We start from the raw sequence: 57,076 nt of genomic DNA, 5'->3' as shown, positions 1-57,076 counted from the left end.
TGGCTGTTCCATTCGGTGACCGTCGACGACCTCACCAACAGCAACGATATGCGATTCCAGCTGCTGGACTACTGCCTCGGCGTGGAGCAGCGCGCCGGTGTCGAGGACACGCCGCCACAACGGTTCCCGGACGACCTAACGGTCACGCCGTTCGAATCGCTCTTCGAGCAGCAGGTGTACAACCGGATCGTCGACCGCGGATACCGGATCGTGCCGCACCACGCCGAGACCGGCTACGAGATCGACATGGTGATCACCGGCGCCGGCGGACAGGTCGCCGTCCACTGCGACGACGACCGCTGGGACGGTCCCGACCAGTACCGTGCCGAACTCGCCAAGCAACGCGACCTGGAACGCTGCGGGTGGCCGTTCCATCGAATCAGGCTGGCGGACTTCATCGTCGATCCGGATGGCTGCCTCGAAGAAGTCTGGCAGCTGCTGGACCGCCATGGGATCTATTCGATCGCCGAGGAAGAACAGCGCCGGCTCAGCCGGCTGCTGGCGGACGCCGGGCCCACGGTCGTCGATCCCGCCGATACGGACTTGCAGGAACGGGTTTCGCGGATCCCGCTGGCACCGGAATGGACTGCGGAAGAATCCGCGGATTCGCGGCTCAGTACGCGAACCGACTATGACGAGCTGCCCGGCGAGGCCGTAGCCATCGATCCGCCGACCATGGCTGCCGCCCCCGAGATCTGCGATCTGGCCGAAGATACTGTGGCGCAAGAACCTACTGCTGGAGCACAAGACGATGTCGTGCCCCACGAATCTGCGGCAGCTGCCGAAAGCATTGCGGCAGAAGATGATGCTGCGGTGCCTGACATGGAACCCGCGACACTGGAGGTTGTTCCGGCGGAACCGTCGGGTGCGGATCTTCGGGCAGTTAGTGAGATCGCGCCGTATGTCACCTTCGCCGATGAGCTCGAGTCCCCGGCAACCGCGGATCACGGCACCATCGTGAGCGACTTCCTGCGCATAGTCGAGGTGGAAGGCCCCGTCACCGCCGCACGACTGCGGGCCGCGTACGCCACCGCGGCGGGCACCCGGGATCGTGATCAGGTTCGCCAGAAGCTCGACATCGCGCTGCGGTCGGCGGTCGCCAGCGGAAAACTGCTGGCGGACAATGCACTACGGCTCGACGATCCGGCCCTACTGACCTATCGCCGGCCCGATCAGCCCGCCACCCGCCGGCGGGATCTCGGGCCTCGCCGGATCGAGCAGATGCCGCCGCGCGAACTTGCCGAGATCATGGTGTGTCAAGCCCGTCTGCACGGCTGGAGCGATCGAGCCGCCCTGTTCAACAGGGTTGCCGACACGCTCGGCCAGTATCGGCTGACCGACAGTGCCGTCTCCGCGCTCGCGCTCGTCCTGCCATTGGCATGGGAGCTCGCGGACGATGAACGGCGGCAACGGGTCTGAACGGCTCGGCCCGCGGCCGCGGGGACATATCCGATGTGCCCGCTGCCGGGATTACACCAGGTCGAGCAGTTCGCTCCCGCGCATGGTGGCCGCGAACCGCAACAACTCGGTGCGGTTCGGTCCCACCTCGCTGACGGCCCGCACCAGATCGAGGAACGAATCGATCGGATCTGCGGGCGCGGCAGCCCAATCCACGATGGTTCGCATGGTCCGGCGCCAGGTCTCGGTATCGCCGTCCCACGGACGCGACAGGTAGAACAGGGTGTCGGCCTGCCATTCGACGAGTTCGCCGAACTCCATCGAACCGAACTTGGCGGCCGCCGATGCCCACAGACCTGAGATATCGGCGATCCCCAGCAACTCCTCGACCTGCTGCCGAGCAGATCGGCCGACAGCTGCGGCGTCGGCCGACTCGTGATTGACCGAATCGGTCTGCGGGGCCGTCTGCATCACCGGCTCATCATTCGAGACGAGATCTCCGACGGCTGAGGTACTTACGCTACTCGGCTCATTGTCCGGCTCGCGTTGTGATTCCGTGGCATCGGCATCGGCATCGGCATCGGCATCGGCATCGATACGGTCGGGTGCAATATCTGCACTCGGCAGCAGTGCCACGGGCGGCAATGGCTGCGCGGTAATCGGCAGCCGCCGCGTCCGCACCTGTGCCACCATCTCCAACGGGGTCGGCGTCCGCACGGCGCGACCCACGTCAGCCTCGGCTACGCCCTTCGATGACTGCGTGGGCACCGGATCCTCCGCAGCCGTAGCTTGCTGTTCGATCGAGTCGGCTGCCGACGGGGATTCGTCTGGCGCCCTGTGGGTCTCGGTCGATGTGAGTATTTCGACCGGCCTGACCGTGTTCACGATCGGCTGATTCAGCCAGGCGCGCAACACCTCGGGCAGCCCCGCGGCGTCGGTTGTGATGCGCTCGTCGGCAATGGAATCCAGTTCTGACAGAAAACCTTCGTGTGCGCCGAGCGCTGGGTCCTCCGGTGTGCAGTACACGTACGCGATGGCGAAAAGAGCTGCGCTGCCATTGGATTTCGGGCGAACCACCCGGCCCATGCGCTGAATCATCTGCCGTTTGGTGCGGCTGGCCGCCAGCACTATGCCCACTTGGGCGTCGGGCAGGTCGATGCCTTCGTCCAGGACGCGGGGTGCGGCGAGGGCCCGCAGTTCACCGCGCCGGAACGCATCGAAGATCTCCTCGCGCTCGGCAGGCTTCAGCGCGGAAGCGATACAGCCGCAGGACAGATCGAGCTGCTGTAGTGCAGTTTGGACCTGTCCCGCCGTCGATGTGCGCTCGGCGAAGAAGATCGATTGCGTCGCATGGAGTTCCGGAATCGGCAAGGCCCGAATCAGGTCCAGTTTGCCCTGACAGTCGGCCAGTACCTCGCGGCGTTCGGCGAAGTTCTTCAGGAATCGCTGCGCCTGGCGCGCGGCTTCTCCCTGTTCCTGCTGTGCCAGCCGCTGCGCGAAGGACATCAACTCGCCGAACGAATCGTCCGGGGCGCCATAGCCGTCGACCAGCACCGACTTCGCCTTGCGTGCGGCTTCGTCGGCACGATCGTATTTGGCGCGCTCGCGCGGCGTGAAGTGCACGCCCACGAGGGCGAGTCGGACGGGTGCCAGAATGCCGTCGGCACGGGCGCGCGTGTAATCGCAGCCGGAGATCGGGTTGCCGAAATACGGCAGGAGAATTTCCTCCACCGCATTGTCGTTGCGTTCCAGAGTGGCGGTGAGACCGAGGCGCCAATCATAGTGTGCGGTCAGTGCTTTCGCGTAGCTGCCCGCACCGTAACGGTGCACCTCGTCGGCCACGAGCAGCGAGCCGGGAGGGATCTCCGGCGGGGTACTCGATGCCGTCTGAACGGTTGCGACGAGGACATCCCAGTGCGCGGGCGGGCGTGCGGACCCTCTGCCGCCGATCCGATCGATCCGATACCCGGGCAGGGCCGCCCGCAGCCGCTCCCACCATTGGGTCTGCAGGTCGATACCCGGTACCAAGACGACGGCCTGCCGTCCGTCGTCCAGCGCCTGCGCCACCGCGCGGGTTCCCACCGCGGTCTTACCCGAGCCGGTCACCGCCTCCACGATGCCCCGGCGGTCTCGCTCTTCCCAGGCGGCCAGCGCCTCCGATTGCCAGGTGCGCAGGGGTGGTCCCGCATAGCAGCTCGCCGACGGTTCCGGCGCGTCGGCGGCCGGATCCGATTGTGGCGGGTCTGCCTGCGAATCCGGCTGCGCCCACGAAGCCACGAGGGTGGTCGCCGCTTCCCGCACCGCCCAGATGGCCGGCTGCTCGGGTCCGAGGATCTCGAATACCTGGGGCTCGCTGTAGAGCAGTTGGCTCACGACGGCGGGACTTATCTCACGTGTGCCGAGCCGGGTGCTGAGTTGCTGTGCGGATTGGAACGGGATCCGCAGCAGGGTAACGGCGATCGATCGGGTCAGGGCTGCCCGGGGTGTGTTCTCGGCTGCGTGCCGCAACTTGATTTCGCCGACCATGCTGGACCTTTTCCACCCGGGACAACTCGGGACAGCCTAGCGCGCGCGAAATCGACAGATACAGTGACCGATTCGAATGTCGGTGACGATTGGAGAAGAACCGGTTGGTTTGCAATGCTGACTACCCGTACCGATCCTCCGGACGGATCGGCTCGGTAGGGTGAGCGGCGGACAGTTCGAACCGTAAGGAAGCCAAGGTGTTTTCTCCCGATCAATTGGTCATTGCGATCGCGCGCGACGACATCGAAAGGGGTGACATCGAGTCGGCCCTCGAGTCGCTGAACTCCTGTTTCGCTTCCGCGGAGCGCGCCAGGAGCGCCATGGGCAAGGTCGAGGTCGTCGTCGAAGGCTACGATCACATTCCGACCGAGCTGTTCGAAGTAGAACCCGTTCGGCACTTCGTGCGACGGCTCGACGGTGAATTCCCGTATTGGCTGTATTTCCTGGGCAATTCGTCGCTTCCGTTGATCTTCGGATGTTTCATACCGCCGTTCCTCACCGAGGACGGTCGCCGTCAGCAGTTCGCACAACGACTGTGGACGCTGATGGAGAACCGCTGGTTGCCCGCCATGCGCGATGTCGCGGCCTTCGCCGGGCTCGATACGGCCGAATACGAATCGCGCACCGAGGCGATGGTCGACTACTTCCGCACGGGAGGCTCACCGGCTGAACCCGCACCGGCAGTTCAGGAGTCGGTCGCTCCGGTGACCGAGCCGGTACCTCGGATCCCGGCCGAAGCCACCGAGACCGCAGTCGAGGAAGTCTTCTACGGCGAGCCCACAGGCGTCGAGATCGAACGTGACGAGGAACAGTACGGGCAGCGACCGGTCACACCCTGGGATCCCGAGCAGATCCGGATATCCACTCGCACATTCTCACTGCGGAACGTGCTCGACATGATCGACGACGGCGACCTGGAACTCGCACCCGACTTTCAGCGCAACCGGGTATGGAAAGGCCGGCAGAAGTCCCGCCTCATCGAGAGCCTGCTGCTGCAGATCCCCTTGCCGGCCTTCTACTTCGCCGAAGACCGGGGCGGCATGTTCCGCGTCGTGGACGGTCTGCAGCGCTTGTCCACCGTGCACGAATACGTGCAAGGCGGATTCGCGCTCGACGATCTCGAATACCTCGATACCGAACGCGGAAAGTCCTTCACCGAACTCGAGAATCCACTGCGCCGCCGCCTGCACAATGCCCAGATCGTGGTCCACGTCATCGAACCCTCCACTCCGAACCGCGTCAAATACGACATCTTCAAGCGGATCAACACCGGCGGAGAACCATTGAACGCCATGGAGATCCGGCACTGCATGAGCAGCGCCCGCAGCCGAGATCTACTCAAACGCTGTGTCTCGACAGAGGCCTTCCACACCGCCACCGCCGGAGTGCTGCGTGACCACGTCCGCATGAACGACCGGGAGGCGGTACTGCGCTTCCTCGCCTTCCGCAGCCTGCCCGACCTCCAGCAGTACGACGCCTACGGGTCACTGGAAAACCTGCTCGACGCCACCACCGAACTTATCGACGACCCGCGACAACTCTCCGACACCCAGCTCGAAGACTGGTACGCGGCCTTCGAACGCGGCATGGTCAACGCTCGAATCATCTTCGGCGAGTATGCGTTCCGGCGCTGGCCCGCAGGCTCCGACCGCCGCTCACCCATCAACCGCGCCCTGCTCGAGAGCTGGGGCGTGGTCCTGTCGGAGTACACGCGGGAACAACTCGAACGCGCCCGCCTCCCCATCGTGACCGAAGCCCGCCGAGCCATGGCGAAGAACACCGAATACATCGGCGCCATCACCGCTTCGACCGCCGATCCCAAACGCGTCCGAATCCGATTCGAGGTGACCCGTCGCCTTGTAGAGGAAGCCGTGGCAGCTCACTGAGCACCCTGAGTCCCGGCGAACATGATGCACGATCGGCCCCACGACGGGGCCGGTCGATCCAGCAAAACGGGAGACATGACCTAGTGTTCGAGGTCCTCGGCGCCCCGCTACACGGCTGTGCCGCGACCGGTCGCAGGCGCGGGGACGATGAGGAGGAGGTCCATCTCCTGACGTCGACACTTCTCCGCGAATTCGACTGCGCTACTGGGATTCTGCATGAATCGATCGAAGGTGAGCTTGGGGATCTCGTAGTACTCCTCGTAGTCCACAGTGCCGCTGCTGACGGGGATCGACAAGTAGTACTTGCCCGTGCCCTCTTCCCTGCCGAGCGAGAACCAATATTCACGCGAGAAGAATCTGTCGTCGAATCTCATTCCATCGTGCCCCTGACACTCAGGTCGGAACGATCTCGATCGTAAACCGGTCAGGCGGCAGGCCTTCGCGGTATGTTGCGCCAACTTGCTCGTATGTCAGCAGCAAGGGATGGGAGAACCACGTCGCCGACATCGTTCGCATCGTGGCGCGAGGCATACGCTCGTCGTCGACAAACAGGAATTGGCGGGAGAATTCGGCGTCGGGGTCGACGGGGACCAGACGTGTCCGTGGCGCGAGACCTTGGTCGTACCATCGGCTGCTCGGCGAATTGGCCGGGTCGGTTGCCCAGGCAGCGTCTCCCATCACGCAGAGTAGATACTTCTCAGCGTCATCCAGGCGCAGAAGCTGTGCAACGGGACTGCGGTTGTTGCGCTCGCGCTTGGTAATTGACCATTGTTCGGCTTCGACGGACAGGTAGTACTTGATGTCCCCGATCTCGAGGAGCAACTCGTTGTCTGCGACCCGTGGCGGATTCGCCAGCCAGAAGCTGAATTCAGGTGTAGCGTCGGGAACCACTGTCCCGCCGGGCTTCTGGCGGATTCCCCGCAGCGTCGCTTCCTGCCATCGGTACCAATCGAGTACGAGTCGGTGCAGTTCGGGAGGGAATGACTGCAGATCGACAGTAACTTTGGTTGCCATCGGTTCTCCTTGACGGTGGCTCACGGCACGGCTTTCAGGTACTTTGCTTGGATCAGCTCATCAACCGTTCCGGTTTCGCCTTCCTCATTGAGGATCCGGTATTGGATTCCGCGTCCGGGCTCACCGAACCATGGTGCAACATCGGATTGCTCGATTCGCCATCCAGATGGCAACGGGTTGCCGGTGGTTTCGTATCCGAGCAAGGGCTTCTTGTTGTGCAGCGTATCCGGTGGTAACGCACGCTGAGCGTATGGCGTGCCTTCCGGTGCAAGCCATCCACCGCCGGGGTAGCCGTATCGGTCCACCCGGGTCCCAGGTGGAAGGTCGACGATCCTTATGGTGCCGGCGACCGCGTACTCGCCTGTTCCTTCGCTCGGATATCTCCAGCTGCCTTTTGTCCCGTACTTGGCCGCGAATTCAGCCTCGGTCAGCTTCTCCCCGGAAGGGTAGACCTTCGGAACTTCGGCCAAGGCGACGATCTTCGCGCGGGCAGCTTCGACCCATGCCTTGATCTTCGCCAGCAGCGGTTTGATGCGCTCTACCAGCGGCCCGACCGTTTCGGTGGTGATCTTGGCGGCTTTGGCGGCCAAACTGCTGATAGCGGCGGCAATCCGTCGCGCCTTTGCTGCGGCCCGGACAGCCAGGCCGGAGTTGCCGACTACCTCGGACATACCAGCAGTTACTGGCGCCAGCAGGGCGAAAGCCACCTCCCACAACACGGTCTCGGCCCCGAATTCGGCGAGTTCGTGGAGGATCTTGGAGTGGGCTTCGTCGAGGTGGCCTGCGTATTCGCCGCAGGCGTCGCCGAGGGTTTGGCAGATGTCGGCGAGGGCGGAGAGGTCGTTCTTGCGGTCGGTGAATGCGGCTAGCGCGGTGGGGATTTCCTGGGATTCCTGGTTGGTGAGCAGGGCGCTCGCCTCGCCCACTCGGGATGCGAGGACGCGGAAATCGGTTGCGGCGGTGGTCCAGGCGGTTTGGGCGGCGCGCAGTTTGTCCTGGTGTCCGTTGGGCCAGGCGGCTCCGACGGCATCCTTGACGATCGACCAGCCGAACGGTTCCGGTAGGCCGTCACCTGCTGCCGAGAGCGCCTGAGTCACCACGCATGGGATCGGTCGTGCCGGCGGGCGCGGCGGTGCCGGGACGTCGCGGTAGTCGGCTCCGACCTCGGTGCGTTCGTGGTTGTGGGCTCCGCTGGTTACCAGGTCTGCGGTGCTGACGCACGCGGTCATCAGTCGCTCGGAGGTTTGGAGTGCGAGCCCGGCGGCCTCGTCGTATGGCTTGGCCCACGCCTGGCCGATGCTGTCGCTGCCGGCCATGCCGGCGTTCGCGTTGAGTACGCCCAGGAGAGCGATGTGGGTATTGGCGGCGTCTGTGCCGATGGACGCGAAAACCTCAGCGGCGCTGTGATAATCGTCGATCTGGCACAGGATCAGCGGAACGGTCGGCGTGGGGCTCACGGCCACATCTCCACGTTGGTGGGGCCTACCTTGCCGTATGCCTGCTGTGCGTTGTTCAGCTTGGTCTGGAGCTCGGTCAGCGCGGTGCGCATCTGGCCGACGGCGCGGACGCGGGCCTCATGTGCTTCACGGTGTGCTGTAGCGGCGGCCCCGGTCCAGGAAACGTGCAGGTTGTCGACGTCCCGTTCGATCTTGGTCACGGTCTCTTCGATCGCTGACTCCAGTGCGACGGTCGCATCGACCAATTGACCCAATCCCACCAGGTCCACTCGATATCCGGCCACTCACACCACGTCCGGTAGATCGAGACTCGAGCCCGCCCGCTGGGTAGCCGCCGCACGCGATTGATCGACCGCGGTGATCTCGTCGGCTACGCGCCGCAGCAGACCGGCGTCGGTACGGAACGAACCGAGGATTTGCCGGGCGCCGTTCTCCCATTTCGCCCAGGGATCCTCATGAGAGTTCGCCGCGGTGCCGGTCCACTCGACGCCTACGAACCCGCGCACTGCACGCATGTGTTTGTCGAGCTGATCTGTGAGCTCGGCGGTGAGCTGATCCAAGCCGTCCGCGGTGGCCTGCAACTCGACCGCATCGGCCTTGAACTCAGCACTCACGATCGGACACCCTATCGGCAACTATTCAGCATCATCCAGCTGAGTGGTGAGTGTCACCGCTCGAACCACGGGTTGGAACGGCGATTTCCGCAGACGTTCGGAACGGCGGTGAACTGGTGCACCAGCCCGCCGCGCGTCCGATGGGTCGGTAGGATTTCGGTCCGAGTCGGCGAGAGGGAGGGCAGGTAGTGCTCGAGGTGTGGGGGAAGCGGACTGCGATTCGGTTCGGGGGCGGTCGTTTGGTTACGCAGCCGTTCGGAGCCGATGATGACGTGGCGATCGACGTCCCGGTTTCCGAGTTGCGGCGGGCTGTGGTCGCGTCCACGGATGATGGGCGGATTGCGGTGTTGTTGTTCTTTCGGTCGCCGGAGTTCGTGGTGGACGGGGTTGCTACTCAACATCATCCGGTGCCGGTGTTCTTGGAGCCGGAGTTGAAGGGGCAGGCTCGGGAATTGGTCGAGGCGGTGCAGCGGGAGTTGCTGGAGGGGCGTCGGGTTGTCGCGACGAGGCCGGACTTCACGCCGCCGGCGTTGGTGCCTTCGCCGCACGGGCCGATGCGGCAGGATGTGACGTGGGCGGCGCAGCGGATGCGGTTTACAGGGCATACGGTTCGTCAGATCAATGCGTTGCAGACGCTCGCTCGGCCGGATGAGTATGTGCTGGAGTTGGCGCAGGCCACCTATTCCGGGGTGCCGGGGTTGGTTGCGATCACCACGTTGCGGTTCTTGTTCATCGGTGCGGAGACGGTTTACGAGGTGCCTGTCGCTGCGCTCGATCGGGCAGAGGTGGTGAATCCGCCGGCGCCGGGGACGTCGGCGACCTTGAAGGTTCATGCCTACCCGGAAGTGCTCGAGTTCATCGATTGGGTGCCGGTGGATTTCGCGCGGCTCGCGACGGCGTTGCGGCTGGCGTGCGAGATCCAGCATGTCGACGGATCGATCGCGCCGGCTCGGCCGGCCTCGACGGATCTGTTCGCCGAATGGCAGTTGCTGGTGGAGCGGCGGCGGCTCGGGATGGTGGAGGATGAGCCGTTTCAGCGGCAGGCCGTCGGGATCATGCTGGCCACGGCGGGCTGACCTACCTCGCTATTGCGGTGCTCCCAGTACCGGTGTGCCGGGGTGCAGGGCGATCCGTCGCCAGGGGCTGGATGGGCGGGAGTGCAAGCCGTACAACATCTTCCGGCGCTCGCCGACCTGTTCCTTCGCGGCCGCGAGATCTTGGGTTGCCGCCCAGTAGATGGCGCCGGTCAGGAAGCCCGCCGAGAGTTGTCGCCAATTGCGGTAGTGCTGCTGCGCTATCGCGAGACCCGCGAGCATGTGCTCCCAGGCCTCGTCCTCGGGGAGATATCCGGCGGTGTACGCGGATCGGGCGATGAACACCACGCGGGCGAGATCCCATGCGGTGGCGTCGGTGTGCAGTGGTTGCGGCAGGCCGTCGACGATGCCGAGTTTGATGGTCTGCAGCCAGGCGTCGTAATCGCGGTCGAGTCCGCTCCCGCCCTCGTAGCCGCGGAAATTCGACAGGGTGTGCAGGAATTCGCGGTGGCCCGCAGCGATGCTGGTGCGATCGGGGCGGTAGGACTCCGCGGAAGCGATCACCGCCAGCGGATGGATCAGGGTGAACAGCGGTGCGTGCATGCCCGCGAGCAGGCGGCGAATGGTGTCGCGGGCATCGTCGGCATTGTCGACGCCCCACGCCTCGTGCAGACCTTCGATGGTGGCTTCGCGCCGGGTTTCCGTGCTGCCGGGCAGGTCCGGTTCGAATGCGACGGTGTCGTTGTAGGCGCCCCAGCTGCGGCCGTAGTACGCGCCGATCGCCAGCGCCCGGATCTGGTCGTCGGAAACCTCGGCACCGGACCACAGGTCGGGACTGGAATTCGCGTTCGACATCGGAAAACCGGTGATCCGCAGTGCGGCTCCCGGTGCGATTTCGGCCACCGGTCGTACCCCCTCACGCGTCAGGACAGAAGACCGGTGTGGATTCTATCGACCAGTCCCAGCGGTCTCGGGGGCAGCGGGCAGGGCTCGGGCTTCGACGGAACCTTGCACTGCCAACCGGTCTGCTCGTTCGTTATCGGGATGCCCGGCATGACCCTTGACCCACTCCCATTCGACCTGGTGGACGGAGCATGCGGCATGTAGTTGTTGCCACAGGTCGGCGTTCTTGACCGGCTCCTTCTTCGCGGTGAGCCAGCCGTTGGCCTGCCACTTCTTCACCCATGAGGTGATTCCGTCACGGACGTAGGTGCTGTCGGTGAAGATCCGCACCTGCGATGGTCGCTCCAGCCGTTGCAGCGCCTGGATGGGTGCCGTCAACTCCATGCGGTTGTTGGTCGTGGGACCGGAATCGCTGCCGTACAGTTCGAGTTCGCGAGTGCCGTAACGCAATATGGCTCCCCAGCCGCCCGGTCCCGGATTCGGACTGCATGCGCCATCGGTGTAGATGTGAACCTCCATGCCATCCCTGCCTTCCGCTCGAACCGGTGCTTCGTCTGCTCTTCTCGATCGATACCGAACCTGGTGGGACATACTGGTTGGAATTGTTTGTCCTGCTATTGATTTCGGATTTGGGTGCCTGCGGGACTTGTCGGACCGATGCTTTACGGTAGCCGGTGTATTTGTCCGTGCGACTTCGGAGGGTCATGACTTCTTCGGCTGGGCTTCATCCGGTGGCGGTGCTCGATCGGCGGGGCGGTCGGGTGGTGGTCTGGCATGTGAATGTGGGGGCGGCTTTGGGGCTTTCGCGACTGTCGGGGGCCTGGGTGTTGGGGGAGGAAGCAGTGGAGCTGGGTTCGTTGACCGTGGGGCGGTGGGTCATTCAGTGCAGTCCGGATGTGGGGGCGCCTGAAGGTGTGGCGGGGGTCGTGGATCTGGAAGCCACGGTGGACGCTGTGCAGGGGGAGATCGATGCGGCTGATGATGCGTTTTCGGCGCATCAGGAGACGGTGGCCAGCAAGCTCATTCGGCCGGAGTGGCCGGTGATCACCCATCCTGCCGAGGCGGGGTTGCTGCGGAATGAGGTTGATGAGGTGGTGCGGCCGGCGTTGGGGTTGGCTCGGGGGCTGGGGGAGATGGCGGATGCTTGGGCGGCGTTCGAGTCGTTGCGGGTGGTGCGGCCGTTTTTAGTGGAGCTCGGGGGTGTGGGTGTGCGGGCGCTGCCGTTGACGGTGCGGTGAGTATGGGGGGAATGTCGTTTGCCGCTATCGATGTCGAGACGGCTAATTCGGCTCGGGGGAGTGTTTGTGCGGTGGGGGTGGCGGTCGTGCGGGACGGGAGGCGGGTGGTGACGGAGTCGTGGCTTTGCCGGCCGCCGGAGGGGGTGGACTTCTTCTCCTGGCACAACATTCGGGTGCATGGGATTTCGGCGGTGCGGGTGGCGGGGGAACCGACCTTTGGGGAGCGGTGGCCGGAGGTGTTGCGGGTGGTGGATGAGCTTCCGGTGATTGCGCATAATGCGGGGTTCGACAGTTCGGCTATTCGGGAAGCGTGTGGGCACAGTGGGATTCGAGCTCCGGAGTGGGAGTTCGCTTGCAGCTTGGCCATTTCGCGGAGGCATCTGGATCTGGAGAGTTATCGGCTGCCGAATGTGGCGGAGGCGCTGGGGATTGCGCGGTTCAGCCATCACGACGCGGCCGCGGATGCTGCTGCGGCGGCCGATATTGTGCTCGCTCTGGCGGAGCGGACCGGGGCCGGTTCGCTGACCGAGTTGGAGCGGGCGGGAACGGACCGGCAGGCGCGCAGCTGGGGCGCCGGGCGAGGTAGCCCGGGGGATCGGCCGGAGCGGGCCGGTACTCGGCGTTCGCGGTGGGGCGATGCAGCCGGCCGTTCGTCGTCGGGTGAGACCGCCCGGCGTCGGGGCGAGGTTGGTCGCTCGAGTGAGACTGTGCGGCCGTCGGGGGAGCGGCGGGAGCGTGGATCCTGGTTTCCCCGTACCGAACTGGTGATGCCGGAGGTCACCGGGACGGATCCGGATCATCCGCTGTACGGCCAGATCGTCGTGTTCACCGGGGATCTCGTGAAACTCACGCGGCAGCAGGCGTGGGATGCGATCGCGGCTTGCGGGGCGCAGCCCGCGCGGAATGTGACCAGGCGGACCACGTGCCTCGTCATCGGGGACGGGTTCACCGGAGGCGATCCGGCGGCGTTCACCACGACGAAGGCGGCGCGGGTGGTGCAGTTGCGGGCGGGCGGTCACCGGATCGAGGTGCTCGATGAACAAGGACTGCTTGCGCGGTTCGGGCCGGCCGCCGAGTCAACAGCCGATTCCTTATTGCCGGGAAATAGCTAATCCCGACCGGCCGGAATGCTGGAGTGTGGGAATTGCTTCATTGCGGGGGTCCTGGGATGTCGGTAAAGAAGATGGGGAAGATCGTTCGGACGAAGATGTCGAGGCCAAGATGAAAAGTGCACGGGGTCGGTTGTGTCAGGGCGCGGGGGCGATCCTGGCCGCGACTGTGCTGGGGGTTTTCTGCGCGGGTGTCGCGCAGGCCGAGCCTCCGGCCTATTCCGGTGCACAGGTTGATGTGGACGGTTCACATCTTGATCATGTGGTGCAGCACGATGATCGGCGCGCCACCTTCTACGTCTACTCGGCCGCCATGAACCGGGTGATCGCTATGCAGGTCATCCTGCCCGCGGACAACAGCGCACCACGGCCCACCCTGTATCTGCTGAACGGCGCCGAGGACGGGATCGACGGGAACGGGCAGGAGACCTCCTGGGAGACCAAGACGGATCTGGTCAGCTATATGGGCGATCAGAACGTCAATGTCGTCAACATCCTCGACGGGCGATACAGCTATTACACCGACTGGCAGACCGACGACCCGGTGATCGGCCGCAACAAATGGACCACCTTCCTGACCCAGGAACTGCCGCCGATCATCGACTCCGCGCTGAATACCTCCGGCGCCAATGCCATTGCGGGCGTATCGATGTCGGCCACCTCGGTCCTGGCCCTGGCCGAAGACGCCCCCGGCTTGTACCGGAGTGTCGGATCGTTCAGCGGCTGCGCGCAGACCAGCACCGATCCCGGCCGTCGCTACCTCCAGGTGACGGTTCTTTCCGGCGGCGCCAACCCCTGGAACATCTGGGGCCCCGACGGCTCTCCCGCCTGGACCGCCAATGACCCCTCCACCGATGCCAACCTCGTCAAACTCCGCGGCACCGACCTCTATATCGCCGCCGGCTCGGGGCCCAACGGCACCTCCGGCCCCGCCGGCAATATGGGCAGCAGTCAGCCCGCCATGTCCAGCAATGTCCTGGAGTCCACGGTTGCCGGCTGCACCCAAGCCCTCCAAGCCTCCACCGAACGACTGGGCATTCCGGCCACCTACTCCTACCTCCCCAACGGCGGCCACAACTGGCCCTCCTGGCAGATCGACTTCCACGCAGCCTGGCCGGGCATGGCCCGCAGCCTGGGCATCTGAGTGCCGATCCGTCGCCGGGTGATCGCGGGGAACGGGCGAATTACGCGCAACCGCATCGAGCGATAAGCTCGCACGGGTGACCGACGAACAGCTGCTGCAGGGCCCTATTCATGCCGTCCATGTCGAGTTGGGCGCCACTTTTGCTCCGTTCGGGGGGTGGGAGATGCCGGTCTCGTATGCGGGGACCGTTGGTGAGCACACTGCGGTGCGGAACGCGGTCGGCATCTTCGATGTCAGCCACCTGGGGAAGGCCACCGTCAAGGGGGCCGGCGCGGCGGCATTCGTGAACTCGGCGTTGACCAATGATCTGAATCGGATCCGGCCGGGGAAGGCGCAGTACACCTTGTGCTGCACACCCGAGGGCGGGGTCATCGATGATCTGATCGCCTACTACGTCAGCGATGACGAGATGTTCCTGGTGCCCAATGCGGCCAATACCGCTGCCGTGGTGGCGGAATTGCAGAAGGTGGCGCCGGAGGGCATCACTGTGACCGATGAACATCGCGGTTACGCGGTATTCGCCGTGCAGGGACCGCGGTCGGCGGAAGTGCTTGCCAAGCTGGGCTTCCCCACCGACATGGAATACATGGCCTACGCGGACGCCGAGTGGGACGGCCGCCGGATCCGCGTCTGCCGCACGGGCTACACCGGCGAACACGGCTACGAACTCCTGCCCAAGTGGGACGACGCCGAGCCCCTGTTCCGCGCACTGCTGGCGGAGGTCGAAGCCGCGGGTGGTCAGGCCGCAGGTCTCGGCGCCCGCGATACGCTGCGCACCGAAATGGGCTACCCCCTGCACGGACATGAACTGTCCCTGGAGATTTCGCCGTTGCAGGCCCGCTGTGGCTGGGCCGTCGGCTGGAAGAAGCCGGAGTTCTGGGGCAAATCCGCACTGGAGCAGGAGAAGGCGGCCGGCCCGCGCCGACTCTTGTTGGGCCTCAAGGGACTCGACCGCGGCGTCCTCCGCCAGGGTCAGACCGTGCTGCGTGGTGACGACCGGATCGGCGAAACCACCTCCGGCACTTTCTCCCCCACCCTCAAGCTCGGTATCGCTCTGGCCCTCATCGACACCGCCTCCGGCATCGTGCCCGGTGATGTGGTCGAGGTCGACGTCCGCGGCCGCCGCCTCCGCTGCGAGGTAGTCAAGCCGCCCTTCGTCGAGGTCAAGACCTCCTAGTCGCGCTGCCCGCCCCCGCTGTGCCGTCGCCGTCGAACCGGGTCTGTACCCCGGGGTTTGCTGACGGCAGCGGAGGGTGGCACCGGCGCGTCGGAGAGGGCGAATTAGACTCCCCGTCATGACTCTTGCCGCACAATTCGCTCGCGTCCCGCATCCCGCGCCATTGGGGGCGCAGCGGCGGCAGGAGATTCTCGCGGAGCCCGGGTTCGGGCGGTTCTTTACCGATCACATGGTGTCGCTGGACTACGTGGACGGGCAGTGGACCAACGGCAAGGTCGAGCCCTACGGGCCGATGACCATGGATCCGGCGACCATGGTGTTCCACTACGGGCAGGCGATCTTCGAGGGGTTGAAGGCGTACCGGCAGGGCGACGGCAGCATCGCCACCTTCCGGGTGGATGCGAACGCGGCGCGGTTCCGGCGGTCGGCGGCTCGGATGGCTATGGCTGAGCTACCCGAGGAGCTGTTCGTCGAGTCGGTGCGGCAGCTGCTCGAGGTGGATGCCGATTGGGTGCCGGCGGCGGGTGGGGAAGAGTCCCTTTATCTGCGGCCGTTCATGTTCTCGACCGAGGTCGGGCTGGGTGTGAAGCCTGCTTCGGGGTACAAGTACCTGTTGCTGGGCTCCCCGGCCGGCGCCTACTTCTCCGGTGCGTTGAAGCCGGTCAAGGTGTGGCTGTCGACCGAGTTCACGCGGGCCGCGCCCGGTGGCACCGGTGAGGCCAAGGTGGCGGGCAACTATGCGGCGTCGCTGCTGGCGCAGCGGCAGGCGGCCGAGCAGGGGTGCGATCAGGTGGTGTGGCTGGATGCTTGCGAGCATCGCTACGTCGAGGAGATGGGCACCAACAATCTGTTCTTCGTGTTCGGCAGCGGGTCGCAGGCGCGGCTGGTGACGCCGGAGCTGTCCGGATCGCTGCTGCCGGGTATCACCCGCGATTCGCTGATCACGCTGGCCGCCGACTCGGGGTACCAGGTGGAGGAGCGGAAGATTTCCGTCGACGAGTGGCGGCGGGGCGTCCAATCCGGTGAGATCACCGAGGTTTTCGGATGCGGGACCGCGGCCGTGGTGATTCCGGTCGGATCGGTGCGTTCGGACGACGGCGATTTCACCATCGGGGACGGGACACCGGGCGAGGTCACTATGGCGTTGCGGGACACGCTCACCGGAATTCAGCGCGGCACCTTCGCTGACCAGCACGGCTGGATGCGCAAGCTCGCCTGACCGTCGACTACGAAAACCGCCCGCTCCGAACCGAATCGGGGCGGGCGTCGTCGTATTCGGGTCCGCGGCCGGGTTATACCAGCTCGATCAGCAACCCCGTAGGTACTCATGAACACCGCATTCCGGGCTACGGTTGATGGGGTGAGGTACGAATTCGTGGTGCTGCCGGTGGGGGCCGTCGCATCACCGGGGGAGGTTGCGGGGTATCTGCGCGCGCAGCAAGGAATTCCGGTCGACGAGCAGTTACGGCTGCTCGCTGCCGGGCTGCGGATGTGGAACGAGGAACTGCCGGTTTCGGCCCGACGCGCGGTGTTGCACGTCGAAGCCGCGGGCATGGCGCTGCGGGTCACGCCCGCGGACGTCGTCGAACGGTGGAGACCGCGGGGGCCGGCCGTCGTCGGTGTCGCGGGCGCTATTCGCTCGGTGCTGGAACGGCTCGTCGACGGGCTGGGATACCAGCTGTACGACGCGGAGAACGGGACACTCTGGACGCCGTAACTCGGATGCCTATGACCGTGCACCAGGTTGGCGTGTAACCGGTTCGAATCGTGACGCCGCCGGTCAGCCCGGCATGAACATCTGCCACTCTTCCAGCGTCTGCGGCCGCATCACGTAATTGTGGCCGCGGATGTGGGACAGCGAGGCGCTGGGCTCATCGGAGTACCAGTGGCCGGGGTAGACGACCGGATCGCCTTGCAGCCCAGCCAGATACCGCAGGCTACGGAACATGGCATCGGAATCGCCGCCGGGGAAATCGGTGCGGCCACAGCCGTCCACGAAGAGCGTGTCGCCCGCGATCAGGCGGTTCTCGAACAGGAAGCACTGACTACCGGGCGTATGGCCGGGGGTGTGCAGGAGTTCGATCTCGAACCCGCCGACCGCGACCTTGTCGCCGTGCGCGTGCCCGGTCAGCTCACTCGGCGCGATGCCGGTGACATTCGCGACCCACGGCAGTTCCTCGGCATTGACGTGCACCGCCACATCGGTCTTCTCCAGCAGCTCCTTCACCCCCCGCAGCGTGAACCCGAGCATGGACCCGCCGACATGATCGGGATGGTGGTGCGTAGCCAGCACACCGGTGAGACGCATCCCGTCCCCCTCGGCGATCTCCACCAGCTGCCCCGCCTCATACGCAGGATCCACGACCACACATTCGCCGCTCTCACGATCGCCGATCAGGTACGCGAAGTTCCGCATCTGAGTGGCGATCGGATCGCCCACGGCCCAATCGCGGCCGGACAGCAGCTGGCGGAAATACAAACGGTCGGAGGCCATACTCCTAAGCCTATTGCGCGCGATGTATCCGCCCCACCCGGACCCGCCCCCACCCCGCACCCGCCCTCAGCCCCACGAGTGGGATCTCACCAAAGTGACACGCCGTCGGAGGCTTTGGTGAGTTCCCCCTCGCGGAGGTGTTGGCGTGTGTCGCGTCTGAAATGCGAAGCCGCCCGCCGGATGTGTCCGGCGGGCGACTTCGTGGCTCGAGTGCGCGGGTGCTACACGCGGACGAGGATGGCTTCGATTTCGTCGGCGGCTTCGGGGCCGTAGGCGTCGCGGAGGCGCTTCATGGCTGCGTCGTGGTCGAGGGTCCAGTCCTGGGGGCCAACGGTTTCCAGGACGAGGACGGCGACCAGGGAGCCGAGCTGGGCGGAGCGTTCCAGGGAGAAGCCGGCGGACTGGCCGGTGAGGAAGCCGGCGCGGAAGGCGTCGCCTACGCCGGTCGGGTCGACCTTGGCGGTGTCGGGGACTACGTCCACGTGGAGTTCGGTGCCGTCGCGGTCGACGATCTTGGCGCCCTTGGAGCCGAGGGTGGTGACGCGAATGCCTACGCGCTCACCGACTTCCGCCTCGGACAGGCCGGTCTTCTGGAGCAGGATGCCCCACTCGTACTCGTTGGTGAACAGGTAGGTGGCGCCGTCGATGAGCTTCAGGATGGTGTCGCCGTCCACGTACGCCAGCTGCTGCGAAGGGTCGGCGGCGAAGGGGATTCCGGCGGTGCGGCACTGTTCGGTGTGGCGCAGCATGGCCTCGGGGTCGTCGGCGCCGATCAGGACCAGCTGGAGGTCGCGGCCGAGCTGGGTGATGTCGATATCACGGGCCTCGCTCATGGCGCCGGGGTAGAAGGAGGCGATCTGGGCCATGGTTTCGTCGGTGGTGCAGACGAAGCGGGCGGTGTGGGCCTCGTTCGAGACGCGGACGGCGGAGCAGTCGACTCCGTTGTCCTCCAGCCACTTCCGGTACTCGCCCCAGTCCTTGCCGACGGCGCCGACCAGCAGCGGGCGCTGGCCGAGCACGCCCATTGCGTACGAGATATTGCCCGCGACCCCGCCCCTGCGGATGGTCAGGTCATCGACGAGGAAGCTGAGCGATACGTGCTGAAGTTGGTCTGCCAGCAGCACATCGGAGAACTTTCCCGGAAAGCGCATGAGGTGATCGGTCGCGATGGACGCGGACACGGCGATGGTCACGGGGAATCCTTCGGTGGGGGTGAACGGCGGGAATCGCCGCAGTAACAAAACTACTCTGTCCGAGACGGATGATTCCACGTCTGGAACGAGGCGAAACACGCAAACAGCGCGGAACCCCCTATTGGGAGGTTCCGCGCTGGGCCCGCGTTATCTCAGTTGAAGCTGTCGCCGCAGGCGCAGGAGCCGGTGGCATTCGGGTTGTCGATGGTGAAACCCTGCTTCTCGATGGTGTCGACGAAGTCGATCGAGGCGCCCTGCACGTAGGGGGCGCTCATCCGGTCGACGGCCAGCTTGACGCCCGCGAACTCGACGATCAGGTCGCCATCGAGGGTGCGGTCATCGAAGAAGAGCTGGTAGCGCAGGCCGGCGCAGCCACCCGGCTGCACGGCGATGCGCAGCGCCAGATCATCGCGGCCTTCCTGATCCAGCAGTGCCTTTGCCTTGGAGGCGGCAGCATCGGTCAGAGCCACACCGTGAGTGGTGGTCTCGTTCTGCACAGTCATGAACTCTCCTAAAGGACCTGTTTTCAACCCGTCAGAGGCGTACGGCTCGACGCCTGTCAACGCCGCTTCGCGGGCGACTATTCCCAATCCTACGCGGAGGGGGTTGCGCGTACTGCGGGTCATCTGTCACTTGTCCTGTTCGCGGGCTTTCCCACGCCGTGACCCGGCGATCATGGTCGCCAGCAGGTAGCTGTGGGCGTGTGCGACACAACAAACAGGCAGACCAGGATTTTCCGGCGGACGTGTCATCGAATAGCCTGGTCGGCGTGAAGTTCCTGCGCCGTGGCGAGTCCAACCCCACAACCGATACCTCCAGCGTCGAAGCCGGTGGTACGGCGACGGTCGAGGACAAGTCGGTCACCCTGAGCAAAGGCCGGCCGACCCCGAAGCGACGAGAGGCCGAAGGCCGCCGTCGCGGCCCGGTCGCACCCGCGCCCAAGACCTCCAAGGAGGCCCGCGCGCGCCGCAAGTCGCTACGCGGGTCCAAGGAGGAACGCAAGGCGAGCTCGTCCGATCGCCGCAAGGAGGCCCAGGACCGGCGCGCCCGCATGCTCGCCGGTGAGGAGCAGTTCCTGATGCCGCGCGACAAGGGACCGGTGCGCGGGTACGTGCGCGACATCGTCGACGCGCGCCGGAACCTGCTGGGCCTGTTCATGCCCCTCGCCGTGGTGTTGATCTTCAGCATGATCCTGTCGCCCGGCCTGCAGGCCATCGTGACGCTGGCCATGCTGATCATGATGGTGTTCATGATTACCGAGGGCTTCATCCTCGGCCGCATCGTGAACCGTCGCGTGCGCGAGCGCTTCCCGGATACGACCGAGCGTCCGATGTCCCTCGGGTGGTACGCCTTCGTGCGCGCCTCGCAGGTGCGCCGCATGCGCGCCCCGAAGCCGCGCGTCAGCGCGGGCGACAGCATCTGAGTTTCGCGGCGCGCGGACTGCGCGCCGCTTGGTTTCGAGTCCGGTTCACGACGGTCCGGTGCTCGAACCCGGTCTGCAGCGGGTCTGAGTTCAGACGCGCCGCTAGGCCGCCTTATCGATGGCCGGCGCGCTCGAGCGCGGTGTCCGGAGACTCGGCCCCTGGTACTCAACGATTGCCGAGCCCGAGCGGTTATCCGTGTTCGCGGTAGGTCGCGATGGCCTGGAGGTCGTGGGCCGCGCGGGGGGCGTCGCGGTCGTCGAAATTGGTGGAGCCGGCCAGGTTCCAGCGCGAATCGCGGTGGAAGGGGACGGCTCGGCCGGCCGCGGACAACAGGGCGACGACGCGGGTGAAGACGTGTCCGCGGTCGGCGGCGGTGACGTGCAGGAAGGTTCCGGGTGCGGGGGTGATGGTGGTCATGACAGGTTTTCGCCTTCCTCTGTGGAATCGGTGGAGCCCCAGGCCATTCCGGCGTAGGTGAAGTAGCCGAGCGCGCAGATGGCGGTTCCGGCGGTGACGATTGCGGTGAGGGGCTGCATGGCTGTAAGTTTTCTATAGAAAACTTACTGCCAACAGTGGCAGTAACGTCATTGTTCGCAAATATTCGGCCAGAAGGGTCGGGTCATGTTGCAGAAGGTCGCCGTCGTCCTGAACGACCACCTCGCCATGTTCGAATTCGGCGTCGTCTGCGAGGTTTTCGGCCTCGACCGCAGCGCCGACGGACTGCCGCTCTTCGACTTCCGGGTCTGCGGGGCCGAACCGGGTAAACCGCTCACCACCAGCTCACCCGGCATTACCGTGGCACCTGAGTACGGGCTCGAGGAACTGGTCGGCGCGGATCTGGTGGCCGTTCCGGCGTTCCCGATCGACCATGGCTGCGACCCGCGGGTCGTGGACGCCGTACGCGCCGCGTCGGAGCGTGGGGCGACCATCCTCACCGTGTGCTCCGGGGCGTTCCTGGCCGGCCAGGCCGGGCTGCTGGACGGGCGCAAGTGCACCACACACTGGCGTTACGTCGACCGGCTCGCCCGGGACTTTCCGCTCGCCACAGTCGATCCCGATGTGCTGTTCGTGGACGAGGGCAATCTCATCACCAGCGCCGGCACCGCCGCCGGCATCGACGCCTGCCTGCATCTGGTGCGACGCGAACTCGGCAGCAGCGTCGCCAATGCCATCGCCCGGCGCATGGTGGTGCCGCCGCAGCGCGACGGCGGGCAGCGGCAGTTCATCGAACGGCCCGTCGTGGACTGCAGCTCCGACAGCCTCAGCGAGACCCTGCACTGGATGGGCGAGAATCTGGACCTTCCGCACACCGTGGAATCCCTCGCCGACCGCACCGCCATGTCCACCCGCACCTTCGCCCGCCGCTTCGCCGCCGAAACCGGCACCACTCCGGTGAAATGGCTTACCGGCCAGCGCATCCTGCTCGCCAAGCAACTCCTCGAAGACACCGACCTCGACCTCGAATCCCTGGCCGGCCGCTGCGGCTTCGGCTCCGGCGCCCTCCTCCGCCACCACTTCCAACGCTCGGTCGGCATCGCCCCCGTCGAATACCGCCGCCGCTTCGGAGCCAGAGCTTCCTGAACCGCGAGTGGGAACCTGTGGTGGGGGCTCATCGCGATTTGCCGCAACAGTTTCCCGCTCGCGGGCGGGGGATTCGTGTTCGGGTGGGGAGGCTACGATTCGCGGTCAGAAAGTTCCAGTGCGTGCACAACCAGACGACGCCGTGAATCCGGTGCGAGCGGTGGGTGCGTGCGGTTGATACCGTGCTGTCGTGTCGCACACTGCTCAAACAACCGATCGGCCGCTGCGGACGCTGGTGCTCGGTGGCGCCCGGTCCGGGAAATCGGCCTTCGCGGAACAGCTGGTCGCGTCGGAAGCGGTGCGATACGTCGCCACCGCCATAGCCGATCCCGACGATCAGGACTTCGCTGAACGCATTGCGGCGCATCGGGCGCGGCGGCCTGCGGCGTGGACGACCGTGGAAGGCGACCCGATCGGGGCCTTGGGCGCGGGCGACGGGGCGACGCTGATCGACGATCTCGGGACTTGGCTCACCGCGCGCATCGATGCGCGCGGGGCGTGGGAATTGCCGCGAGGGAGCGTGGGGCCCGATATCGAGGCGCTGGTTGCGGCGGTTACCGGATATCGGCATCGGCTGGTCATCGTGAGTCCCGAGGTGGGGCTGGGAGTCATTCCCGGGACTGCTTCCGGGCGACTCTTCCGCGACGAGCTCGGCATCCTCAATCAGCGGCTGGCCCAGGTGTGCGACGAGGTCTACCTGGTTGTCGCCGGTCAGGCCCTGCAGATCAAGCCCGATCGCGCCTCGGTAGTGACCGATGCGGTAACCGAGCTCAGTGATGTGTCCGCGGCCGCACTGCGCGATGCCGCGAACCCGGCTGTGGCGCAGGCGGTTCCGGATGTGGTGAGCACGGCGGGGACCATCACTGCCGCGGACGCCGAGTTGTTCGATGTCGACGTGCCACTCGAGTCGGTCGGGGACATCGCGGTCGAAGCTGACGCTGACAGTCCGAATCTGAACAAGCCTCGGGTGCGGATTGCGTTCGGGCCGGTGGCGGGGCCGGATTCGGGGGTGCGGGCTGCTGCGGAGGAGCGGCAGTTGCAGTTGACCAAGCCGGCGGGGGCGTTGGGGCGGTTGGAGCAGCTCGGGAATTGGGTGGCGGCTTGTCAGGGGGTGTGTCCGCCGCGGCAGTTCGAGCGGGCTCGGGTGGTGATCTTCGCGGGGGATCACGGGGTGGCTCGGCACGGGGTGTCGGCTTACCCGAGTGAAGTGACCGGGCAGATGGTGGCCAACTTCCTGCACGGGGGTGCGGCGGTGAATGTGCTGGCGCGCTTGGCCGATGCGACCGTGCGGGTGGAAGACATTGCCGTCGAAGGGGATACGGCGCCGGAGATTTCGCGGCACAAGGTGCGGCGGTCCAGCGGGTCGATCGATCGCGAAGACGCGCTGACCGAGGCCGAGGTGCAGGCGGCGCTGGCCGCCGGCGCCACCATTGCCGACGAGGAGATCGATTCCGGCGCGGACCTTCTCATCGCCGGTGAAATGGGAATCGGCAACACCACGCCCGCGACCGTGCTGATTGCCGCCGTGACCGACACCGAACCGGTGGTCGCGGTGGGGCGCGGCACCGGCGTCGACGATGCGGGCTGGATTCGCAAGACCGCGGCCATTCGTGACGCCATGTGGCGGGCGCGGCCGGTCGTCAAGGACCCGGTTGCCTTGCTGCGCACCGCATCCGGCGCGGACCTGACGGCCATGGCGGGCTTCCTGGCCCGTGCGGCCGCCCGCCGCACCCCGGTGATCCTGGACGGCGTGGTGGTCACCGCCGCCGCCCTGGTGGCCGATCAACTGGCGCCCGGCTCCCGCGCTTGGTGGATCGCCGGTCACCGTTCCAGCGAGCCCGCCCACAAGATCGCCTTGGACCGCCTGGAACTGGAGCCGCTGCTCGAAATGAGCATGCGCCTGGGCGAGGGCTCTGGCGCGCTCACCGCCCTCCCGCTCGTCCGCGCGGCCGTCGCCACCCTCTCCGATATGGCGACCTTCGCCGATGCCGGAGTGAGCACTGCCGACGCCGCAGAAACCGCCGGTGCATAACAGCCTCCGAACCATTGCCGCCGAACCGTATTCGGCGGCAATGCGAGGGCGGGCGACATCCGCTGTTCGATCATCGCCGGGCAGGACGATGCGGCCGCGCAAGTCGGTGTGGTTGGGCAAGGCGATTCGGCCGGGCGACACGACGTGGCCGGGCGTTTCCGGTGAGGTTGGGGTGGCTGGTCTGCGGGGAATCGTTGTGCGCGAGGTGTGGTGGTGAATGGGTTGCGGTTGGCGGTTTCGTGGTTGACCGTGTTGCCGGTGCGAGGGCCGGAGCAGGTGGATCGGGAGGCCGCTGGGCGGGCTATTGGGTGGGCGCCTGTGGTGGGGGTATTGGTCGGGGCAGGAGCGGCCGGGGTGCTTTGGGGGATAGGGGCTTTGGGGGGAAGTTGGCTGCTGGGGGGACTCGTGGCGGTGGCGGGGCTGGCGTTGGTTACACGGGGGATGCATGTCGACGGGCTGGCCGACACCATGGACGGGCTCGGAAGCTATGGGCCGCCGGAGCGGGCCCGGGAGATCATGAAGAGTGGCGGGGCCGGGCCGTTCGGGGTGGCTGCGCTGGTGTTCGTCATTGGGATTCAAGCGGTTTCGTTTGCCGGGCTGGCCGAAAGCGGGCGGTGGCTCGCCGTGGTGGTCGCTGTCGCGGTGGGGCGGGTGGCGGTGGTGCTCGCCTGTAGGCGGGGGATCGAGGCGGCGCCGGGGGCCGGGTTCGGTGCGCTGGTGGCGGGGACTCGAGGACCGGTCGCGGCGGCCGTGTGGGGTGGGATCGCGCTGGTGGCGGCAGGATTCGCGGGCGGGAATTGGTGGCAGGGGCCGATTGCCGTCGCGCTCGCGCTGGCGGTGTCCGTGGTGCTGGTGCGCCATTGTGTGCGGAGGTTCGGCGGGCTGAACGGTGATGTGCTCGGCGCCGCACTGGAAATCAGCGTCACCGTGGCGGCCTGCGTGCTGTCCTTCCGCTGACTCGCGCACTACTCGCTGAGCGGGTGTCGGGTGACACTCGGCTGGGGGTGTTGGGCGACACTCCGAGGGACGCGCCGGGGGTGGGTGACGGAGTTATTGCGGCTCGCAATCCGACTGGCCAGTGGTGGCGAATACAGCGTGTTCGGCTGTCTCGTCACCGTGTTCGCCGAGGATGGAGTCACCATGCGGTGGATATTCCTGCTGCCCGTTTTGTTCGCGGTGATCGCCGTGATCGTGTTCGTGGTCGGGGATCGTGTACGGCCCAAGGCTTGGCGGAAGGAGGAGGACGAAGAGGGCGCGCACACCATGGTGCTGGACCTGGTGAACATGTTCTTTGCCGCCATTGTCGCTTTTGTCGTGGTGATCTGCTGGCAGAGCTATGACGATGCGCATTCGCATACCGTGGCCGAGGCCAAGGGCCTGGTGAGCGTGTACCAGGCGGCGCACGATCTGCCCGAGCCGTATCGCAGCAATATCGAGGGGCTCACCCGCGAGTACACGAAAGAGGTTGTGACTCAGGAATGGTCGACCATGGACCGGCACCAGCGGCTCGACGACAAGGTGCAGGGCACCTTCGATGAACTGCGTGCCGCGGTCGACTCCGTGCCGACGACCGACCCGAATGTGAAGGACACCCAGGACAAAGCGTCCACCGCACTGGATGCGGCCTCCGACGCACGCTATGACCGTGGGCTGGATGCCGGGTACCGCATGCCGACGATTCTCTATGTCGCGCTGTGGTTCGGCACGGTCATGCTGCTGCTCGGCACGGTGCTCGCCGGTGTGGTGGTGACCAAGCGAAATCTGCTGATGACGGCGCTGTTCGGCGTCGTGGTCGGCACCGTGATGCTGTCGATCTACCAGCTCGATCGCCCGTTCTCCGGCGGCAATGTGGTGCCACGGGACGCCTACACGCTGGCGCAGCAACGGTACGACCAGCTCGGAAAGATGCCGGTGCCCGACAGCTCGGCTTCCGGCGCTCCCGCACCCAATATGCCGGTGTCGAGTGGGGTGCCGAACCGATGAACGGGAATCGGCTGCCCGCCTGGACGAGGCGGGCCGAATGACCAGAACAGGCAGAGCCGCAAGAGGATTGGCGGCGGTGTCCGCGGTGCCCGTGGCGGCGGTGCTGCTCGCAGGCCCCACAGCGGCGGATCCGGGTCTCCCCGATGTGATCGATCAGATTGCCAGCGGCAGTGCGGGCGGGCCCTCGGGCAGCGCCGGTCCCGGGGCGGTGGATGCGCCGTCGGGTAGTGCGCTATCGCTCGGAAGCGGCAGCGGTGCAACAGGTTCCGGGGCGGGCAGCTCCGCGACGGGGAGCGGGCTCGGCCTGAGCGTGGGCCGAGTCGCGGGTGGCGGCGCCTACCTCGGGAACGGAAGTTCGGCCACCGGGAGCAATAGCGGTAGCGCCATCGGTGCGAATCCCGTGAATCTCGCACTCTCGGATGGGCATGCGCTGGCCGCGCCGAAGGCCGCGACCGCGTTGGGCGGCCAGGTGGCGGCCCCGAATACCTTGGGTGGTCTGGCCGGGCTGGACTCCGGCAGTGTGGCGACCGCGTGCGCAGGTAGTGCTGTACTCGGCAGTGCCGCACTCGGATTGGGCATTCTCACCGGCAGTTCGCTCGGCTCCGGCGTCGGCAGCGCCCTCGGCAGTTCGCTGGGGTCCGGTCTGGTCGGCCCCGGCTTGTGGCCGGGACTCTGGCCCGGCTCCAGCCTGGTGGGTTCGGGCTCCAGCGGAGCGGGTAGCGCGGCGATCGGCAGTACCGCCACCGGCAGCGCCCTGCTGACCTGCCTGCTCCTGCTCCCCGTCCAGGTGCAGGAACCCGCCATCCCCCTGCAGATTCCGTCACCGCCGGCGCCCGTGATCCCCGCCGCCGCCCCGATCATCCCGCCGCCGCCTCCACCACCGCCGCGGGTCATACCTCCGATCCCCCCGCCACCCGTCGTAATACCCCCACCCCCCGCCCGGCCCGCGTACGTGGCATCCACCCCGGTCCCCACGCCCGTGAGCTGGACCACCCTGCAGATGATGACGGTCATGATCATCGCCATCATCGCCGCCGCCCGCGCCAAGATGCGTCGCCGCTTGTAAGCTGCGCGCCCGCGGCAACAGCGTCTCGCGCCAAGATGTGTCGCCGCTTCTAGGCCGCGAGCCCGAGGCGGCAGCTCGCGCCAAGATATGGCGCTGCTTCTAGGCTGCGAGCCTGAGGTGGCGTCTCGTGCCGAGATGTGTCGCCGTTACTAGGCTGCGCGCCCGCGGTAACAGCGTCTCGCGCCGCTGTCTGCTGTCGGCGGCGCGGGCGCTACATCAGCGGGAGTCAGTTGCGGAACTTGGTTTCGAGTTCCTTTGCGGTGGATTGCAAGTCGGTGGCGGGGGTGTTCTCGAAGATGCCTTGGAAGCCGGCTTCGGCCTTGATGGCGGCTTCGACGTCCGGGTCGTGGTAGATCTGCACGAGCTTCAGGTAGGTGGGGTTGTCCTTGTCGGCGGCTCGGGCGGCGAAGATGTTGATGTATTGCTTCAGGTCGGGGCGGTTGGGGTCGTCGGTGTAGATGATCTGGGATGGGGTGAGGCCGGCCTGCTGGGCCCAGGTGTCGTCGACGAAGGCGGCGTCGACGCTGTCCAGTGACGGGGCGGTGAGGGTGGGGTCGATGGTGGTGAGGCGCACCTTCGAGGCGGGTTTGTCGACGTCCTCGAGTTTGGAGTCCCAGCTGGGGCCGTTCTTCAGGACGATCAATCCGGCGGCGGCGAGGCTGAGCAGCGGGCGCACTTGGTTCGCCGGGTTGTTGCTCAGGGTGATTTCGCCACCAGCGGGGATGTCGGTGACCGACTTGTGCTTCTTCGAGTACAACGTCAGCGGATAGATCTCGGCGGCGCCGATCGGGACCAGGGTGTCGTTGTTCCTGGCGTCGTAGTTGGCCAGGTAGCGGACGTGCTGGAACTTGTTGAGGTCGATCTGCCCTTGGGAGAGCGCGGGATTGGGCTGGTTGTAGTCGGTGAAGTTGGTGAAGCTCACCGTGATGCCGGCGTCGGCGGCCTTCTTCTTGAAGACGTCCCAATGCGGTTGTGCGAGATCGTTCACACCGATGCGGACCACATTGTCGTGGTGTTCCCCGCCACAGGCGGCGGTCAAGGCCAGGCTCAACAGCAGGGGAAACACCAGGTAGCGGCGCAATTTTCGCATCTCACGCAAGCTAGGCGACTGGTACGTACCAGCGCGAGGCTTTCACTCGCCCGGATCGCAATCATTGCCGGTCGATTGCCCGCACGGTTGCATGGCCGGGTTCGATTTCGAGCATTCATGAAGAACCACGAGCATGCGGGAGCACGAGTGAAATTCCATCGGGTACTGGCGATCCCGGTCCTGGTAGCGGCAGTCGCGGGCCTCACCCTCACGGCAACGGCGTGCAGCAGCAATACCTCCGACGGCAATACCGTCCGCATCGGCACCACGGAGACCGACCCGCAGTGGGACGTCTTCAAGGACGAGGCCAAGGCGCAGGGCATCAATGTCGACATCGTCCATTACTCGGACTACTCGCAGCCCAATCAGGCGTTGTCGCAGAAGCAGATCGACGTGAATCTGTTCCAGCACCTGCAGTTCCTCGGCCAGTACAACGTCGCCAACAATCAGGATCTGACGCCCATCGGGGCCACCCAGATCGTGCCGCTGGGCCTGTACTCCAAGAAGCACAAGGCGCTGGCCGACATTCCGCAGGGCGGCGAGATCGCGGTGCCGAACGATCCCACCAATCAGGCGCGTGCCCTGTTCGTGCTGCAGGCGGCCGGGCTGTTGAAGCTCGCCGACAGCAACCCGCAGCCCACGCCCGCCGATATCGACAAGGGCGCGTCCAAGGTGAAGGTCACCCCAGTCGACGCCGCGCAGACGGCGCTGTCGCTGGCTTCCGTGGACGGGTCCGTGGTCAACAACACCTACCTGGAGCGTTCCGGTATCGACCCGAATTCCGCGCTGTACAAGGATGATCCGAACAGCCCGGGCGCTGCGCCGTACATCAACGCCTTCGTCACCCGCGCCGCGGACAAGAGCAACCCCACTTACCTGAAGCTCGTGGACATCTGGCACGACCCGGAGGTGCAGAAGGCGGTCGCCGAGAACTCCAAGGGCACCGCGGTCGAGGTCACCAAGAACGGACCGGAGCTGGAACAGATCCTGCAGCGGGTGCAGCAGACCATCCGCGACACCAAGTGAGCGAGAATCCCGCCGCAGCAGTCGAATTCCGTTCGGTCACCAAGGTTTTCGAGGCCGGCAAACAGAGTCACACCGCGCTCTCGGATATCGATCTGCGGATCGAACGGGGCGAGATCTTCGGTGTGATCGGCTATTCCGGCGCGGGCAAGAGCACCCTGGTGCGCCTGATCAACGCGCTGGAGAAGCCGACCAGCGGCACCGTGCTCATCTCCGGCGACCCCATCACCGGGGTCCCGGAGTCGCGGGTGCGGCAGTTGCGGCGCGATATCGGCATGGTGTTCCAGCAGTTCAACCTTTTCCGTTCGCGCACCGCGGCCGGGAATATCGAATACCCGCTGAAGGTCGCGGGCTGGCCACGTGCGCGGCGCAAGGCGCGCGTGGCGGAACTGCTGGAGTTCGTGGGGCTCACCGAGAAGGCGCGCAGTTACCCGGATCAGCTGTCCGGTGGGCAGAAGCAGCGGGTGGGCATCGCGCGGGCGCTGGCCACCTCGCCGTCGCTGCTGCTGGCCGACGAGGCGACCTCGGCGCTGGATCCGGAGACCACGCAGGAGGTGCTGCGGCTGCTGCAGAAGATCAATCGCGAGCTCGGCGTCACCATCGTCGTGATCACCCACGAGATGGATGTGATCCGGGCGGTGGCCGACCGGGTCGCGGTGCTGGCCGAGGGCCGGATCGTGGAATTGGCGAGCACTTTCGAGGTGTTCGCCGCACCACAAGCCGTGCCGACGCGCTCGTTCGTCGAGACGGTGCTGCACAACCGGCCGAGCGCAGATGAGCTGAAGCGGCTGGGCGAGCGGCACTCCGGGCGGCTCGTCACCGTGGACATCGACGATGAGCGCGGTATCGGGGACGCGCTCGCCACCGCCGCACATGCCGGTGTGCGGTTCGAGGTGGTCTACGGCGGCGTGAGTGCCTTGCAGGACAAGACCTTCGGCAGCGTGACGCTGGCCCTCGAAGGTCCGGACGACGCGGTGAACAAGGTCGTCGACGAGCTGGAGCGGAGGGCGGTCGTATGAGCGTCGTTGACGCGAGCTGGTCTGCGGCCGAGACGAATTACACGGCCGCACAGGTGAAGTGGAGCGCAACCGAGGTGAATTACGCGGCCGTGCACACGGACTGGGATCGGCTGCGGCCCGTGCTGGGCGATGCCGTCGGCACCACCATCTACCTGGTGGGCCTGACCTTCGTGGTCGGCGGCATCATCGGCCTGGCGCTGGGTACCGCGCTGTACACCACCCGCAAGGGCGGTCTACTGGCCAATGCCCCGATCAATGTGGTGCTCAACGTGGTGGTGAACGTGGTGCGCCCCATCCCGTTCATCATCCTGCTGGCCGCGCTGGGGCCGGTCACGCTGAAGGTCGTCGGCACCACGATCGGCACCGATGCGGCGGCCTTCGTGATGATCGTCGCCGCCTCCTTCGGCATTGCCCGCATTGTCGAGCAGAACCTGGTGACCGTGGATCCGGGTGTGATCGAAGCGGCGCGCGCGATGGGCGCGGGTCCGCTGCGCATCATTCTGACCCTGCTGATCCCGGAAGCGCTGGGCCCCTTGGTCCTCGGGTACACCTTCGTCGTGATTGCCATCGTCGACATGTCGGCCATGGCGGGCACCGTGGGCGGCGGCGGTCTCGGCGACTTCGCACTGGTCTACGGCTATCAACGATTCGACTGGCAGGTCACCCTGGTGGCGACGCTGGTCATCATCGCGGGGGTACAAGGCATCCAGTTCCTCGGAAACTGGTTGGCCCGCAGGGTATTGCGGCGTTGAGGGGACGGGCCCGGAACCACTGGTTCCGGGCCCGTGCCGTATTTCCGGTCGGGCCCGGTGCGTCCGGCCCCTATGCCTGCCTAGCCGAAGATGCCGCCGAGCATGCCGCCGTTCTGGCCGGCTTGCTGCCCGCGGCCCTCGCCGCCGAGGAAGCCGCCCGGCGGTTGTTCCGAGGGCTGGACTACGACGAAGCCCTGGCCCGAAAAGGCAAGGGTCAGACCCTCTCCGGTGCTGCGGCCGATGAGGCGGCCGAAGCCGAAGGAATCATTGCGCTTGATGCCGGTCTGCAAGCCGGAGGACCAGGCCACCGCCGCTTGCGGATCGGCATAGGTGGCTTGATCGACGTTCAGCACCACCGGATGTCCGTGGGTGATGATGGCGATGCGCCCGCGCCCGGCGAACACGCAGTTGAAGAACCCTGCATTGGAGGCGTATCCGGCGGCGCCCTGCATGAGGCGGATGTCGTAGCGCAGGCTCGGGTCGAAGGCGAGGACGTTCGCGCCGTTGATGGTCAGCCCGTCGGTTCCGTCGAGGTCGATGGTGTGCACGTCGGAGGCGCCGTTGGCCAGGAACAGGTCTCCGCGCCCCGACACCTTCATGAGTGGCACGCCCTCGCCGGTCAGCCGCTGCTGGATGGCCCGCCCGATCCCGCCCGCGCCCAGGGCCTGGAACTTCAGGTCGCCCTGGTACGCCACCATCGATCCGGCGCGCGCCATGACCTCACCGTTCACCGCGACCCGGATCATCTTGCCGTTCTGCTTCTGGATCCCGGCGCCTCGGACCTCGGCGTGCGCTGGGCTGAAGAGGTCGCTCTGCATCGGCTGGGCTCCTTGCTGCGGGGTAAACGTAGTCGGCGGGACCGGCGGATCGACCTGGTTGGAAAGCGGCATCGGCGGATATACCGGGGCGCCGGGGATCGCCGGGGGCGGGTCGCCCTGCCCCGGACTGGGATTCGGCGGGTTCAGCGGATGGATCGGGGGTGGCGGGGTGGCCGAGGTTTCGTGTGCTCCGGGGACGGTCCGGGATGCCATGGGTTCGGGTTCGTCGTCTATGTTGACGCCGAAGGCGGTGGCGATGCCGGTGAGGCCGTCGTCGTAGCCCTGGCCTACGGCGCGGACTTTCCAGGTGTCGGCGCGGCGGTAGATTTCTATGCCGACGACGGCTGTTTCGGTGGCCAGGCCGGTCATGGGGAAAGTCAGTGTGGCGGTGTCGGATTCGATGATGGCGGTGACCTGGCCGGCGGCGGCGAAGGTGGTGGGGCCGGTGCCGTCGAGGCTGGCGGTGACTATGACCGTGTCGATTTCGGGTGGGAGAGCGCTGGTTCGGATGTCGACCAGGTCGGGGCCGCCGGCACCGTTGCGGTAGGTGACGCCGGGGCCGATGGGTTGGTTGAAGAAGATGAAGTCGCCGTCGGCGCGGACCTTGCCGTCGGGGCCCAGCAGGAGGGCCGAGACGTCGAGTGGGGCAGCAGAAGTCACGGTGATGAGCATTCGATCGCCCGGGGCGGGGCGGTTTTCACCGCGCGCGAGCGTTGTCACCGGCTCCTCGTTCCAGCTGTATGTAGTTCCGGATGGAAGCGTTCACGGACCGAAGTCTCTCCTGAGATCGGGAAAATCGCCACTGTGGGCGGTGAATGGTCGGTTGACCAGCGCATTTCCGACACGCCCAGGAATTGGAGGGGTGTCATCGGAGTGGCTCGGGGCGATTAAGGTCCGTTTCGGGAAAACGATCGGTCTCATTGGTGCGGTGTCCTGGGAGGACGGCGAATGGCATTCCCGAAGGCTGCTCGTCACACCGCATACGGGTGCTGCCTGCTGCTGGCCGCCGGTAGCGGTGTCGCGGCGGCGGATCCCGCACCGCAGCAGGGGGATCTGTCCGCGACGCTGGCAGCCGCCATCTCTCGTGACCTCGGCCTCGACGCGACCCATTATCTGGCGCGCGCGGAGCAGGCCGCGCACCTCGCGGATTTCGAAACCGTGGCGCGGGTCGGGTATCGCGACTCGTTCGCGGGCGTCCGCATGGACGGGGATCGCCCCATCGTCGCCCTGGCGAAGGGCGGCAGCCGCGCCGATGCGGGAAAAGCCGCTGAGCGAGCCGGATTCACCGTCGAGGACGTGACCTACAGTGAGACGGCGCTGCACCTGCGCCGGGATGCGGTGCTGCGCTGGATCAGTGGACAGCCGGCGAATATCACCAGGACGGTCTACGGCGACGGGATCGATGTCGCACACAATGATGTCGTGCTGCACGCCACCGGCGCGCCGCAACTGCCGCCCGTGCCGCCGGAGCTGGGGCCGGTGCGGGTGGTCAGCGCGGGGGAGCCGTCGGTGGGACCCTCGCCGGAATCGACCGGGGTGCAGCCGCTGGTGATCAGCGCGCCCGGCAGCGATTACCTGGGTGGCCGCGCCTTCGCGTTCAACGTGCGCGGTATGACCGCGCGCTGTTCGGTGGCGTTCAACGGCACCGACGCCAAAGGGGGCACGGTGTTCGTCACGGCCGGGCACTGCGATCCGGCCAACCTCGACCCGAGCCTGAAAGGCTCGGGGCCGCAGCCGGTCTACGACTACTCCGACGGCAAGCGAGGCGAAGAACTCGGCACCATCGAGACCTCCAACTTCGGGCCACACGACTTCTCGATCGTGCACGTACGCGATGAGCAGGCGGCTCGCTTCCGGAACAACCTGGTATCCACCGAGACTCGTGGCGATTCCGGCAAACCGGCACCCGCCGGCGGCAGCGTGGGTTCCAACGACCAGACGAATCTGGCGCCGAGCGGAAGCGGTGGTGAGGCGGCCGCGGCCGAGGCCGCGACTCCGGGAGTACCGCTGGGCGCCGCCTCCGAACCGCTGCACATCGACGGCACCGCGTCCCCCGTGCTGGGTGCACCGGCCTGCAAATCCGGCTCCATCTCCGGATTCACCTGCGGCACGGTCCTCGAGGTCGGCCGCACCTATTCGGTCGGCACCCTGCCGGGCCGCTCCGACAAGGTCACCGTCCAGGGCTTCTTCCGGGTGAACACCTGTGGCGTGCACGGTGACAGCGGCGGCTCGATCATGACCGGCACCAAGGCGCTCGGCATAGTCAGCGCCAGCACCTCCGCCGACGCCTGCTCACCCGTCGGTTCCATCACCGCTCAGCCGATCGACGCCGTCCTCGCCGCTGTCCCGGGACTCCGGATCCGCACGAGCTGACCCGCCGCAGCGCCCACCGAACTTCGCTCGGCCCAGCTGCACTCTCCCCGCGGCCGAATTCGCTACGGGGACCGGCGCATTCCGGCCTCGCGGCCCCAGCCGGCGATGCGGAGCTGCAGGGGGCGGAGTTTGTCGTAGAAGATATTGCGTAGCTGTTCCGGGGCGGAGGGGCGCTGGGGGTCCACGTCGTCTACCGCGAGGGAGATGGCGGCCAGTTCGGCGAAGAAGTCGTCGCGCTGGGCGGGGAGTCCGATGCGGTCCTGGGGTTCCAGGCGGGAATCCGATTGCAGGTCGGCGTATTTGGCGCGGATGGCGGCGTCGACCTCGTCGATGCGCTCGCGGAGCCAGACGCGGAGGGCGCTGGGCGTCTGTTGCATGATGACGATTTCGCGGATGGCGGGGATGGCCATGGCCTCTTGGATGAGGTCTTCGAGTTTCTCGTGGACACGGGGCCAAGCCACGAAGTCACCGGCCTGGAAGGCGTCGCGGCCTTCCGTTTCGAGGGCCTCGCGGCGCATGCGGAAGGCGGGGGCGCGATCCGGCGCTACGCGTTGCAGGTACAGGACGAGGTCGTCGAGGGATTCCAGCTTCCGTTCGAAGTCCGCGAGCGGGGGTTCCAAGTAGTCTTCGGGGCCGCGGCTGTTGAGCAGGCCCTGCAGGATGGTTTCCACCTCCAGCAGCAGGTGGTGGGCCTTGGCCTGGTCCTGGGTGCGGGCCACCAGGGGGTCGAGGGCGGCGAGGCGGGTCTCGATTTCCGGTTCGGCCTTGGCGGCCTCGGCGCGGTGCACTTCGCGGCCGGCTTGGCGCCAGTCGGTGCGGGCCGCGGCGGCGCGGGAACGCAATTCGGTCCAGGGGGCGACCTCGCGTACCGGGATCTCGATGGCCGCGGTGGCGCTGCGATCCAGGTGCGGGATGCGGACCGCGGCGTGAATGGTCCAGCCGACCGCGAATTCGAGGGTGAGTTCGACCGCGGTGCCGGGTTCCAGATCGTCGGGCAGATCGCGGATGCGGACGGTGCCGATGGGGATCCAGCCCTCGTAGAGGCGCACGGCCAGGGTGGTGCCGCGGGTCGCGGTCTCCAGGCGCTGGAAGACGCGGTGCGGAATCTTGGTGCCCGCCTTAACGACTCGGCACAGTTGCCGATCCAGCAGCTCCACCGAGAAGTCGTGGGCGAGGATATCGCCGGCCAGATCCGGTACCGCCGGACCGGATTCGACGCGCACCCCCACCTGTTCGGCGGCGATCTCCACACCGTCGGCGAGCACCCGGACGGTGCATTCGCCGGTATCGCCCAGCGGCACTTCGATGAACAGGAAGGTGCCGGTCTCGTCGAGGCGCTCGCGCAGCACCTCCCCGCCGGCGGGCCGGACCTCGACCATCAGCTCCGCGGCCTCGATCTCCCCGCGCAGCACCCGGCCCGCGATATCGACCGAATCACCTTCCGGCACCAGGTTTTCCAGCTCCAGGATGCTGCGGCGAGTGGCCAGACCGCCCGCCTTCAGGGCCGCGCCGACCGCGACCACCAGTTCCGGATGGAACAGCCGCGGGGTGAGCCCGAAGCGTCCGGCCAGCAGCTCGGCCACCAGCGGCACCCGCGACGAGCCGCCGACCAGCACGATCTCGTCCAGATCCGCGAGGGCGAGCCGCGCCTTGCCCAGGGCCTCGGCGCAGCGGTCCAGGGTGCCGCGGACATGACCGTCGATGAGCCGGTTGAACTCGTGACGGCTCAGCGGCAGGTTGACGGACATGGGCAGGCCGGCGCGATCTTCGAGGTCCTGATCGATGATCTCGGTTTCGGTCTCGCGGGTCAGTTCGTGTTTGGCGGTCTCGGCCAGCGCCAGCAGGCGGGCCAGTCGTTCGGCGTCGGCCGGGTCGCCGGGTTCCACGCGCAGGTCGTAGGCGGGGAGCTGGGCGATCATCCAGTCGACGATGGCCTGGTCGAAGTCGTAGCCGCCGAGATAGCGGTCGCCGTCGAAGGATCGGCTGCTGAAGCCGTCCGCCGGATCCCAGGACACCACCGAGGTGTCGAAGGTGCCGCCGCCCAGGTCGTAGACCAGGAAGCGGCGCGATTCCGCGGCGGACCCGCCGTTCTCGTGCATATGCGCCAGCGCCGCCGCGACCGGTTCCATGAGGGTTTCGGCCACCTCCAGCCCGGCCGCCGCGCCCGCCTGCGTGGTCTGGGTCTTGGCGCTGGTCTCGAAGTAGGCCGGGACGGTGATGACGGCGCGGTCGATCGGCACGCCCAGCGCCTGCTCGGCCACCGATTTGAGATGCCGCAGCAGATGCACCGACGCCTGCAGCGGGGTCAGCGTCGCATGGCCCGCCGTGACCGGCTGATCGGTGCCCATATTCCGTTTGAAGAACATGGCCGGCGGCGTACCCGGCCGGCGCGCTTTACGTTTCGCGAGCGCGCCCACCAGCGGCGTGCCGTCGGGGGCGATCCACACCGCCGACGGAGTGGTCAGCGAGAGATCCGGATTGGCGACCAGCAGCGCGCCGCCCAGCGGGCGCAGGCGACGGCTGTCGATGAGCTCCTGCTTGTTCGGGATATCGGCATCGGCCGGAATGGCGATGCAGCAGTTGGTGGTCCCCAGATCGATGCCGGCGACGATGCTCATGCGGAGGGCTCCTGGTCGGTCGGGGCAGGCAGCAAGGCGAGCAGCACCCGATAGTCGAGGCCGGCCGCGGGCTCGTGAGCGGGGGCTTCGGTTGCGGTGGAAAGGGTTCGGCTCAATTCGAGCAGGTTGTTCAAGTCCGCGAGATCGTCGCCGGACGGTTCGGGGCGGTGGGTGATCAGCTCGGCCGCGATGCGGGCGCGCGGGGTCGCGAGCTGCTCCTCGGCCTCGTTCACCTGTGCGACCGTCAGGATCTCGCCGAACAGCGGAAAACGCTTGGCGTCGTACGAGATCCGCTTGCGCCGGGCGGCGATGCGGGCGCGAGTGGCGGCGCGGTCGGCGGTCGGGTCGACATCCAGGACCTGGAAGGCCGTCTCGTAGTAGGGATTACGGTCACGCCACGACCAGAGGTTCATTGCTGCTCCGATTTCGATAGAGGAGGCCAATGGCTAGAGGAATCCGAGGAACTGTCCCTGCATATGGCGTTCCAGCCGCCCCGCGTCCACCAGCAGGACCCGGGCCTGGTCGTACGGGGCATGACCGGGCAGCCCCAGCATGATCGCGGTATTGACATGGACTGCGCCGGTGCGGAATCCGGTGCGCTCCTCGAAGGGGTTGCGGCGCACCCGCAGATAAGTCGACAACACCACGGCGCTGCCGCGCCAGAACTCGTAGCGGGCCAGCTTGGCGGCGAAGGCCAGCCGGTCCGGCTCATCGGTGGTCGGGCGGTGACCGGTGGTGAGCTGCCGGGCGGTGAGGCCGAGTGCGATGCGCATCGGTTCCACCAGCGTCGCCACCTGATCCAGGACCGGCAGCGCGCGCTCGGCCCATCGGCCGTCTTCGGGCTGCCGGTGCGCGGTCTCCACGAACTCGATGCCGACATCGAGTGCCTGCTCGGCGAGCGGAATATTGTCGGGATCGATCTCGATCCACGCCCGCACCTCCGCCAGCGCGCGATCGAGGTGGTTCTCACGGGTCAGTCGCCGGATCTGCCCGCCCGCTTCCCGCGCCAGCCGGGCACGAGCCCGTGCGATATCGGCCGTGGCGAACGGCGCGCCGCGGATGAGCTCCATATGTGCTCTCGCCCTGCCCGAATGCTCGCGGCGCAGCTCGGAGATCCGGGCGATATGCAGTTCCAGCAGCTGTGCGGGCAATTCGCCGCGGGCCTCGTCGACCGCGATCGCCACCTCGTCCGGGGTGGCGGCGGCACTGACCGTGGTGAGATGGGTGCGCAGGCCGGCCCAGAACGCGTCGTCGGCGTGCAGTCGAGCCCAGGCCGCGAGGGCGCGGCCCCAATGCTCGAAAGCCGCGTCATCGCCGTCGATTTCGAGCCGGTAAGCGCGGGCGTGCTCGGCAATGGCCAGATGATGCAGGCTGTTCGGGTCCGGCTCGTCCCCGGTGTTGTTGTCCCGCCAGAGTCGCAGTGCGGTCGGCGTCCAGGGCTGGACGGCGCCGTCCTCGGTGAGGGCGGCGAACGCCAGCCGATCCAACGGGCGCTCCGAGGTCGAGGTGGTCCGCAGCCGGAGCGCGGTGTCGGCAATTCGAATCGCGGTCTGCCGCAGTTCATCCGCTGCCTCGCCATCCGCGCCGGTGAGCAGTTGGCCGGCCTGCTCCAGCAGCGTTCGCGTCTGTTCGAACCGTGCGAACAGCGCCGCCCGGGCCGCGCGGGACAGAAAGGTCCGGGCCGTGTTCAGGCGCAGCGCATCCAGTTCACCACCAGCGCCGTGTAATTCGGAGTCGGCCGCACCGATCAGCGCGGGCAGCAAGGTCGCATCGACGCGGGATACCGCGGTCAGCACCGTCGCCGCGTCGACCATGGCATGGCTGGGCCAATGTTCGCGAAAGCCGCGCAGCAGCATGCCCGCGCCCTCGGCGATGAGGGCATCGTCATGGTCCAACGTCCCGAGGATGAGTCGAATATTGGCTTGGAGGCCGATATCCGACAGGCCGATACCGCCGGCCTCTGAGCCGGTAGCACTCTCGACCGGGCTGGTGGCGGTGATCGCCGGTTCGGTGGCTGTTGCCGCTGGGCCGGCACCGGTAGCCGCCGCGGCGTTTTCGCTCGCCGCTGGGCCGGGGCTGCCGGCGGCCGGGTCGGTGTCGCTCGCCGGCAGGCGGATGTCCGTGGGCGCGTCCAGCAGGTCGCGGAGTTGTCGTTGCGCGGTGTCGCGGTCGCCGCTGCGGAGGCGGGCGAGGGCGGTGAGGAACTTCGCGAAGGGCTGGATCGGTGTGTCGCCGTGCCGGGTGACCTCGGCCAGGGGCGCGGTCGGGGGTCGGCCGTCGATTATGGCGGCGGTGGCCAGGACCAGGTTGCGGTAGGCGCTCGGGGTGCCCGGGCTCTGCAGTTCGGCGGGGGCCGTGAGGCCGCGGCGGAGGCGGTGGTACGCGCTGAGGTCGTGCAGGTGGCGGAGGCGGTCGCGGGCCTTGGTGCCGCCGCCGAAGCGGTCGGCGAATTCGTAGCGGCGGGCGGCCTCGGTGTCGTCGCCGCGTGCGGCGGCTCGGTCGCCGAAGTGCAGGAACCAGTCCGGGCGGGTGGCGGGGCCGAGGGCGTAGAGCATCATCCAGACCGGCGAGGTGGCGCCGGAGAATTCGTAGCGGGTGAAATCGCTGTCGACGAGGTCGACGAGATGGGTGCGGGCCAGCTGGGTGAATTCCGGTGAGGGCTCGCCTGCCCGGACCGTATTGCACAGCCAGGTCGCGAGTTCCGGATCCGCGTCGAGCAGTTCGCCGGTGGCGGACCAGGTTTCGGCGAACGATGCGGGATTCGGCCGTTGCAGCCACGCGGCGTAGGCGGATCGGGTGGTGGTTTCGTCGACGCCGATCCAGCCGTTCAGTCGGCCTACCAGGCGGACGGCCGCATCCGGGTCCACGGTGGCGACCTGTGCGGTGCGCTCCTGCAATACGGTGCGCCCGGCGCGGAATTCGTGATCCTCACCGAGCGCGAGGAACTCGTGTATCGCCTTGACGATCAGTTGTGCGCGCTCGGCCGGATCCGCCGCAGTGTCGGCCACGGCGAGTCGTTCCTGGAATTTCCCCCACACCGGCGATGTCACCGCACCGATCGGTGCGATGCGCGGTTGCGGAGCAACCGTTGCGGCCGTCCCGCTCGAATCCGATTCGGCAGACCCACTGGCGCCTGGCGTTTCGCCACGCCCGTCCTCGCCCCGTGACCGGCGCCACTTCACCCCGAACTCCTGCCGTGCACTGCGACCTCCACTCCCAGGGGCAGACCGCCGCAGTACTCCACCCCAGATCAGACCCGAGACTAATCCGAAGCTGTGAGTCCGCCAAGCCCACACTGTGAGGGTGGGAAGGGGTATGCACCACCGGCCCCGGCCCGAAGCAGCCTTGGGCGGTGGCTTTCGGGCGACCACGGTGTCGCCCGAAGGCCGGGGCGGGTGGGCGTTTCCAACAAGCGCCACGGCGTGGGGCACGTATCCATCAGCGGCCATGGTCGCGGTCGTTGGTGCATTCAGTCTGGCCAGAACGGCTCGATCTCGATGTCCCACTTTGGGACACTCGATATTCGACGGATATCGGAGCCGGACGGAGAGGAGCGCTCGTGAACCGGACCCATGACATCGACCGGGTCGAACTGGCACGCGAGAATTTCCTGACAGTGGGGCAGCTGCCCGTGGACGCGGTGTCCGGCGTGGTGTCGGCGTCCTGGCGGCGGTCCCGCGACGCGGGGGTCAATGACGTCGCCAATGTGCTGGATCGCGGGTATGTCGGCGATATCGACCTGCAGACCAGGTTCGTGCACTGCGCGCAGCCCGTGATCGACCGGCTGGCACAGGAATTGAGCGATATTCCGGTGAGTATCCTGCTCACCGACCAGAATTCGCGGGTGCTCATCCGCCGCGACAATCAGCGCGGACTGGGCGGGCGGTTCGACAATGTGTTCCTGGCGCCCGGCTTCTCCTACGCCGAGGAAGCGGTGGGCACCAATGGAATCGGCACCGCACTGGCCTCCGGGCGGGCCATCTTCATCCGCGGGCCCGAGCATTTCGCCGAGAACATCACCATTTTCGCGTGCGCCGGCGCGCCCGTTCGCGATCCGCTGACCGGATCCGTGCAGGGCGTACTGGATCTCAGCTGCCTGGCCAAGGACGCGAGCACCTTCATGCACTCGCTCGCCCAGCAGGCGGCCCGCAATATCGAGGCCGCGCTGCAGGCCAGCGGCTCGGTGCGGCAGCGCGCGGTGCTGGACCGATTCCTGCGCGTCAGCCGCAATGCTCGCGGACCGGTGTTGTCGCTGGCCGGTGACGTCTTCATGAGCGACACCCGCGCCAACGAGGAACTGAGCCCGCAGGAGAAGGCCTTCCTCCGCGAGATCGCCACCGGCCTGGCCGGCGTCCGCGAAAGCATGATGCTCGACGTCGAACTCCCCACCGGCCGCCGCGCCCGCGTCCGCCCCGACCCGGTCCTGGCCGGCGGCGACGTGGTCGGCGTGGTCCTGCGCGTCGACCTCAGCGCCCGCGAGCCCGCCACCCGGACCACCCCCCGCCCCACCGGCATGCCGGAAGTGCCCGGCGCATCCTCGGTCTGGCGCGCGGTCTGCGGCGAGGTGCTGGCGGCCGCCCGCACCGGCACCGCGGTCGTGGTCACCGGCGAACCCGGCGTAGGCAAACTGTCCGTCATCGCCGCCGCCCACCGCCGCGCCCACCCCGGCCGCCCCCTCGTCGTCATGGACTGCCGCACCCCGGACACCGTGACCCGCCTCCGCAACCTCCCCGACGCCGACCGCCAACCCACCATCGTCCTGACCCACCTCGACGAACTCCCCGCGAACCGCCTCGACGACCTCGACGACTGGCTGGAATCCCGCCCACCCGGCGGCTGGCTCGCCGCCACCGTCGCCAACACCGTCACCGCCGTGGACGACCTGCGCGCCGGAGCCGCTGCCGCCGCGAATATCGGCACCGCCCAGGACGATCGACACGATGTGCAGGTACCGGCCGCGAAAACTGGTGCCGGCGTGGACGATCAGCGCGCCACGATGGCGGCCGGCGCTGTCGTCGGAGAGAGGCTCGTGCCGATGGCGGCTGTGGCGAACACCGCTGCCGCGGTCGATGGCTCGCATGTCGGGGCAGTGGGTGCGGCGGAGACCGGCGCCGCCGAGGACGATCGAGTTGCCGGGGTAGAGATTTCGGCCCGGGAGGGTGCTCGGCAGGGTGACCTGGACGCGGTGTTGCGGCATTTCGGGGCGGGGGTGAGTGTGCCGGCGTTGCGGTATCGGATCGATGATCTGCGGCAGTTGGTGCCGCATTTGCTGCGGGTGCTGGCGCCGCGGCGGACGGTGGAGTGTTCGCCGGCGGTGCTGCGGGTGTTGCTGGGGTATGAGTGGCCGGGGAATGTGGCGGAGTTGCGGGATGCGTTGCGGGTGGCGTTGGGCCGGCGGCCGGCGGGGGATCTGCGGGAGAGTGATTTGCCGGAGACCTGTTTCGGGTCGGCCAATCGGAGTTTGACGCCTATCGAGGCTGCCGAAAGGACCGCTATCGTGCGGGCGCTGGTGCAGACGGGCGGAAATCGGCGGGAGGCGGCGCGGCATCTCGGGATCGCGCGGTCCTCGTTGTACCGGAAGATTCAGGCCTACGGGATCCGGCCGGCCAACTGAACGGGAACGGCCGCACCCTCATTGGAGAGTGCGGCCGCCGGAAGCGCTGGGCTACAGGTTGACCGGGTAGACCGGTTCCTGGATTTCGGGCTTGATGCGGTTCTCGACGAAGATGCCGTGCCAGATCATGAAGATCAGCAGCGTCCACAGGCGGCGGCTGTGATCGAGCGGGCCGGTGCGGTGCTCCTCCAGCATGGCCAGGATGGCGGGCTTGTTGAGGAGGTGGTCGGTGCCGGATTCGGTGATCTGGGCGCGGGCCCAGTCGTAGAGTTCGGGGCCGCGCAGCCAATGCCGCAGGGGGACCGGGAAACCGAGCTTGGCGCGGTGCAGGACGTGCGCGGGGACGATGTCCTCCAGCGCCCGGCGCAGCGCGTACTTGGTGGTCTCCTTGGTGATCTTCTGCTCGACCGGGATCTGCTCGGCGACCTTGAAGACCTCGGCATCCAGGAACGGGACGCGCAGTTCCAGCGAGTTGGCCATGGTTACCTTGTCGGCCTTGACCAGGATGTCGCCGCGCAGCCAGGTGAACAGGTCCAGGTGCTGCATGCGCGCCACCGGATCCCAGTCGCGGCCCTGCATGGCGTAGATGGGTCCGGTCACGTCCCGGTGCGTCCACTCGGGGCGGAAATCGCGCAGCACGGAACGCAATTGGGCGTCGTTGAAGCTGCGCGCATTGCCGTAGTAGCGCTCCTCCAGGGTGAGCGAGCCGCGGTGCAGCAGGCTCTTACCGCGAGTGCCCTCCGGGATCCGGTCCGACAGCAGGCCCGCCAGCTTGCGCACACCCCGCGGCAGGTATTCGAAGGGCTTGAGCGACAACGGCTCCCGGTAGATGGTGTAGCCGCCGAACAGCTCGTCCGCGCCCTCACCGGAGAGCACCACCTTGACGTGCTTGCGGGCCTCCTTGGCCACGAAGTACAGCGGCACCAGCGCCGGGTCGGCCACGGGTTCGTCCAGATACCAGACGATTTCGGGGATGGCGGCCGCGTACTCCTCCGGGCTCACCATCCGCACGATGTGCTTGGCGCCGATGGCCGCCGCGGTCTCGGCGGCCACATCGGCCTCCGAGTAGCCGTGCCGTTCGAAGGCGGAGGTGAAGGTGAGCAGGTTCGGGTTGTGCCGGATGGCCAGCGCCGCCGTCGCGGTCGAGTCGATGCCGCCGGACAGGAACGCGCCGACGGTCACATCCGCGCGCATGTGCTTGGCGACCGAATCCTCCAGCGCCGCCGCGATCTCTTTGTACCGGGCCTGCTCCGAGCCCGCCGTGAACGGCCGCACCCGGAACTGCGGGTTGAAGTAGCGGGTGACGCGCGGCGCCTCGCCGGGCTCGATCCAGGCGTAGCAACCGGATTCGAGGCGGCGGATGTCCCGGTGCAGGGTCTCGGCCTCGGGCACGTACTGCAGCACCGTGTAGTGCTCCAGCGCGCGCGGGTCCAGGTCGTCCGAGAGCCGCAGCGCAGGAAGCAGTTCCAGCAGGCTTTTCTTCTCACTGGAGAAGGCGGTGCCGCCCGGGCCGGTGGCCAGGTACAGCGGCTTGATGCCGAACGGGTCGCGCGCGATGAACAGTTTGTTCAGCTCGGTATCCCAGATGGCGATGGCGAACATGCCGCGCAGCCGGCTCGCGGCCTTGGCGCCCCAGTAGTGGAAGGCGGCGGCGATGGTCTCGGTATCGCCCTCGGTGCGGAACATGGGCTGATCGCCGAACTCGGCCGCGTGCGCGGTCTTCAGCTCCTCGCGCAACTCGAGGTAGTTGTAGACCTCGCCGTTGAACGTCATGGCGTACCGCTCGGGATTCTCCGGCGGTCCCCAGCGCAGCGGCTGATGCGAATGCTCGATATCGATGATCGACAACCGGTTGAATCCGAAGATCATCCGCTCGTCGTTCCAGGTGCCCTTCTCATCGGGCCCGCGATGCCGCTGGCAGTGCAGCGCTTCATACACCTGTGCCGCGGTCGCTTCGACCGTCCGCCCGTCCGGGGTAGTAGCCGTGTCAGCTGTCAGAAAACCGAGCAGTCCACACACTGAGCCGAGATCCTCTTTCCGGAATCGGGGATGGGCACGAAACGTCCTGTCCGAGTATGCCGCACGCGTGCTGATCGCGCCGCTGGAGCCCTTATCCACGGGTTATGAGGTTTCCGGAGTGTCGAACCCGACCCGATCACAACGTGGAGGCTGGTTTGGTCTACGCTCCGTAGTACTTGGGAAACTCTCAGGTGCTGTGGCGCGTTCGCGCGCCTCACCCTGAGGTCCCTGATACGTGCTGAACATGTGTCATCCGGCAGAAGCGGGTCCGGGTGGCGCGGAGTCGGAATGACGACCAGGAAGGCGTTGAGTGTGGCGCACAAGGCGAGCGAAGCGATAGGGGCACGACCCGCCCGGGGTCGGCGGGGCCGCATCCTTCGTCGGGCCGGGCTGGCGGTGTCCCTCGGGATGACCGCGATGCTCGTCTCCGGCTGCTCGATCGACAACCCGTGGCTTCGGTTCGGTTGGCCCTCGGGCGTCACCCCGCAGGCCACCCGGATGCGCGAGCTGTGGACGTGGTCCGTCCTGGCCGCGCTCGCGATGGGCGTGCTGGTCTGGGGTCTGACCTTCTGGACCATCATCTTCCACCGCAAGAAGCCGAACTCCCCGGAGTTCCCGCGGCAGACCGGTTACAACGTGCCGCTCGAGCTGAGCTACACGGCCATCCCGTTCGTGATCATCGCGGTGCTGTTCTACTTCACCGTGGTCGTCCAGAACTACGTGATGGACAAGGTGTCCAACCCGGATGTCACGGTCGACGTGACCGCCTTCCAGTGGAACTGGAAGTTCGGGTACCAGCACGTCGTGCTGAGCGACGGCACCGTCTACGACGGCGTCGACCACGCTCGCCAGGACATGAACACCCAGATCCAGGATGAGTACAAGGAGCGCACCAAGGACGGGCACCCGCAGCCGGGCCCGAACAACGGTCTGCCCGCCAATGACATCTCGTACCTGAACTACGACAAGGTCGAGACCGTCGGTACCTCCACCGAGATCCCGGTGCTGGTGCTGCCGACCGGTAAGAACATCGAGTTCCAGCTGGCCGCCGCGGACGTCATCCACTCCTTCTGGGTGCCGGAGTTCCTGTTCAAGCGCGACGTCATGCCGAACCCGAAGCAGAACCACTCGGACAACGTCTTCCAGATCACCAAGATCGAGAAGACCGGCGCCTTCGTCGGCCGCTGCGCGGAGATGTGCGGTACTTTCCACTCGATGATGAACTTCGAGGTCCGCGCGGTTTCACCGGCCGACTTCGAGAAGTACCTGAAGGCGCGGCAGGGCGGCATGACCAACGCCGACGCGCTGGCCAGCATCGGACAGTCGCCGGTAGCCACCACCACTCACCCGTTCAACACCAAGCGTGATGCGCGCGGCAACGAACTCGCCTCCGAAGTCAAGTGAGGGATGAACTGACATGAAGGTCGAAGCTCGCATCTTCGAACTGATCACGGTCTTCTTCGTGATCGTGGCCGTCGTGTACGGCTACTTCACCGGCCAGTCGCGGACCGGCGTCGAGTGGGCGGGAACCACCGCCATCGTGCTCTCGGCGGGTCTGGCGCTGATCGTGGCCACCTACTTCCGCTTCGTCGCCCGTCGTCTGGACCTGCGTCCCGAGGACTTCGAAGAGGCGGAGATCGTGGACGGCGCGGGCGATCTGGGCTTCTTCTCGCCCGGTTCGTTCTGGCCCATCCTGCTGGCCGGCGCGGGTTCCATCACCGCCCTCGGCCTGGCGTTCTTCCAGTTCTGGCTGATCGGCATCGGCGTGGTCTGCATCCTGTTCGCCGCCGGCGGACTGGTGTTCGAGTACCACCTCGGCCCGGAAAAGCACTGAGCTGGGACCTCGAAGCGCCCCACCCGAATTCGGGTGGGGCGCTTTGCTTTTGCCCCTTGCCCGCTGCTGGTGCAGAGGTCAGAGAGCGGGGCCGCCCATCTCCGGTGGGCGGCCCCGCTTTCCCCTCATCGGTCGGGTCGGGGTGCGGGTTACCGGGTTAGATGCCCAGGGCGTGTTTCAGGCGGATTCGGGGGTTTACGCCGGTCAGGCCGAGGAGGGCGCGGGGTATGCGGGGGTGCAGGTGGGTGGGGCGGGTGCGGATGGCGGTTTCTATCCAGCGGGCGGCTTCGGCCGGGTCGAGGACCGGGTTTTCGGAGTAGTCGGCGTCGGCCGTGTCGTCCATGCGGAAGGCCGGGTAATGGACGGTGGTGACGTGGATGCCGCGGGGAGCGAGTTCGGCGTCGGCGCATTGGCCGAAGGTGGTCCAGGCGGCTTGGGAACTGGCGTAGGAGGCGAAGTTCGGGGCTGCACCGGTGGTCGGGCTCCAAGGGCCGACATTCACGACGTGGCCGGATCCGCCGGCGAGCATCGCGGGTAGCAGGCCCAAGGTTAATCGCAGTGGCCCGAAGTAGTTGGTGGCCATCATGCGCTGGTAGTCGCGGAAGCGATCCAGGGATTGCAGCACGGGCCGACGGGAGGGTCGTCCGGCATTGTTGACCAGCACGTGGATGCTGTCGAAATCGGTGAGCAGATACTCGACCAGTTGATCCACATCGCCGAGCGCGGACAGATCGCACCGGAACCAGTGCGCGCGGCCCCCGGCCTCGATGATCTGGGCGCATTCCTCGACGAGCTCACTCCCGTTGCGCGCCACCAGAATCACTTCGGCGCCGTGCAGGGCGAGCAGCCGGACGGTGGCGCGGCCGATATCGGAGCAGGCGTCGGTGACGACGACGCGTTTGGCCGCAAGGGATTCGGGCGCCTCGGCTCGGGTGGAGCCGCTGGTCACGGCGGTGCGGGGACGGCGGGCAGCACGGAATTCGATCATGGGACAAGCAACCTTCATCTGAGGATTGAGCATGAACCATGCACCGGCACCCCGCCGACAGTGCCGAAGCCGCCGCACTTTCCCGGCTGCTAACCGGTTGCTGGAGGTGCGGCGGAACACATTCTAATCGGTCGGGTCATAGCGCCGGGCGCGTTCCGAGACGCAGATCTCGTCGATTCCGGACACGATGTCGCGCAACAGTTCCGAGGGCAGCGCGGCCGGGCGCAGCCGGCAGGTGAAGGTGATGAAGCCGTGGTCCTCACTATCGAGTTCCCGCAGGTAGCGCGACCGCACGCCGTAGGTCATGGCGGACATGACGGTGAAGCAGCCGGTGCGTTCGCGGTGCCCGGAGAACAGGTCGTGCAGGCCGTGGAAGACCCGTGCGTAGTTCGACAGGGGTGCGAAAACCGAGACGCGGTAGGCCGGTCCGCGCTCCGACGAGCTGATGACCGTATCGGCCAGATACTCCGCGTCGCGCAGTGTCAGCACCTTCGGAGCGAACATCAGCGCGCCCGCGGCGGCATTGCGGACGGGCATGCCGGCGCGGCCGCCCGCGGATGCGGCGATGGCGCCCAGCGATTTCCGGGCGCGGGCGCCGACTTCGCGGCGGGCGCGCAGGGAGAGGTTGGGGGTGGTGGGGTGCAGGCTGGACCATTGGCCGAAGCGGACGGTGCCGAGCTGCACGGTGCCCGTACCGACCGGTCGGGCGACTTTCAGGGGTGCGGTATCCACCCAGCGGCCCACCTGCAGCATGGCGTCACCCGGCGACTGAATCTCCTTGTAGGAGTGCTCCACCCAGGTATCGAAATCCAGGAACCGATGCGCGTCCGTGGTGAGCCAGGTGCGGTCCTTGTCCACATCGGTCACCTCGAGCGTCAGCGCGGTGATGATGCCGGTCCGCCCGCCGCCGCCCAGGATCCGCCGGAACCGCTCGGTGTGATGATGCCGCCCGCAGGTCCCGAAACGTCCGTCCTGATCGACGTATTCGAGCTCCACCACATTGTCGCTGAACATGCCGAAACGGTGCGAAGCTGCCGACAGCCCGCCCACTGCCGCGAATCCCCCCGCCGTGATCTCCCGGTGGTCGCCGACAATGGGCAGCCCGAGCCCGTGCGCGCCGAGGGTCCGGTCGATATCCGACAGTCGCGCGCCCGCCTGCACGCGCACCGTGCGCGCGTCCGCGTCGACCACCTGCACCCGGTTCATCTTCCGCATGCTGAGGACCGCGCCCTGATCCGGCAGCCCGAGATCGTCCTCCGGCCGCTCGCCACCCCGGATGATCAGGGGTTTCGTCGAACTTCGCGAATCCCGAACGGTCCGAACCACATCCGCGGTATCGCGGGGGAGGAATTCTTCGGGCAGGGTGGAGACGGGCGTGCTCATGGCGCTACAGCTTTCCACAGTCGGGCCCGTTGTGCTCGTACTCGGACGACCGTCCCACTACCACTCTTTCGGCCGTATAGTCCGCAAAGTGAGCTTCATGGGGAGGATCTTCGGTTCGCCGCGGGATCGGTTCGGCAGGCACATTCTGGCGCGGGTGCGGGCATTCGAGGGGGTCGATGCCGCGGAGTACGACCCGGATTCGTACGAAATCACCTATCGCTGCGGCAGTGCGCTGGCCACACTCAGCTTGGACATCCTCTTCCGGCGCTTCGACGGGGAGATCGGACCGGAACTGGAACAGGCTGTCTCCGAACTACTGGAGCCGGTCGCGGCGGGGCTGAGCCCGGACAGCTGGGAGTACGCGGAACCCCGGCTGCGGCCGGTGCTGCGGCAGGCGGGGCCGGCCCGGGTCGGTCTCGGCGAATTCCAGGGGCAGGATGTGGTGCTCGGGCGGCCGGCGGTGCCGTATCTGAACGAGATGGTCGTGGTGGACATGCCGACGACCATCCGGTTCGTCACCATCTTCGATCTGCGGCGCTGGGAAGTGGACGTCGATCAGGTATTCGCCACGGCGCACGGCAATCTCACCGAACTGGCCATGAACACCATGGCGGTGTTCGAACCGTCCGAGCGGACGCAGGTACTGGAGTATCCGGACGATGACGGCGATACCTATGTGGGATCGCTGCCGCTGATTCCGGGCTGGCTGGCGGGCGCGGGCGCCCGTACGGGTGCGCAGGCCCTGGTCTTCCTGAACGGTCATCTGGGGATGTTCATCACGATCGGGGCCACCGACGAGCTGGTGAATTCGCTACTGGCCGTGGCGGACCAGCGCTACGACGATGCGCTGCGGCCGCTGTCGCCGCTGCCGTACACGGTGGACGACGACGGTGCGCTGGTGCCGTATCGAGTGCCGAGAAACCATCCGGTATGGCCCGCGCTGCGGCATGCCGAGGCGAAACTCGCGGTGGCCGTGTACGGCCCGCAGACCGAGATGCTGCGCGCGGACGCAGAAGTCGAGGCGGTGGCCAGCGCCCTGCTGCACGTCCGCGGGCCGAACGGCATCGAACACACCATGACCCCGTGGCCGGCGGGCGCCCCGGCCCTGCTGCCCAAGGCCGATTTCATCGTCTTCGTGAACGATGACGGCGAAACCCTGCGGCTCGCTTGGGAAGACGTGGGCGAATACGTCGATCTGCCCTTGGCCCCGGGCTTCGACCCGCCCCGGTATCTGGTCCCCGGCCATCCCGCCGACGCCGTAATGGCCCGCCTCCGCACCCTGGCCGCCCTGACCGACGACTGATCCCCGCGCTGTCTTGGTCGACGGCTGTCTCTCGCGCTGCCCCGGCCGACGATCGGCTCTCGCAACGCCCCTGGCCGGTGATCGACCCTCCGCTGCCTGACCGGCGGTCGAGCACCCGCGTCGATTGGGCCTAGGGGCCGATACTCATGCACGGCGGTGCGCCGGTGCCGGTGCCGGTGCCGTGTCCGCGTCGGCGGAGTTGGGGTGCGAGGTTTCGGGGGATCGGGCCTGGTGGGGATGGGTGTCGGCGGGTCGGGCGGCGCGGCGGATATTGGACGCGATTGTGTCGTATCGGTGGGTTAAGGTCGGGCGCGTGGACAGGGCGCAATTGACAGCGGACATGGCGGCGGGGGACAGGCCGGAGTTCCTCTTCTTCTGGGGGCATACCCCGACGCCGGGGGTGGCGGTGGGGAAGTGGGTGTTCAGCCAGTGGTGGCCGGTGGAATTCACGGTGGACGGCCAGACCTACGGCAGCGCAGAGCATTTCATGATGGGCGAGAAGGCGCGGCTGTTCGGGGATGAGGAGATCCGTGCGCGGGTGCTCGCCACCGTGACCCCGGCGGATGCCAAGCGGCTCGGCCGGGAGGTGCGCGGGTTCGACCAGGAGACCTGGGTCGCGCATCGCTTCGACATCGTCATGCGCGGGAGTATTGCGAAATTCGGCCAGCACGAGGAGCTTCGAGACTTCCTGCTGGCCACCGCCGACCAGGTGCTGGTGGAAGCCGCTCCCCGCGACACCATCTGGGGCATCGGCCTCGGCGCGGAAAACCCGGCGGCCACCGATCCCGCCCGTTGGCGCGGTGAGAACCTACTCGGCTTCGCCCTCATGGACGCCCGCTCCGCGCTGGCCCCCGCCCGGCACCTGTAGCGGCCCCCGGCGCCACAGGCAGAGTGAAAAGCGCACGACCAGAACATCAGCGGGGGATTTTGCCTGTTTCCCCTCGCTGATGTTCTGGTCGCGTTTCTTTCGGATCTGCTCGATCTCGGGGGCTCAGCGGTTGGCGAGCTCGGAGAGCTCGTAGGCCAGTTTGTGGTTGACCGCACCGATCTGGGTGATCGTGCTGATCAGCAGGTTTCGGGCCTCGCGGGCTATCGGGTTGGAGAGGGTGGCCATGCGGGTCATGCGGTCGGTGAAGGAGACGACGCCCTGGGCCACTGGGCGGCGGACGGATTCGTAGGTGTCGAGGATGGAGTCCGGCTCGCCGGCCCGGACGCGGGCCAGGAGGGCGCCGAGGAAGGCCGCGTCCTGGATGCCGGTGTTCATGCCCTGGCCGCCGGCGGGGCTGTGTACGTGGGCGGCGTCGCCGGCCACGAAGACGCGGCCCGCGCGGTAGTGGTCGGCGAGGCGGTGGTGGACGCGGAAGCGGCTGGACCACAACACTTCCCGGACCGTGGCGCCGGAGTTGGGGCGGCGGGCGTCGAGGATGGCCTGCACGTCTTCGAGGGTGGGCTTCTCCGCGGCCTCGGCGACGGTGGCGACCACGCGGTAGCGGGCGTTCTGGTCGTCGGGCAGCGGCGCGACGATGGTGGCGCCCTCGGGGGACAGGTGCAGGGATACCTTGTCGCGCGGATCGGGCCAGTTCATGCGGATGTCGGCGAGGACGAAGGATTCGGGGTAGGTGGCGCCGGTGAAGCCGATGCCCGCGGCCTCGCGGATATTGCTGTGCATGCCGTCGGCGCCGATGACATAGTCGGCGCGGATGCTGCCCGCGGTGCCGTCGGCGGCGGTGTAGGCGAGGGTGACGGCGGTGTCGTCCTGGGTGAGGCCGGTGACCTCGTAGGGGCGCAGCACCTTTCCGCCCGCCTTCTCCAGGCGGGCCAGCAGGATGGCCTCGGTGTGCTGCTGGCCGATCATGACGGTGTAGGGGTACTTGGTCGGCAGTCCGGCGAAGGAGATGTGGGTCAGGGCGCGGTCGCCGTCGTACAGGACGAAGGTCGGGACCACCAGGCCCTGATCGTGAATGGTGTCGGCGAGGCCGAGGGTTTCCAGTACTTCCAGGGTGCGGGCGTGGATGACGACGGCGCGAGAAGTGTTGGCGCCCTCGGCGACCTTGTCCAGCAGCACCACATCGACGCCCGCGTCGGCGAGGGTGATGCCCGCGGTCAGGCCGGCGGGGCCGGCGCCCACGATGACGACCGATGCGGTGGCGGGAACGGCGTTCATGACGACTCCTCCAGTTCGGCCAACCTTTGTTGGCCAACGGCTGTTGACTTAAAGGTAAGCCCCGGTCGCAGGCATGTCAACACTTGTTGGCCAACATTCGTTGGCAAACCTGAGGCGGCCGCCGCACGATTACTTCGAGCCGGCGCCCGAGAGCGCGTGGAAGATCGCGGCCGTGCGGGTGCCCGGCGCCGCGCAGTAGACGATGATCCGCTGATCGGTATCGGAGATATGCAGGATCTGGCATTCGAAATCGAGCGGGCCGAGTTCGGGATGATCCACATGCTTCTGATGCGTGCGCCGCACCTCGACATCGTGTGCGGCCCACATATCCGCGAAACGCGGTGAGACGCCGAGCAATTCGGTGAGCAGCGCGGCCAGCGCCGGATTACCGGGATAGCGGGCGTAGGCGGCGCGCAGATCCGCCACGACGGAACGCGCGAACTCGCGGGTCGACTCGTCCGACCAGCTGGGATGGTCGACCGCCTGACCGAACATCCAGCGCACCATATTGCGATCCGCGCCGGGCGTCTCGTCGAAATCGCCCAGGAACGGGACGGCGGCGCGATTCCACGCCAGCACCTCGAAGGTGGCGTCCGCGACATACGCGGGACTGGCGATCGTATCGAGAATGATCCGGACCGACTGCGGCACAATCCGATTGGGTCCGCTGACGGTGGGCGGATGCTCCCCGGCCATGCGGTAGAGGTATTCGCGTTCGTCGACGCCGAGCATGAGCGCCCGCGCCAGCGCCGCCAGCACCTGCCGCGACGGATGCGAACCGCGCGCCTGCTCCAGCCGGACCAGGTAGTCGACCGAGATGCCCGCCAGCTGTGCCACTTCCTGGCGGCGCAGACCCGGTGCGCGGCGGTTGATTCCGTCGGGCAGGCCGACATCGCTCGGGGTCAGCCGCTCGCGCCGGCTGCGCAGGAAGGCCGCGAGTTCACTTCTATCCGCCATGGATCAAGTGTGAGCCCGGGACGGGTTTCGCGCGGGTGGTACAACTTGGTCCTCCCGGCGAACTTCGTGTGGTGCGAGTCTTGTTCACATGACGACAACAGCACTTATCACAGGCGCCAACAAAGGCATCGGCTACGAGACCGCACGGCAGCTCGCCGCCCGCGGCATCACCGTTCTGGTGGGGGCGCGCGACGCCGATCTGGGACGCGCGGCCACCGAGAAACTGCAGGCGGAAGGCGCGGACGCGCGGTTCGTACCACTCGACGTGACGGATCCGGAATCCGTCGCCGCCGCAGCGGAATTCATCGACAAGGAGTTCGGCAAGCTCGACATCCTGGTCAACAACGCGGCCATCGCCGGGGTCCGCGACGGTGACGGCAAGCCCTCGTCCACCGAACTGAACAGCCTGCGAAACCTCTTCGAGACCAATGTGTTCGGCGTGGTCGCGGTGACCAACGCCCTGCTCCCGCTGCTGCGGCGGGCGGAGGCGGCGCGGATCGTGAACGTATCCAGCGAGGTCGGGTCGCTCACCGCCACCATGGACCCGGACGGGCCGATGTTCCGGATGGCGGCCATCCCGTACGCCACCTCCAAGACCGCGCTGAACATGGTGACGGCCCAGTACGCCAAGGAACTCTGGGACACCCCGATCAAGGTGAACGCCGCCAATCCCGGCTACACCGCCACCGATCTGAACCACAACTCCGGATTCCGTACCGCGGCACAGGGCGCCGAGCCGTCGGTGCACCTCGCCACGCTGCCGGCGGACGGTCCGTCGGGCGTGCTGTGGGGCTACCGCTGGGGCGCCGACGAGGAGTACGGGCAGCTCGAGTGGTGATCGCCCCGCGCGAGCGAAACGGTGCTCGCGGAACGGGAGTGGAGGTCGCGCCGCGGCCACGGGCGTCGTGGTGAGGGCGGGCGATCGCGGTATCGATGCTATTGCGGCTATTGCGCTCGGTTGCGTTCGTGCAGCACAAGCAGCGTGTACGCGGCGATCGTGTCCGCGTCGATGATGGTGCCGTCCGAGATCATGGCCTCCAGCTCGGTACGGGTGAACCAGGCGGCCTCCATATCCTGCTCGGACAGTTCCCGTTCCGGCTCGCCCTCGGTCAGTTCGGTGGCCAGCACGATATGGCCGAGATGGCTGGTAGTGGCGGGCGCGGGCGCCAGCTGCCCCAGGTAGGTGAGCCGGCCCGCCCGCAATCCGGTCTCCTCGCGCAGTTCCTGGCGCGCCACCTCCAGCGGATCCATGTCCGCCCCGCCCGGCACCGACCCGCCGGGAAACTCCCAGCACCGCCGCCGCAGCGGATACCGATACTGTTCGACGAGTTGGAAGCGCTCCCCGTCCTGCGGAACCACCACCGCGTAGTGCGATTTGTCCACGACGGCGTAGACGGCCTCGGAGCCGTCGGCCCGGCGGACGATGTCCTCGCGGACCGTGATCCACGGATTGGAGTAGATCTCCTGAGAGCGCACGGTATCCATGCCCTCGATCCTGCCAGGAGGCGGTTCATGAACAGGTTCCGGCGGCGCGTGCCGCACCCTCGCCGGTTCGGCGGGGAACGGCTGGACGTGATTCTGGTGCTGCTGCTGACGGGTGGGGCGGGGATGGTCGACGCGGCCGCGTTTCTGGGGCTCGGCAATGTGTTCGCGGGCAATATGACCGGCAATGTGCTGATTCTCGGGATGGGGACCGCGGGTGGCGCGGGGATGCCTGTCGCCGGGCCGATCGCGGCGTTTCTGGGGTTCCTCGCGGGTGCTACGGCGGCGGGGGCCTTCCTGCGCCGGTACTCGGGGCGCTGGGCTCGGGAGATCCTGGCCTGCCTGGGTTTCGGTGCGGTGCTGTTGCTCGTGTGCGCTCTGCTGGTCGCGCTCGGTGATCCGGCCCGGCATCGGATCGGCGTGACCACGGCCGCGATTGCCGCGTGCGCCATGGGTATTCAGGCCGCCGCCGCCCGCAAGCTCGACGTGACCGACCTGACGACCGTGGTGGTGACGGTAACTCTCACCAAGTTCGCCGCTGAACTCGGTACGCGCGGTGGCTGGGCGGCGCTGGCGAATCGACGATCGGCGGCGGTGGTCTGTATTGCCCTCGGCGCGGCGGTCGGTGCGCTGTTGGAGCGCTGCGGTCTCGGCTGGGTTTTCGCGGCGGCGGCCGTGGTCATGGTGGGTGCGGCGGTCGTAGGTGGGGCCAGCATCAGTACGCCTGCCGGCGGTAGCAGGTCAGCCCTACGGGGTAGGGGAGGGGCGGGATAAATCGGGGGCGTTCCTGGAAGCGGTGACGCGGGTGGTGCTCGTAGCGTCCTGTCCATGGCAGTCATCGGGGTGGATCCGGAAACTTCGCAGGACATCGATCGTTCCGACCGGGTGGGCTGGAATCCGTTCACCCGTCTCGCCTTCCGCTTCGTCTTCGTCTCCTTCGGGCTGATGTGCCTGCTCGAGGCGCAGATCACGGCGGTGTTCCTGGGCTGGTCGGCAGAGCGGCTGGCGCACGATACGGTCGACTGGCCGACGCGGTTGCTCGACCCCAGCGTGAAGTGGGTGGGCGACCACGTCTTCGGCGTCGAGGCCGTGGATCACCACAGTGGCAGTGGAGACCAGACCTACAACTGGGTACAGCTCTGGTGTGTGCTGATGGTTGCGGTGGTCGCAACGCTGGTGTGGACCGCGCTGGATCGCCGCCGCCCCGACTACCGCCGCCTGGCCGGCTGGGTTCTGCTCTTCATTCGCGTGTGCCTGGGCGGCCAGATGCTGCTCTACGGTTTCGCGAAACTGATCCCGTCGCAGATGCCCGAACCCGCACTGTCCACGCTGCTCGAGCCCTACGGCAATATGACCAGCATGGGGGTGCTGTGGAACCAGGTCGGTTCCTCTCCGAGCTACGAAATCCTTTTGGGCGCAGCGGAAGTCACGGCGGGCCTACTGCTCTTCATCCCGCGGACCGCGATAGTCGGGGCCATGCTGGCCCTGGTCGATATGGCGATGGTGTTCGTCATGGATATGAACTTCGATGTGCCGGTGAAGATCGGCTCCGGCTTCTTCATGCTCATGGCCCTGCTCCTACTGGCCCCCGAGGCGAAGCGCCTGGCCGAAATGCTGATCCTGGACCGCCGCCCCGGCCCGTCGACCACCCCCTACCCGTTCCGCACCCCCCGCTCCCGCCGAATCGCGACCTTGCTCCAACTCGCCCTCGCGATCTGGATAGCCGCCGGCCTGGCCCACGCCTCCTGGGGCATCTACCAACAGGTCGGTTCCGGCCGCCCCAAGCCACCCCTCTACGGCATCTGGACAGTCGAAGAATTCACCCGCGACGGCCAATCCGTGCCACCCCTGCTGACCGACGAAAACCGCTGGCAGCGCATAGTCTTCGACTACCCCGGCTTCATGCAGTACCAGCAGATGGACGGCACCCTCGTCCCCGCGAAACTCCAGATCGACCCCCGGTCGCACCACCTGCAACTGCAAACCGCCGACGCGCCCTTGAGCTTTCATAACGCACAACCCCAGCAACAACCGGCATCGATGGGCGACTTCACCTTCCAGCAGTCCGCCCCGGATCAACTCCGACTCGACGGCGACTTCAACGGCCACCCGGTCACGGTTACCCTCCACCGCTTCGACGAGAACAACTTCCCCCTCCGCAACGGCGGCTTCCACTGGGTCGTGAACTACCCCAGCTCTTAACGTGCGTGCAGCGCCGAGGCGATCGCCTCGGCGGCTTGCTTTGTGGCGGAAGCGAGTTCGAGGAGGGCGGGGGTGGTGAGGTTGGTGTCGGGGCAGGTGACTATGGAGGCCGTCACCGTGCTCTCGTGGGTGAAGATCGGGGCCGCGATGGAGACGACGGCATT

At 67.1% G+C, this 57,076-nt stretch carries 52 protein-coding genes (2 of these 52 only partly in view); 27 read left to right on the top strand and 25 right to left on the bottom strand.

What is annotated here, in order from left to right:
- A protein-coding gene (locus tag ACIP5Y_RS42295; RefSeq protein WP_400358876.1) for an AAA domain-containing protein crosses the window boundary here: on the top strand, positions 1–1,419 show its 3' end. The gene continues 3,939 nt to the left of window position 1, outside the view; only the last 1,419 of its 5,358 coding nucleotides appear in the window; the start codon falls outside the window, past its left edge; it ends in the stop codon at positions 1,417–1,419.
- Positions 1,420–1,470: 51 nt separating this feature from the next.
- Here the strand turns inward: ACIP5Y_RS42295 and ACIP5Y_RS42290 are convergent, their stop codons facing one another.
- Positions 1,471–3,924 carry a DEAD/DEAH box helicase gene (locus tag ACIP5Y_RS42290; RefSeq protein WP_400358874.1) on the bottom strand — a complete coding sequence of 818 codons (2,454 nt, stop codon included), beginning with the start codon at positions 3,922–3,924 and terminating at the stop codon, positions 1,471–1,473.
- Positions 3,925–4,121: 197 nt separating this feature from the next.
- Here ACIP5Y_RS42290 and ACIP5Y_RS42285 point away from each other — a divergent pair, with 197 nt between their 5' ends.
- Positions 4,122–5,810 (top strand): DUF262 domain-containing protein, encoded by a 1,689-nt coding sequence (locus ACIP5Y_RS42285; RefSeq protein ID WP_400358872.1) that lies wholly within the window; start codon positions 4,122–4,124, stop codon positions 5,808–5,810.
- Positions 5,811–5,917: 107 nt separating this feature from the next.
- Here ACIP5Y_RS42285 and ACIP5Y_RS42280 read toward each other — a convergent pair whose 3' ends face one another.
- The 5 genes from ACIP5Y_RS42280 to ACIP5Y_RS42260 are packed head-to-tail and all read right to left on the bottom strand — an operon-like array spanning position 5,918 to position 8,895.
- Positions 5,918–6,184: a hypothetical protein gene (locus ACIP5Y_RS42280; protein ID WP_400358871.1), complete on the bottom strand. Its 267-nt coding sequence runs from the start codon at positions 6,182–6,184 to the stop codon at positions 5,918–5,920.
- Positions 6,185–6,203: 19 nt separating this feature from the next.
- The gene (locus ACIP5Y_RS42275; protein ID WP_400358870.1) at positions 6,204–6,824 is read right to left on the bottom strand and encodes a hypothetical protein; all 621 of its coding nucleotides are present in this window, start codon (positions 6,822–6,824) and stop codon (positions 6,204–6,206) included.
- Between the two features lie 20 nt (positions 6,825–6,844).
- Entirely contained in the window at positions 6,845–8,281 is a 1,437-nt protein-coding gene (locus tag ACIP5Y_RS42270; protein WP_400358869.1) for a TNT domain-containing protein, read from the bottom strand.
- A complete protein-coding gene (locus ACIP5Y_RS42265; RefSeq protein ID WP_400358868.1) occupies positions 8,278–8,565 on the bottom strand; it encodes a WXG100 family type VII secretion target in 288 nt (95 codons plus the stop codon). Before ACIP5Y_RS42265 ends, ACIP5Y_RS42270 begins: the two co-directional genes overlap by 4 nt.
- Complete coding sequence (locus ACIP5Y_RS42260) at positions 8,566–8,895, bottom strand: WXG100 family type VII secretion target (protein ID WP_400358866.1); 330 nt, start codon at positions 8,893–8,895, stop codon at positions 8,566–8,568.
- Positions 8,896–9,167: 272 nt separating this feature from the next.
- Here ACIP5Y_RS42260 and ACIP5Y_RS42255 point away from each other — a divergent pair, with 272 nt between their 5' ends.
- Positions 9,168–9,971, top strand: a complete 804-nt coding sequence (locus ACIP5Y_RS42255) for a hypothetical protein (protein ID WP_400358864.1) — start codon at positions 9,168–9,170, stop codon at positions 9,969–9,971.
- A 9-nt stretch (positions 9,972–9,980) separates the two neighbouring features.
- On the opposite strand, the gene ACIP5Y_RS42250 is transcribed toward ACIP5Y_RS42255, so the two are convergent.
- Both ACIP5Y_RS42250 and rnhA read right to left on the bottom strand, forming a co-directional pair.
- Positions 9,981–10,832: a DUF1266 domain-containing protein gene (locus ACIP5Y_RS42250; RefSeq protein WP_400358862.1), complete on the bottom strand. Its 852-nt coding sequence runs from the start codon at positions 10,830–10,832 to the stop codon at positions 9,981–9,983.
- Between the two features lie 45 nt (positions 10,833–10,877).
- Positions 10,878–11,351, bottom strand: a complete 474-nt coding sequence (gene rnhA, locus ACIP5Y_RS42245) for a ribonuclease HI (protein ID WP_400358860.1) — start codon at positions 11,349–11,351, stop codon at positions 10,878–10,880.
- Positions 11,352–11,536: 185 nt separating this feature from the next.
- Between rnhA and ACIP5Y_RS42240 the strand changes: the two genes are divergently transcribed.
- From ACIP5Y_RS42240 to ACIP5Y_RS42215, 6 genes are all read left to right on the top strand, one after another.
- Entirely contained in the window at positions 11,537–12,070 is a 534-nt protein-coding gene (locus ACIP5Y_RS42240) for a hypothetical protein (protein WP_400358858.1), read from the top strand.
- A gap of 2 nt (positions 12,071–12,072) precedes the next feature.
- The gene (locus ACIP5Y_RS42235; RefSeq protein WP_400358856.1) at positions 12,073–13,182 is read left to right on the top strand and encodes an exonuclease domain-containing protein; all 1,110 of its coding nucleotides are present in this window, start codon (positions 12,073–12,075) and stop codon (positions 13,180–13,182) included.
- A gap of 109 nt (positions 13,183–13,291) precedes the next feature.
- On the top strand, positions 13,292–14,323 hold the full coding sequence (locus ACIP5Y_RS42230) for an alpha/beta hydrolase (RefSeq protein WP_400358854.1): 1,032 nt from the start codon (positions 13,292–13,294) through the stop codon (positions 14,321–14,323).
- Positions 14,324–14,399: 76 nt separating this feature from the next.
- Positions 14,400–15,500: a glycine cleavage system aminomethyltransferase GcvT gene (gcvT, locus tag ACIP5Y_RS42225; protein WP_400358852.1), complete on the top strand. Its 1,101-nt coding sequence runs from the start codon at positions 14,400–14,402 to the stop codon at positions 15,498–15,500.
- 118 nt (positions 15,501–15,618) lie between these two features.
- The gene (locus ACIP5Y_RS42220; protein ID WP_400358850.1) at positions 15,619–16,719 is read left to right on the top strand and encodes a branched-chain amino acid aminotransferase; all 1,101 of its coding nucleotides are present in this window, start codon (positions 15,619–15,621) and stop codon (positions 16,717–16,719) included.
- Positions 16,720–16,860: 141 nt separating this feature from the next.
- A complete protein-coding gene (locus ACIP5Y_RS42215; protein ID WP_400358848.1) occupies positions 16,861–17,217 on the top strand; it encodes a hypothetical protein in 357 nt (118 codons plus the stop codon).
- A 63-nt stretch (positions 17,218–17,280) separates the two neighbouring features.
- Here the strand turns inward: ACIP5Y_RS42215 and ACIP5Y_RS42210 are convergent, their stop codons facing one another.
- The 3 genes from ACIP5Y_RS42210 to ACIP5Y_RS42200 form a co-directional block, all read right to left on the bottom strand.
- Positions 17,281–17,994 (bottom strand): MBL fold metallo-hydrolase, encoded by a 714-nt coding sequence (locus ACIP5Y_RS42210; protein WP_400358846.1) that lies wholly within the window; start codon positions 17,992–17,994, stop codon positions 17,281–17,283.
- 221 nt (positions 17,995–18,215) lie between these two features.
- Positions 18,216–19,187 carry a carbohydrate kinase family protein gene (locus ACIP5Y_RS42205; protein ID WP_400358845.1) on the bottom strand — a complete coding sequence of 324 codons (972 nt, stop codon included), beginning with the start codon at positions 19,185–19,187 and terminating at the stop codon, positions 18,216–18,218.
- A 152-nt stretch (positions 19,188–19,339) separates the two neighbouring features.
- On the bottom strand, positions 19,340–19,690 hold the full coding sequence (locus ACIP5Y_RS42200; RefSeq protein WP_400358844.1) for a HesB/IscA family protein: 351 nt from the start codon (positions 19,688–19,690) through the stop codon (positions 19,340–19,342).
- A 242-nt stretch (positions 19,691–19,932) separates the two neighbouring features.
- Here ACIP5Y_RS42200 and ACIP5Y_RS42195 point away from each other — a divergent pair, with 242 nt between their 5' ends.
- Entirely contained in the window at positions 19,933–20,610 is a 678-nt protein-coding gene (locus ACIP5Y_RS42195) for a DUF3043 domain-containing protein (protein WP_400358842.1), read from the top strand.
- 190 nt (positions 20,611–20,800) lie between these two features.
- On the opposite strand, the gene ACIP5Y_RS42190 is transcribed toward ACIP5Y_RS42195, so the two are convergent.
- Both ACIP5Y_RS42190 and ACIP5Y_RS42185 read right to left on the bottom strand, forming a co-directional pair.
- Positions 20,801–21,028, bottom strand: a complete 228-nt coding sequence (locus tag ACIP5Y_RS42190) for a hypothetical protein (protein ID WP_400358840.1) — start codon at positions 21,026–21,028, stop codon at positions 20,801–20,803.
- Positions 21,025–21,147, bottom strand: a complete 123-nt coding sequence (locus ACIP5Y_RS42185) for a hypothetical protein (protein ID WP_400358838.1) — start codon at positions 21,145–21,147, stop codon at positions 21,025–21,027. Before ACIP5Y_RS42185 ends, ACIP5Y_RS42190 begins: the two co-directional genes overlap by 4 nt.
- An 85-nt stretch (positions 21,148–21,232) precedes the next feature.
- Between ACIP5Y_RS42185 and ACIP5Y_RS42180 the strand changes: the two genes are divergently transcribed.
- The 5 genes from ACIP5Y_RS42180 to ACIP5Y_RS42160 all read left to right on the top strand — a co-directional run bounded on the left by ACIP5Y_RS42180 (position 21,233) and on the right by ACIP5Y_RS42160 (position 27,273).
- A complete protein-coding gene (locus tag ACIP5Y_RS42180; RefSeq protein WP_400358836.1) occupies positions 21,233–22,192 on the top strand; it encodes a helix-turn-helix domain-containing protein in 960 nt (319 codons plus the stop codon).
- A gap of 190 nt (positions 22,193–22,382) precedes the next feature.
- Positions 22,383–24,224, top strand: coding sequence for a nicotinate-nucleotide--dimethylbenzimidazole phosphoribosyltransferase (gene cobT, locus ACIP5Y_RS42175; protein WP_400358834.1), 1,842 nt, complete (start codon positions 22,383–22,385; stop codon positions 24,222–24,224).
- 213 nt (positions 24,225–24,437) lie between these two features.
- The gene (locus ACIP5Y_RS42170; RefSeq protein WP_400358832.1) at positions 24,438–25,181 is read left to right on the top strand and encodes an adenosylcobinamide-GDP ribazoletransferase; all 744 of its coding nucleotides are present in this window, start codon (positions 24,438–24,440) and stop codon (positions 25,179–25,181) included.
- An 84-nt stretch (positions 25,182–25,265) separates the two neighbouring features.
- A complete protein-coding gene (locus ACIP5Y_RS42165) occupies positions 25,266–26,207 on the top strand; it encodes a DUF4239 domain-containing protein (RefSeq protein ID WP_400358831.1) in 942 nt (313 codons plus the stop codon).
- A gap of 76 nt (positions 26,208–26,283) precedes the next feature.
- Entirely contained in the window at positions 26,284–27,273 is a 990-nt protein-coding gene (locus ACIP5Y_RS42160; RefSeq protein ID WP_400358829.1) for a hypothetical protein, read from the top strand.
- A 226-nt stretch (positions 27,274–27,499) separates the two neighbouring features.
- Here the strand turns inward: ACIP5Y_RS42160 and ACIP5Y_RS42155 are convergent, their stop codons facing one another.
- Positions 27,500–28,363 carry a MetQ/NlpA family ABC transporter substrate-binding protein gene (locus ACIP5Y_RS42155; RefSeq protein WP_400358827.1) on the bottom strand — a complete coding sequence of 288 codons (864 nt, stop codon included), beginning with the start codon at positions 28,361–28,363 and terminating at the stop codon, positions 27,500–27,502.
- 147 nt (positions 28,364–28,510) lie between these two features.
- Between ACIP5Y_RS42155 and ACIP5Y_RS42150 the strand changes: the two genes are divergently transcribed.
- The 3 genes from ACIP5Y_RS42150 (at position 28,511) to ACIP5Y_RS42140 (ending at position 31,157) form a co-directional block, all read left to right on the top strand.
- Positions 28,511–29,389, top strand: a complete 879-nt coding sequence (locus ACIP5Y_RS42150; protein ID WP_400358826.1) for a MetQ/NlpA family ABC transporter substrate-binding protein — start codon at positions 28,511–28,513, stop codon at positions 29,387–29,389.
- Positions 29,386–30,405, top strand: coding sequence for a methionine ABC transporter ATP-binding protein (locus ACIP5Y_RS42145; protein ID WP_400358824.1), 1,020 nt, complete (start codon positions 29,386–29,388; stop codon positions 30,403–30,405). The genes ACIP5Y_RS42150 and ACIP5Y_RS42145 overlap by 4 nt, the downstream gene beginning before the upstream one ends.
- An 89-nt stretch (positions 30,406–30,494) precedes the next feature.
- Positions 30,495–31,157 (top strand): methionine ABC transporter permease, encoded by a 663-nt coding sequence (locus ACIP5Y_RS42140; protein WP_400359016.1) that lies wholly within the window; start codon positions 30,495–30,497, stop codon positions 31,155–31,157.
- Between the two features lie 80 nt (positions 31,158–31,237).
- Here the strand turns inward: ACIP5Y_RS42140 and ACIP5Y_RS42135 are convergent, their stop codons facing one another.
- Positions 31,238–32,695 carry an AIM24 family protein gene (locus tag ACIP5Y_RS42135; protein ID WP_400358821.1) on the bottom strand — a complete coding sequence of 486 codons (1,458 nt, stop codon included), beginning with the start codon at positions 32,693–32,695 and terminating at the stop codon, positions 31,238–31,240.
- A gap of 228 nt (positions 32,696–32,923) precedes the next feature.
- On the opposite strand from ACIP5Y_RS42135, the gene ACIP5Y_RS42130 reads away from it, so the two are divergent.
- The gene (locus tag ACIP5Y_RS42130; protein ID WP_400358820.1) at positions 32,924–34,348 is read left to right on the top strand and encodes a S1 family peptidase; all 1,425 of its coding nucleotides are present in this window, start codon (positions 32,924–32,926) and stop codon (positions 34,346–34,348) included.
- A 62-nt stretch (positions 34,349–34,410) separates the two neighbouring features.
- Here the strand turns inward: ACIP5Y_RS42130 and ACIP5Y_RS42125 are convergent, their stop codons facing one another.
- The 3 genes from ACIP5Y_RS42125 to ACIP5Y_RS42115 are packed head-to-tail and all read right to left on the bottom strand — an operon-like array spanning position 34,411 to position 39,974.
- Entirely contained in the window at positions 34,411–36,966 is a 2,556-nt protein-coding gene (locus ACIP5Y_RS42125) for an Hsp70 family protein (protein WP_400358818.1), read from the bottom strand.
- Entirely contained in the window at positions 36,963–37,379 is a 417-nt protein-coding gene (locus tag ACIP5Y_RS42120) for a hypothetical protein (RefSeq protein ID WP_400358816.1), read from the bottom strand. The genes ACIP5Y_RS42125 and ACIP5Y_RS42120 overlap by 4 nt, the downstream gene beginning before the upstream one ends.
- Positions 37,380–37,412: 33 nt before the next feature.
- Positions 37,413–39,974: a hypothetical protein gene (locus ACIP5Y_RS42115; RefSeq protein ID WP_400358814.1), complete on the bottom strand. Its 2,562-nt coding sequence runs from the start codon at positions 39,972–39,974 to the stop codon at positions 37,413–37,415.
- A 551-nt stretch (positions 39,975–40,525) separates the two neighbouring features.
- Between ACIP5Y_RS42115 and ACIP5Y_RS42110 the strand changes: the two genes are divergently transcribed.
- Positions 40,526–42,580, top strand: coding sequence for a sigma-54-dependent Fis family transcriptional regulator (locus ACIP5Y_RS42110; RefSeq protein WP_400358812.1), 2,055 nt, complete (start codon positions 40,526–40,528; stop codon positions 42,578–42,580).
- Positions 42,581–42,631: 51 nt separating this feature from the next.
- On the opposite strand, the gene asnB is transcribed toward ACIP5Y_RS42110, so the two are convergent.
- A complete protein-coding gene (asnB, locus tag ACIP5Y_RS42105) occupies positions 42,632–44,599 on the bottom strand; it encodes an asparagine synthase (glutamine-hydrolyzing) (RefSeq protein WP_400358810.1) in 1,968 nt (655 codons plus the stop codon).
- 408 nt (positions 44,600–45,007) lie between these two features.
- Between asnB and ACIP5Y_RS42100 the strand changes: the two genes are divergently transcribed.
- Together ACIP5Y_RS42100 and ACIP5Y_RS42095 are read left to right on the top strand one after the other, a co-directional pair.
- Positions 45,008–46,003 carry a cytochrome c oxidase subunit II gene (locus ACIP5Y_RS42100; protein ID WP_400359014.1) on the top strand — a complete coding sequence of 332 codons (996 nt, stop codon included), beginning with the start codon at positions 45,008–45,010 and terminating at the stop codon, positions 46,001–46,003.
- A 13-nt stretch (positions 46,004–46,016) separates the two neighbouring features.
- Positions 46,017–46,433 (top strand): cytochrome c oxidase subunit 4, encoded by a 417-nt coding sequence (locus tag ACIP5Y_RS42095; protein ID WP_400358808.1) that lies wholly within the window; start codon positions 46,017–46,019, stop codon positions 46,431–46,433.
- 157 nt (positions 46,434–46,590) lie between these two features.
- Here the strand turns inward: ACIP5Y_RS42095 and ACIP5Y_RS42090 are convergent, their stop codons facing one another.
- Both ACIP5Y_RS42090 and ACIP5Y_RS42085 read right to left on the bottom strand, forming a co-directional pair.
- Positions 46,591–47,421: an SDR family NAD(P)-dependent oxidoreductase gene (locus ACIP5Y_RS42090; RefSeq protein WP_400358806.1), complete on the bottom strand. Its 831-nt coding sequence runs from the start codon at positions 47,419–47,421 to the stop codon at positions 46,591–46,593.
- 123 nt (positions 47,422–47,544) lie between these two features.
- Positions 47,545–48,804: an FAD-dependent oxidoreductase gene (locus ACIP5Y_RS42085; protein WP_400358804.1), complete on the bottom strand. Its 1,260-nt coding sequence runs from the start codon at positions 48,802–48,804 to the stop codon at positions 47,545–47,547.
- An 88-nt stretch (positions 48,805–48,892) separates the two neighbouring features.
- On the opposite strand from ACIP5Y_RS42085, the gene ACIP5Y_RS42080 reads away from it, so the two are divergent.
- Together ACIP5Y_RS42080 and ACIP5Y_RS42075 are read left to right on the top strand one after the other, a co-directional pair.
- Positions 48,893–50,107, top strand: coding sequence for a hypothetical protein (locus ACIP5Y_RS42080; RefSeq protein WP_400358802.1), 1,215 nt, complete (start codon positions 48,893–48,895; stop codon positions 50,105–50,107).
- Between the two features lie 313 nt (positions 50,108–50,420).
- Positions 50,421–50,975: an NADAR family protein gene (locus ACIP5Y_RS42075; protein ID WP_400358800.1), complete on the top strand. Its 555-nt coding sequence runs from the start codon at positions 50,421–50,423 to the stop codon at positions 50,973–50,975.
- Positions 50,976–51,098: 123 nt separating this feature from the next.
- On the opposite strand, the gene ACIP5Y_RS42070 is transcribed toward ACIP5Y_RS42075, so the two are convergent.
- The gene (locus ACIP5Y_RS42070; RefSeq protein WP_400358798.1) at positions 51,099–52,271 is read right to left on the bottom strand and encodes an FAD-dependent monooxygenase; all 1,173 of its coding nucleotides are present in this window, start codon (positions 52,269–52,271) and stop codon (positions 51,099–51,101) included.
- Between the two features lie 129 nt (positions 52,272–52,400).
- Positions 52,401–53,228: a helix-turn-helix transcriptional regulator gene (locus tag ACIP5Y_RS42065; RefSeq protein WP_400358796.1), complete on the bottom strand. Its 828-nt coding sequence runs from the start codon at positions 53,226–53,228 to the stop codon at positions 52,401–52,403.
- 88 nt (positions 53,229–53,316) lie between these two features.
- Here ACIP5Y_RS42065 and ACIP5Y_RS42060 point away from each other — a divergent pair, with 88 nt between their 5' ends.
- Positions 53,317–54,066, top strand: a complete 750-nt coding sequence (locus ACIP5Y_RS42060) for an SDR family oxidoreductase (RefSeq protein WP_400358794.1) — start codon at positions 53,317–53,319, stop codon at positions 54,064–54,066.
- 107 nt (positions 54,067–54,173) lie between these two features.
- Here the strand turns inward: ACIP5Y_RS42060 and ACIP5Y_RS42055 are convergent, their stop codons facing one another.
- Positions 54,174–54,713: an NUDIX domain-containing protein gene (locus tag ACIP5Y_RS42055; protein WP_400358792.1), complete on the bottom strand. Its 540-nt coding sequence runs from the start codon at positions 54,711–54,713 to the stop codon at positions 54,174–54,176.
- A 27-nt stretch (positions 54,714–54,740) separates the two neighbouring features.
- Between ACIP5Y_RS42055 and ACIP5Y_RS42050 the strand changes: the two genes are divergently transcribed.
- Both ACIP5Y_RS42050 and ACIP5Y_RS42045 read left to right on the top strand, forming a co-directional pair.
- Positions 54,741–55,484 (top strand): YoaK family protein, encoded by a 744-nt coding sequence (locus tag ACIP5Y_RS42050; protein WP_400358790.1) that lies wholly within the window; start codon positions 54,741–54,743, stop codon positions 55,482–55,484.
- 54 nt (positions 55,485–55,538) lie between these two features.
- Complete coding sequence (locus ACIP5Y_RS42045; RefSeq protein ID WP_400358788.1) at positions 55,539–56,912, top strand: DoxX family protein; 1,374 nt, start codon at positions 55,539–55,541, stop codon at positions 56,910–56,912.
- Here the strand turns inward: ACIP5Y_RS42045 and ACIP5Y_RS42040 are convergent.
- Positions 56,909–57,076: the 3' portion of an IclR family transcriptional regulator gene (locus ACIP5Y_RS42040; RefSeq protein WP_400358787.1), read on the bottom strand. 726 nt of this gene lie beyond the right edge of the window; only the last 168 of its 894 coding nucleotides appear in the window; the start codon falls outside the window, past its right edge; its stop codon occupies positions 56,909–56,911. The genes ACIP5Y_RS42045 and ACIP5Y_RS42040 overlap by 4 nt on opposite strands.

The organism is Nocardia sp. NPDC088792, from assembly GCF_044750615.1.
GTDB lineage: Bacteria > Actinomycetota > Actinomycetes > Mycobacteriales > Mycobacteriaceae > Nocardia.
Note: the sequence above shows the minus strand (reverse complement) of the source record. Positions and strands in the feature narration are given on the sequence as shown.

What these genes read in the sequence shown, in the direction of transcription:
- ACIP5Y_RS42055 (WP_400358792.1), bottom strand. Translation starts at nt 54,713, where the DNA reads ATGGATACCGTGCGCTCTCAGGAGATCTACTCCAATCCGTGGATCACG.
- ACIP5Y_RS42065 (WP_400358796.1), bottom strand. Translation starts at nt 53,228, where the DNA reads ATGGCGGATAGAAGTGAACTCGCGGCCTTCCTGCGCAGCCGGCGCGAG.
- ACIP5Y_RS42180 (WP_400358836.1), top strand. Translation starts at nt 21,233, where the DNA reads ATGTTGCAGAAGGTCGCCGTCGTCCTGAACGACCACCTCGCCATGTTC.
- ACIP5Y_RS42210 (WP_400358846.1), bottom strand. Translation starts at nt 17,994, where the DNA reads ATGGCCTCCGACCGTTTGTATTTCCGCCAGCTGCTGTCCGGCCGCGAT.
- ACIP5Y_RS42060 (WP_400358794.1), top strand. Translation starts at nt 53,317, where the DNA reads ATGACGACAACAGCACTTATCACAGGCGCCAACAAAGGCATCGGCTAC.
- ACIP5Y_RS42240 (WP_400358858.1), top strand. Translation starts at nt 11,537, where the DNA reads ATGACTTCTTCGGCTGGGCTTCATCCGGTGGCGGTGCTCGATCGGCGG.
- rnhA (WP_400358860.1), bottom strand. Translation starts at nt 11,351, where the DNA reads ATGGAGGTTCACATCTACACCGATGGCGCATGCAGTCCGAATCCGGGA.
- ACIP5Y_RS42130 (WP_400358820.1), top strand. Translation starts at nt 32,924, where the DNA reads ATGGCATTCCCGAAGGCTGCTCGTCACACCGCATACGGGTGCTGCCTG.
- ACIP5Y_RS42125 (WP_400358818.1), bottom strand. Translation starts at nt 36,966, where the DNA reads ATGAGCATCGTCGCCGGCATCGATCTGGGGACCACCAACTGCTGCATC.
- ACIP5Y_RS42120 (WP_400358816.1), bottom strand. Translation starts at nt 37,379, where the DNA reads ATGAACCTCTGGTCGTGGCGTGACCGTAATCCCTACTACGAGACGGCC.
- ACIP5Y_RS42220 (WP_400358850.1), top strand. Translation starts at nt 15,619, where the DNA reads ATGACTCTTGCCGCACAATTCGCTCGCGTCCCGCATCCCGCGCCATTG.
- ACIP5Y_RS42085 (WP_400358804.1), bottom strand. Translation starts at nt 48,804, where the DNA reads ATGAGCACGCCCGTCTCCACCCTGCCCGAAGAATTCCTCCCCCGCGAT.
- ACIP5Y_RS42290 (WP_400358874.1), bottom strand. Translation starts at nt 3,924, where the DNA reads ATGGTCGGCGAAATCAAGTTGCGGCACGCAGCCGAGAACACACCCCGG.
- ACIP5Y_RS42100 (WP_400359014.1), top strand. Translation starts at nt 45,008, where the DNA reads ATGACCGCGATGCTCGTCTCCGGCTGCTCGATCGACAACCCGTGGCTT.
- ACIP5Y_RS42045 (WP_400358788.1), top strand. Translation starts at nt 55,539, where the DNA reads ATGGCAGTCATCGGGGTGGATCCGGAAACTTCGCAGGACATCGATCGT.
- ACIP5Y_RS42235 (WP_400358856.1), top strand. Translation starts at nt 12,073, where the DNA reads ATGGGGGGAATGTCGTTTGCCGCTATCGATGTCGAGACGGCTAATTCG.
- ACIP5Y_RS42155 (WP_400358827.1), bottom strand. Translation starts at nt 28,363, where the DNA reads ATGCGAAAATTGCGCCGCTACCTGGTGTTTCCCCTGCTGTTGAGCCTG.
- ACIP5Y_RS42190 (WP_400358840.1), bottom strand. Translation starts at nt 21,028, where the DNA reads ATGACCACCATCACCCCCGCACCCGGAACCTTCCTGCACGTCACCGCC.
- ACIP5Y_RS42185 (WP_400358838.1), bottom strand. Translation starts at nt 21,147, where the DNA reads ATGCAGCCCCTCACCGCAATCGTCACCGCCGGAACCGCCATCTGCGCG.
- ACIP5Y_RS42275 (WP_400358870.1), bottom strand. Translation starts at nt 6,824, where the DNA reads ATGGCAACCAAAGTTACTGTCGATCTGCAGTCATTCCCTCCCGAACTG.
- ACIP5Y_RS42090 (WP_400358806.1), bottom strand. Translation starts at nt 47,421, where the DNA reads ATGATCGAATTCCGTGCTGCCCGCCGTCCCCGCACCGCCGTGACCAGC.
- ACIP5Y_RS42230 (WP_400358854.1), top strand. Translation starts at nt 13,292, where the DNA reads ATGAAAAGTGCACGGGGTCGGTTGTGTCAGGGCGCGGGGGCGATCCTG.
- ACIP5Y_RS42200 (WP_400358844.1), bottom strand. Translation starts at nt 19,690, where the DNA reads ATGACTGTGCAGAACGAGACCACCACTCACGGTGTGGCTCTGACCGAT.
- ACIP5Y_RS42095 (WP_400358808.1), top strand. Translation starts at nt 46,017, where the DNA reads ATGAAGGTCGAAGCTCGCATCTTCGAACTGATCACGGTCTTCTTCGTG.
- ACIP5Y_RS42280 (WP_400358871.1), bottom strand. Translation starts at nt 6,184, where the DNA reads ATGAGATTCGACGACAGATTCTTCTCGCGTGAATATTGGTTCTCGCTC.
- ACIP5Y_RS42050 (WP_400358790.1), top strand. Translation starts at nt 54,741, where the DNA reads ATGAACAGGTTCCGGCGGCGCGTGCCGCACCCTCGCCGGTTCGGCGGG.
- ACIP5Y_RS42070 (WP_400358798.1), bottom strand. Translation starts at nt 52,271, where the DNA reads ATGAACGCCGTTCCCGCCACCGCATCGGTCGTCATCGTGGGCGCCGGC.